Annotated in this window: 39 protein-coding genes and 1 tRNA gene (1 of these 40 only partly in view); 30 read left to right on the top strand and 10 right to left on the bottom strand. The window is 47.9% G+C overall.

What is annotated here, in order from left to right; all coding sequences use genetic code 11:
• From HPS55_RS03300 to HPS55_RS03255, 10 genes are all read left to right on the top strand, one after another.
• Window positions 1-774, top strand: partial view of a glycosyltransferase family 4 protein gene (locus HPS55_RS03300; RefSeq protein ID WP_172175974.1) — the 3' portion only. It extends 318 nt beyond the left edge of the window; 774 of the gene's 1,092 nt are visible here — the last part of the coding sequence; its start codon lies beyond the left edge, outside the window; its stop codon occupies window positions 772-774.
• Window positions 775-786: 12 nt separating this feature from the next.
• Entirely contained in the window at window positions 787-1,878 is a 1,092-nt protein-coding gene (locus HPS55_RS03295) for a glycosyltransferase family 4 protein (protein WP_172175972.1), read from the top strand.
• Between the two features lie 13 nt (window positions 1,879-1,891).
• Entirely contained in the window at window positions 1,892-2,968 is a 1,077-nt protein-coding gene (locus tag HPS55_RS03290; protein WP_172175970.1) for a glycosyltransferase, read from the top strand.
• Window positions 2,969-2,974: 6 nt separating this feature from the next.
• Window positions 2,975-4,087 (top strand): glycosyltransferase family 4 protein, encoded by a 1,113-nt coding sequence (locus tag HPS55_RS03285; RefSeq protein ID WP_172175968.1) that lies wholly within the window; start codon window positions 2,975-2,977, stop codon window positions 4,085-4,087.
• A gap of 11 nt (window positions 4,088-4,098) precedes the next feature.
• Window positions 4,099-4,923 (top strand): WecB/TagA/CpsF family glycosyltransferase, encoded by an 825-nt coding sequence (locus HPS55_RS03280; protein WP_172175966.1) that lies wholly within the window; start codon window positions 4,099-4,101, stop codon window positions 4,921-4,923.
• A 61-nt stretch (window positions 4,924-4,984) separates the two neighbouring features.
• Entirely contained in the window at window positions 4,985-7,309 is a 2,325-nt protein-coding gene (locus HPS55_RS03275) for a DEAD/DEAH box helicase (protein WP_172175964.1), read from the top strand.
• 275 nt (window positions 7,310-7,584) lie between these two features.
• Complete coding sequence (locus HPS55_RS03270) at window positions 7,585-9,363, top strand: oxaloacetate decarboxylase (RefSeq protein WP_172175962.1); 1,779 nt, start codon at window positions 7,585-7,587, stop codon at window positions 9,361-9,363.
• Between the two features lie 893 nt (window positions 9,364-10,256).
• Window positions 10,257-10,793 (top strand): HD domain-containing protein, encoded by a 537-nt coding sequence (locus HPS55_RS03265; protein WP_172175960.1) that lies wholly within the window; start codon window positions 10,257-10,259, stop codon window positions 10,791-10,793.
• 279 nt (window positions 10,794-11,072) lie between these two features.
• On the top strand, window positions 11,073-14,012 hold the full coding sequence (locus tag HPS55_RS03260; protein WP_300966130.1) for a putative LPS assembly protein LptD: 2,940 nt from the start codon (window positions 11,073-11,075) through the stop codon (window positions 14,010-14,012).
• Between the two features lie 46 nt (window positions 14,013-14,058).
• The gene (locus HPS55_RS03255; RefSeq protein ID WP_172175958.1) at window positions 14,059-16,314 is read left to right on the top strand and encodes a cation:proton antiporter; all 2,256 of its coding nucleotides are present in this window, start codon (window positions 14,059-14,061) and stop codon (window positions 16,312-16,314) included.
• 118 nt (window positions 16,315-16,432) lie between these two features.
• On the opposite strand, the gene pepT is transcribed toward HPS55_RS03255, so the two are convergent.
• A complete protein-coding gene (gene pepT / locus HPS55_RS03250) occupies window positions 16,433-17,659 on the bottom strand; it encodes a peptidase T (RefSeq protein WP_172175956.1) in 1,227 nt (408 codons plus the stop codon).
• 407 nt (window positions 17,660-18,066) lie between these two features.
• Here pepT and HPS55_RS03245 point away from each other — a divergent pair.
• Window positions 18,067-18,140 (top strand) — tRNA-Arg (locus HPS55_RS03245).
• 544 nt (window positions 18,141-18,684) lie between these two features.
• Here the strand turns inward: HPS55_RS03245 and HPS55_RS03240 are convergent.
• Window positions 18,685-19,728 (bottom strand): SH3 domain-containing protein, encoded by a 1,044-nt coding sequence (locus tag HPS55_RS03240; protein ID WP_172175954.1) that lies wholly within the window; start codon window positions 19,726-19,728, stop codon window positions 18,685-18,687.
• Window positions 19,729-20,076: 348 nt separating this feature from the next.
• Here HPS55_RS03240 and asnA point away from each other — a divergent pair, with 348 nt between their 5' ends.
• The 3 genes from asnA (at window position 20,077) to HPS55_RS03225 (ending at window position 23,483) form a co-directional block, all read left to right on the top strand.
• Entirely contained in the window at window positions 20,077-21,114 is a 1,038-nt protein-coding gene (asnA, locus tag HPS55_RS03235; RefSeq protein WP_172175952.1) for an aspartate--ammonia ligase, read from the top strand.
• 652 nt (window positions 21,115-21,766) lie between these two features.
• A complete protein-coding gene (locus tag HPS55_RS03230; RefSeq protein WP_253945809.1) occupies window positions 21,767-22,144 on the top strand; it encodes a DUF805 domain-containing protein in 378 nt (125 codons plus the stop codon).
• Window positions 22,145-22,649: 505 nt separating this feature from the next.
• A complete protein-coding gene (locus tag HPS55_RS03225; protein WP_253945808.1) occupies window positions 22,650-23,483 on the top strand; it encodes an ADP-ribosylglycohydrolase family protein in 834 nt (277 codons plus the stop codon).
• Between the two features lie 26 nt (window positions 23,484-23,509).
• On the opposite strand, the gene HPS55_RS03220 is transcribed toward HPS55_RS03225, so the two are convergent.
• Window positions 23,510-25,330, bottom strand: coding sequence for a DNA polymerase III subunit gamma/tau (locus tag HPS55_RS03220; RefSeq protein WP_172175950.1), 1,821 nt, complete (start codon window positions 25,328-25,330; stop codon window positions 23,510-23,512).
• 214 nt (window positions 25,331-25,544) lie between these two features.
• Here HPS55_RS03220 and HPS55_RS03215 point away from each other — a divergent pair, with 214 nt between their 5' ends.
• The 7 genes from HPS55_RS03215 to HPS55_RS03185 all read left to right on the top strand — a co-directional run bounded on the left by HPS55_RS03215 (window position 25,545) and on the right by HPS55_RS03185 (window position 31,390).
• Window positions 25,545-25,892: an FtsB family cell division protein gene (locus tag HPS55_RS03215; RefSeq protein WP_172175948.1), complete on the top strand. Its 348-nt coding sequence runs from the start codon at window positions 25,545-25,547 to the stop codon at window positions 25,890-25,892.
• The gene (locus HPS55_RS03210) at window positions 25,876-26,277 is read left to right on the top strand and encodes a hypothetical protein (RefSeq protein WP_172175946.1); all 402 of its coding nucleotides are present in this window, start codon (window positions 25,876-25,878) and stop codon (window positions 26,275-26,277) included. The genes HPS55_RS03215 and HPS55_RS03210 overlap by 17 nt, the downstream gene beginning before the upstream one ends.
• Before the next feature lie 91 nt (window positions 26,278-26,368).
• Window positions 26,369-27,169, top strand: coding sequence for a DUF4369 domain-containing protein (locus HPS55_RS03205; protein WP_172175944.1), 801 nt, complete (start codon window positions 26,369-26,371; stop codon window positions 27,167-27,169).
• Between the two features lie 31 nt (window positions 27,170-27,200).
• On the top strand, window positions 27,201-28,523 hold the full coding sequence (locus HPS55_RS03200; protein ID WP_172175942.1) for a dihydroorotase: 1,323 nt from the start codon (window positions 27,201-27,203) through the stop codon (window positions 28,521-28,523).
• 4 nt (window positions 28,524-28,527) lie between these two features.
• Window positions 28,528-29,370 (top strand): vitamin B12 dependent-methionine synthase activation domain-containing protein, encoded by an 843-nt coding sequence (locus HPS55_RS03195; protein ID WP_172175940.1) that lies wholly within the window; start codon window positions 28,528-28,530, stop codon window positions 29,368-29,370.
• Window positions 29,367-30,533 (top strand): metallophosphoesterase, encoded by a 1,167-nt coding sequence (locus HPS55_RS03190; protein WP_172175938.1) that lies wholly within the window; start codon window positions 29,367-29,369, stop codon window positions 30,531-30,533. The genes HPS55_RS03195 and HPS55_RS03190 overlap by 4 nt, the downstream gene beginning before the upstream one ends.
• Before the next feature lie 98 nt (window positions 30,534-30,631).
• Window positions 30,632-31,390 (top strand): lysophospholipid acyltransferase family protein, encoded by a 759-nt coding sequence (locus HPS55_RS03185; protein WP_172175936.1) that lies wholly within the window; start codon window positions 30,632-30,634, stop codon window positions 31,388-31,390.
• 74 nt (window positions 31,391-31,464) lie between these two features.
• Here HPS55_RS03185 and HPS55_RS03180 read toward each other — a convergent pair whose 3' ends face one another.
• On the bottom strand, window positions 31,465-32,208 hold the full coding sequence (locus HPS55_RS03180) for a polyprenol monophosphomannose synthase (protein WP_172175934.1): 744 nt from the start codon (window positions 32,206-32,208) through the stop codon (window positions 31,465-31,467).
• 162 nt (window positions 32,209-32,370) lie between these two features.
• Here HPS55_RS03180 and HPS55_RS03175 point away from each other — a divergent pair, with 162 nt between their 5' ends.
• Genes HPS55_RS03175 through HPS55_RS03165 form a run of 3 tightly spaced genes read left to right on the top strand, consistent with a single transcriptional unit; the run spans window position 32,371 to window position 38,585 of the window.
• Window positions 32,371-32,721, top strand: coding sequence for a hypothetical protein (locus HPS55_RS03175; protein WP_172175932.1), 351 nt, complete (start codon window positions 32,371-32,373; stop codon window positions 32,719-32,721).
• Window positions 32,722-32,769: 48 nt separating this feature from the next.
• Window positions 32,770-36,498 carry a transcription-repair coupling factor gene (gene mfd, locus HPS55_RS03170; RefSeq protein ID WP_172175930.1) on the top strand — a complete coding sequence of 1,243 codons (3,729 nt, stop codon included), beginning with the start codon at window positions 32,770-32,772 and terminating at the stop codon, window positions 36,496-36,498.
• Between the two features lie 2 nt (window positions 36,499-36,500).
• Window positions 36,501-38,585 (top strand): helix-turn-helix domain-containing protein, encoded by a 2,085-nt coding sequence (locus HPS55_RS03165; RefSeq protein ID WP_172175928.1) that lies wholly within the window; start codon window positions 36,501-36,503, stop codon window positions 38,583-38,585.
• Window positions 38,586-38,788: 203 nt separating this feature from the next.
• On the opposite strand, the gene HPS55_RS03160 is transcribed toward HPS55_RS03165, so the two are convergent.
• Together HPS55_RS03160 and ilvA are read right to left on the bottom strand one after the other, a co-directional pair.
• Window positions 38,789-39,163, bottom strand: a complete 375-nt coding sequence (locus HPS55_RS03160; protein WP_172175926.1) for a RidA family protein — start codon at window positions 39,161-39,163, stop codon at window positions 38,789-38,791.
• Window positions 39,164-39,445: 282 nt separating this feature from the next.
• Window positions 39,446-40,639, bottom strand: a complete 1,194-nt coding sequence (gene ilvA, locus HPS55_RS03155) for a threonine ammonia-lyase (RefSeq protein ID WP_172175924.1) — start codon at window positions 40,637-40,639, stop codon at window positions 39,446-39,448.
• A gap of 804 nt (window positions 40,640-41,443) precedes the next feature.
• Here ilvA and HPS55_RS03150 point away from each other — a divergent pair.
• Both HPS55_RS03150 and HPS55_RS03145 read left to right on the top strand, forming a co-directional pair.
• Entirely contained in the window at window positions 41,444-41,869 is a 426-nt protein-coding gene (locus HPS55_RS03150) for an Hsp20/alpha crystallin family protein (RefSeq protein ID WP_172175922.1), read from the top strand.
• Window positions 41,870-42,088: 219 nt separating this feature from the next.
• Window positions 42,089-42,814: an SGNH/GDSL hydrolase family protein gene (locus tag HPS55_RS03145; protein WP_172175920.1), complete on the top strand. Its 726-nt coding sequence runs from the start codon at window positions 42,089-42,091 to the stop codon at window positions 42,812-42,814.
• Window positions 42,815-42,975: 161 nt separating this feature from the next.
• Here the strand turns inward: HPS55_RS03145 and HPS55_RS03140 are convergent, their stop codons facing one another.
• Window positions 42,976-45,879 carry a helix-turn-helix and ligand-binding sensor domain-containing protein gene (locus HPS55_RS03140; protein WP_172175918.1) on the bottom strand — a complete coding sequence of 968 codons (2,904 nt, stop codon included), beginning with the start codon at window positions 45,877-45,879 and terminating at the stop codon, window positions 42,976-42,978.
• 231 nt (window positions 45,880-46,110) lie between these two features.
• Between HPS55_RS03140 and HPS55_RS03135 the strand changes: the two genes are divergently transcribed.
• From HPS55_RS03135 to HPS55_RS03120, 4 genes are all read left to right on the top strand, one after another.
• Complete coding sequence (locus tag HPS55_RS03135) at window positions 46,111-47,073, top strand: hypothetical protein (RefSeq protein WP_172175916.1); 963 nt, start codon at window positions 46,111-46,113, stop codon at window positions 47,071-47,073.
• Window positions 47,074-47,270: 197 nt separating this feature from the next.
• On the top strand, window positions 47,271-50,543 hold the full coding sequence (locus HPS55_RS03130; protein ID WP_172175914.1) for a glycoside hydrolase family 16 protein: 3,273 nt from the start codon (window positions 47,271-47,273) through the stop codon (window positions 50,541-50,543).
• A gap of 75 nt (window positions 50,544-50,618) precedes the next feature.
• Window positions 50,619-52,139, top strand: a complete 1,521-nt coding sequence (locus tag HPS55_RS03125) for a glycosyl hydrolase (RefSeq protein ID WP_172175912.1) — start codon at window positions 50,619-50,621, stop codon at window positions 52,137-52,139.
• Window positions 52,140-52,171: 32 nt separating this feature from the next.
• A complete protein-coding gene (locus HPS55_RS03120; RefSeq protein ID WP_172175910.1) occupies window positions 52,172-54,907 on the top strand; it encodes a discoidin domain-containing protein in 2,736 nt (911 codons plus the stop codon).
• Between the two features lie 136 nt (window positions 54,908-55,043).
• Here the strand turns inward: HPS55_RS03120 and trxB are convergent, their stop codons facing one another.
• The 3 genes from trxB to HPS55_RS03105 form a co-directional block, all read right to left on the bottom strand.
• Window positions 55,044-55,994 (bottom strand): thioredoxin-disulfide reductase, encoded by a 951-nt coding sequence (gene trxB, locus HPS55_RS03115; RefSeq protein WP_172175908.1) that lies wholly within the window; start codon window positions 55,992-55,994, stop codon window positions 55,044-55,046.
• 38 nt (window positions 55,995-56,032) lie between these two features.
• The gene (locus tag HPS55_RS03110) at window positions 56,033-56,584 is read right to left on the bottom strand and encodes a glutathione peroxidase (protein WP_172175885.1); all 552 of its coding nucleotides are present in this window, start codon (window positions 56,582-56,584) and stop codon (window positions 56,033-56,035) included.
• Between the two features lie 733 nt (window positions 56,585-57,317).
• Window positions 57,318-57,572 carry a type B 50S ribosomal protein L31 gene (locus HPS55_RS03105; protein ID WP_172175883.1) on the bottom strand — a complete coding sequence of 85 codons (255 nt, stop codon included), beginning with the start codon at window positions 57,570-57,572 and terminating at the stop codon, window positions 57,318-57,320.
• Between the last annotated feature and the right edge of the window lie 99 nt (window positions 57,573-57,671).

Genomic DNA, 57,671 nt, shown 5'->3' with positions numbered 1-57,671 from the left:
GTATTGAGATGTTTTGATGTCAGAAAGAAGATAATAATTTGTCATGACCCGATATACCATTCCGGTGTAGGACTGTTGGAAAGATGGATGACTACACGATATATCAAAACAGCAGATGATATTGTTGTATTGACCCGAAGTTTTATTCCGATTGTCGAAAAAAAATATGGTTATGATAAGAAACATATTCATTATATGCCTCATGGCAGGATGAGTTTGTATAAAAGAAAAAGTAGCAACAATATAGGATCTTCCAATAGTGTAAATTTTCTGTTTTTTGGTAGGATAGGCGAGTATAAGGGACTTCATGTATTGGCAAAAGCATATGACAGGCTCTGTCAATCTTATCCCAATGTAACATTGACTGTGGCTGGAAGCGGTAACTTTGATAAATATAAATCGGCTTTTGCCGATATTCCCAATGTCAGGATCGAGAACAGGTATATTGCAGATGATGAAATAGATGATTTCTTCAGTATACCGAACACGGTTGTCGTATTGCCGTATTTGGATGCAAGCCAATCGGGTGTAATACCGATAGCTTTGGAATATAATACCCCGATAATAGCAAGTGATACAGGTGGGCTTAGAGAGCAGTTGGATAATGGGGCAATCGGGCTTTTCTGTAAAGCAGGGGATGCGGATTCATTAATGGTACAGATGGAATATATAATGAATACTCCTGATCATTTCATTATAGAACGGGATAAAATGGAAAATTATCTTCAATGTTTAGAGTGGAATGTCGTAACAAAACAAATCATTCAAATATAGTATTGTAAAGTAATGGTAGTCGGATATATTCATTTGGACTATGGGGAATGGTTGTCTGGAAGTTATAATGTCCAAGAATTAGGGTTAGCGAAGGCGTTGGAGGACAAAGGGCACAAGACTGTTATTGTTTATTGGGTGTCACGTTCTGACAAACGGTGTAATACAGAGGTTAAAATAACAGATAGTATCAAAAAGGTATATTTACCTTATCTAATCAGACTGGTTCATCACATATGGCCGGATTTTTCATTGTTGATGCCTTTAGGTATTGATGTTTATCATCTTCAAAGTGATAATCTTCTTTGTGTACCTGAGGCTGTCAGATTTTGTTTGAAACATGGCTTAAAGCATTATTGTTATGTGGGTACTATACACAGTTCTTCTCCCAAAGCTGTTTCTAGATGTATAATGGACAAATTAAGCAGTAGAAACTTTGCTGCTTTCAGAAGAACAAAGGTTTTCTGTAAAACTCCTGCCGTTATGGATGAATTGAAGAGGAATGGTGTATCAAGTGCCGAATGGGTTCCTGTAGGATTGGATATGGATATAATTCCTTCGATTGCAAGTAATAAAGAGGATTTAAAAATTAGGTTGAATTTGCCGCTTGACAAGATTATAATCTTTTTAGTGTGTGCTTTAAGACCGGATAAACATCCGATGGATATTTTTTCATTGGCAGAGATGTTTGGAGAAGAATATCTTTTTGTTCATGTCGGTACACCTTGGATGCAGACCGAAGAATATATGGCAAAACTGAGTTCGGATGAGAAATACCGGAACATACAGTTCTTGGGAAAAATGGAGAATATCAAAGTGCATGAGTATTATGAGGTGGCGGATTATGTGATAAATTTCAATCCTAATGAGATATTCGGTATGTCAATACTTGAAGCTATGTACCACAATGCAACTGTTGTGGCGCGCCATGCTCCGGGACCGGATTGTATTATAGAAAACGGGAAGAGTGGTTTCTTATGTTCCTCGATAGAGGAAATGGCAGAAATAATAAGTTCGGGGAAAAAAGTGCAATATGCCAGGTCACGAGTCTTGAAGCATTTTACGTGGCATTCCACTGTAGATAAATTCTTGAATAGTATACGGTAAAATTCTTCCAATCATGCGTGTTTTTCATGTAATAACCCATTTTGATGTAGGTGGGGCTGAACGCGTTGCTGTAAATATAGCCAAGTCAAAGACACAGGGCATAGAGTATCATCTTGTTGAGGTGGTGCGTGGAGAAGGGGAATTCAGTGACGCATTTATAAAAGAATTAGGTGAATCTCATATCCATTATCATCGTTCATGTATTAAAAACAACAAGGTGGGTATTATTTGTTTCCCGTTTTTGTTTATATATTTGGCATTGAAATGGAAACCGGATGTGATACATACGCATACGGAAATTCCAGATCTCGGGATATATCTATGGCATAGAATGTTCAGGTGGTTATTTCCACATATTAAATATGTGCGGACTATTCATAATACGGAATTGTGGAATAGATGGCCCGGAATAGGTGATAGGGTGGAGAGGTTTTTTAAGCTGAAACATGCAAATATTGCTATTAGCGAATCAACACAAACCTGTTATAAGAATAATTATGAGGAATCTCCACCGATTATATTCAATGGTTTACAGAAGGTATTGCAAAAGCCATTTGAGAATATCGTCAAGAACAAGATAAACATATTGTTTGCTGGCAGACTTGAATATCAGAAGGGGATAGATCAGCTTATTGCCGTGATAACGGCTTTTGGAAACAATGCAAAATACCATTTCCATGTTGTAGGAAATGGGTCAATGAAAGAGAAGGTAAGTCAATCTTTGTCGGTTTTTGATAATGTCTCCTTGTATGACAAAATTTTCGGTCTAAATCATTATATAGGCTCGTTTGATTATTTGTTTATGCCGTCCAATCACGAGGGATTGGCCCTGATGCCTATTGAAGCAAGTCTGGCACATACGCCCTCTATAATTAACAAATGTCCGGGATTAAAAGACACATTGCCGGATTACTGGCCATTGAAAGTGGAAAACAACAATGTAGATGATTTTATCAAGTTGATATTGGCACTTGAGCACAATAATCATTATAAAAAATATGCGGATATGGCATATGCTTTTGCAAAAGAGAATTTTTCAATAGAAAAGATGCAGCATGATTATGAAAATATTTATATGCGTATAGTTTAGTTTAATATGAACCCAACAATCATTTTCATCCTCCATCTTCCTCCGCCCGTCCATGGGGCTTCTATGGTGGGCAAATACATCCATGACAGCAGTGTGATAAACGATGCGTTCGATTGTCATTATATCAATCTAACGACAGCTCGTGACCTTTCGGATATAGGTAGAATAGGATTGCGAAAACTGAGACAGTTTGTCGGATTGTTACAGCATATCCATAAGGAAGTCAAGAGATTGCGTCCAGAATTTGTATATGTCACGCCTAATGCTTGTGGCGGTGCATTCTACAAGGATTTTATTGTGGTGCAGATGCTGAAATGTATGGGATGTAAAGTTGTTGTGCATTATCATAATAAGGGAGTTGCAACTCGGCAGGACAGACGTTTTGATGATTTTCTGTACAGGCGTTTTTTCAATGGTTTGAAGGTCATATTGCTGGCGGAACCTTTGTATGATGATGTAGCCAAATATGTTAGTAGCGACGATGTATATATATGTCCCAATGGTATTCCTGATACATTGTATCTGAATGCTGTCGCTGATAAGAATAATGAAGTTCCGCGTCTGTTGTTCCTTTCCAATCTTTTGGAAAGCAAGGGTGTGCAGGTTCTCTTGGATGCTTTGAAAATATTGAGAGAAAAGGGATGTCGTTTCGTTTGTGATTTTGTCGGAGGAGAGACGGCAGAGATGGACACCCGATGTTTTTCTGATGAGATAGAGAGTCGTGGATTGAATGGTTTAGTGGTATATCATGGTCGTAAATATGGTAATGAAAAAGAAATATTCTGGCAGAAATCAGATCTGTTTGTCTTTCCTACATATTATTCCAATGAATGTTTCCCACTTGTTCTTTTGGAGGCGATGCAGCATAGTGTAGCCTGTATCAGTACATGTGAAGGCGGTATTCCGGATATCATAGAAGAGGGTAAGACCGGATTTGTTGTAGATAAACGGAATAGTGAACAACTGGCATATAAGATTGAACAACTGATAAATAATCCTCTGTTGATTGCGCAAGTTGGAGTTTCTGCGAGAAAAAGATTTGAGGAGCGGTTTACGCTAGAGATATTTGAGAATAGAATGAAAGATATATTTGAAAATTTACTGATGGTTTACAAATAAATCATACCAACATGTTACAACTAAAAAATCTTTCCATCATTGAAAGTCTCGATGCTTTGTCACACATCCCTCCCGGCAAAATTCTTATAAACACAATAAACGCACATTCCTATAACACGGCACAGAAAGACGTTCTTTTTGCCGAGGCGTTGCAGAATGGCGATTATCTTATTCCCGACGGTGCGAGCATAGTTAAAGCCTGCCGTTGGCTTAAGGCGAATTCGCGGCCGACGGAACGCGTTGCCGGTTGGGACCTGTTCGAGTATGAGATGAGGGCCCCCTCCGGCTCCCCCAAGGGGGAGGGAACCGTGTGTGAACCAAGGGGAACCACATGTGAATCTGGGATCGAGTCTGGAGGTTTGAAAAATGGAAGGCGTCGAGTTATGTTCATGGGATCTTCGGAAAAGGTTCTTTCGTTCATCCGCAAACGCATGTCCGAGGTATATCCCCAGTGGGAAGTCGTGACCTATTCGCCTCCCTACAAGCCTGAGTTCAGTGACGAGGATAACAAAGCCATCATCAGTGCCATCAATGATGCCGACCCCGATTTGCTTTGGATAGGGATGACGGCGCCGAAGCAGGAGAAGTGGGCATATGCCAATTGGGACAGGTTGAATATCCGCTGCCATGTGGGCACTATCGGTGCAGTATTCGATTTCTTTGCCGGCACGTACAAGCGTGCACCTTTGTGGTGGCAGGAGCATTCTTTGGAATGGCTGTATCGTCTGTTGAAAGAGCCGCGGCGGATGTGGCGACGGTATCTTATAGGCAATGCTCTGTTTCTTTGGAATATTATGAAGGAAGCAAGGGCTCATCCTGTATCTTCTCCAAGGTAATTATAACCTCCGTTCATGGAGAAGGCGGATTCTGTTTTTCAAGTTACCTTATCTTAATCTAATGGTTTGTCTGTACGACTATCAGACAGATATCATATCACGTCTTTTTGAATCATGGCGCACCCAACGCAGCGTGATGATGCAGATGCCTACGGGAACCGGCAAAACGCACGTGCTGGCGAGTGTGGTAAAAAGCCTCACCTACAATGAAGATAGGGGTGATGTGTCTTTATGTCATGAAACAGGAAGTGACCGGTCGGAATGTGATGGCGGTCAGATATGGATTGTGGCCCACCGTCGTGAACTTGTCGCACAGATAGAGGAAACGATGGAGCGGTATGGCATAGACGGTAATGCCGGCAAGGTCAGGGCTATGTCCATACAGTGGCTTGTGCGACATTGGGATGATGTCGGCGGAAAACCTTCGTTTGTCATCATCGACGAGGCTCACCATTCCATTGCCGTCAGCTATAAGGAACTGTGGAGCAAGTATCCTGAAGCCAAGTTTCTGGGACTGACGGCCACGCCGTGCAGGATGAACCATATCGGATTTACCGGTCTGTTTGACACACTGATATGTTCGTGGAGCATAGCTGAGTTTATTCGTAAGGGCCGTCTGTCTGCTTTCGATTATGTGTCCATCCGTCCCGACAGCCGGGCCCAGCGGCTGATTGATTCATTGGAGAAGCGCGGTGCTGACGGCGATTATCAGACAAAGGAGATGAATGCGACACTGAACAGACAGCAGAGTATCGGGCTGTTGTACGAAAGCGTCATGAAATATGCCGGCGGTATGAAAGGTATTGTCTATGCCATCAGTATAGACCATGCCCGCAGTATCGCCGTCTTTTATAATAATAAAGGTATAAGCAGCGTGGCCATCGACAGCAAGACACCGGCCGCCGTGCGCAAGCGTATGGTAGATGACTTTAAGGAAGGCAAGGTGAAGGTGCTTGTAAATGTGGATGTGTTCTCCGAAGGTTTCGACTGTCCGGACGTGGAGTTCGTACAGATGGCACGCCCTACGCTTTCGCTATCCAAGTATCTGCAGCAGGTGGGGCGCGGACTGAGAAAATCGGAGGGCAAGGTGTCGTGTGTGCTGATAGACAATGTCGGACTGTATCGTGTGTTCGGTCTTCCTACGGTTGAGTGGAATTGGGAGGATATGTTTCGTGGAGTCATTGCCGGAAAGAGCTGTCGTATGAGAAATTCGTTAACGGCCTTAGGCCTGGCCGGTTTGCAGACACAGAAGCAGGCTGTGCTGGATGAAATGGAACAGATTGTTTCTCACGATATGTTACTGGAGGCTTTGTGCAGGCGGCAGGACGAGTTTTCCCGAAAACCGGAAGTAAGGGTGTCTGAATTGAAAGCATGGCAGGACGTTGGAACCGGACTTTGGGGATTGAAACGCGGCAGAAAGAACTTGACGGAAGCCCGGTATGTCACAGTTTTCGACATCAGATATGATATGGCCGCAGTGAGGTTCTGTGATAAAAGTTGTGGTCTTGTCAATGACTCCGGTGAGATTCTTTGGCAAGAAAGACACTGCAGAACAATGAAGTTTCTGAAAAACAGGTTTCTGCTTGTCGCCACATCGGACAACAAAGAGTATTATATCGACCTGTTCAGTATGCAGACATACGACAGAATGCCGAAAATAAAACGGTATGGCAATATCGAGCTGTTGAGAACAGGAAACATATATTATAGCCGGACAAGAACAGTATATGTAAACAATCAGAACGTTGATGAGTATTTTATTGTGTGGCACAGGTTCTATTTGTCAATTTTTGATTATCAAGTCACTATTCCCGTATTCGGCAACAATGACAATCCTTCCGGCAACCGGTGGCGTTACGCATGTCTGATAGAAGGTGACAATGACAGTTTTTATTGGTTGTATCAATGTTTGGCTGATGGAAGTATAATCGTAGAAGACACGAAAGGAAAGTTCTATCATGTGGAGGAGGGGAGAGGTAAAACGTATATCGGTGACAGGGAATCCGGGCGGGATGATGATTTATGCCGGAAAGAAATAAAGCGTCTGGCAGAATCGGCAAACAGCGGAAAACCAATCATTGAAGCGGATAAAGAAAAAAACAGGCGGGTTGTCTTGAACGATACGGATAATGCCATACCCTTTAAATCCGGTTTGAAGTGGGGACTGAAAGTGGGAGAACGCATTACAGTTCCGCCTATCTACCGTAGCGTGAAGCCACCGGTGGGAAGATATTGTGCCGTGGAGAAGAATTACAGTCAATGGGGTGTCATTACCATAGACGGTACGGTGATTGTAGAGCCGAGATATTCGGATGTTTCCATCGAAAACAACGGAAAGGCATTGCTTACGTCTGTTACAGGAAAGACGTTCCATGTGGAGTTGTGACAAAGTGATATAGAGTATTATCCGAATCAAAAGAATCGCCCGAAGGTTATTGTATCCGACCTTCGGGCGATTCTTTTGATTTTGACAGCTTTCTTATATCTAAGTTGGTCAACAAAATTAATTTAGATGATTTGCAGAATTATTTTTGTTGACTAACTTATATCTTATTTTTTTATATTACCTTTGTCGCTAAATAAAACAAAGTTTAATAATATTACGTATCGGTATAACGGGTTCCGGTGCCCTTACTTTTAAATGAAAAAGGTTAAAACGATATGAAAAAGAAAATCCAGTTCAGTCTCGTTTATCGGGACATGTGGCAGTCTTCAGGTAAGTTCCAGCCACGTAAAGATCAGTTGGAGCGCATCGCTCCCGTAATAATAGACATGGGGTGTTTTGCCCGTGTTGAAACAAACGGTGGAGCCTTCGAACAAGTCAATTTGCTGGCCGGTGAGAATCCGAATGAAGCTGTGAGAGCATTCTGCCGTCCGTTCAATGAGGCCGGCATCAAGACCCACATGCTCGACCGCGGTCTCAATGCCTTGCGCATGTACCCGGTGCCCGACGATGTCCGCCGTCTGATGTATAAGGTGAAGCATGCACAGGGAACTGACATCACACGTATATTCTGCGGTCTCAACGATGTTCGTAACATCATCCCCAGTATCAAGTGGGCTCTTGAGGCCGGCATGACCCCGCAGGCCACGCTCTGCATCACCACTTCGCCCGTACACACGGTGGAGTATTACGCCGACATTGCCGACAAACTTATATCAGCCGGAGCACAGGAAATATGCTTGAAGGATATGGCCGGAATAGGTCAGCCTGCTATGCTCGGAGCCCTGACCAAGGCTATCAAGACCAAGCATCCCGACATCATCATACAGTATCACGGCCATTCCGGCCCCGGCCTGTCAATGGCCAGTATCCTCGAAGTGTGCAACAACGGTGCCGACATTATCGATACAGCCATCGAGCCGCTGTCGTGGGGCAAGGTGCATCCGGATATCATTTCCGTACAGAGCATGCTGAAGAACGAGGGCTTCGACGTGCCCGATATAAACATGAACGCATATATGCAGGCCCGCACGCTGACACAGGAGTTCATCGATGATTGGCTGGGGTACTTCATCAATCCCGCCAACAAGCATATGTCGTCACTATTGCTCGGTTGTGGACTGCCAGGCGGTATGATGGGCTCGATGATGGCCGACCTTGGCGGCATACGCAACGTAATCAACGGAATACTGAAGGGCAAGGGCGAGCCCGAGCTGACCATGGACGACATGCTGGTAAAACTGTTTCAGGAAGTGGAATATGTATGGCCGCGTGTAGGATATCCGCCACTTGTCACGCCGTTCTCTCAGTATGTCAAGAACATCGCGCTGATGAATCTGCTCACTATGACACAGGGCAAGGGCCGATTTGTAATGATGGACGACTCTATGTGGGGTATGATTCTTGGCAAGAGCGGTACCGTGCCTGGTGAGATAGACCCGCTGTTCCGTGAGCTGGCTGCCAAGCAGAAACGTGAGTTTACCGATGCCGACCCGCACACGCTCATACCCGATGCGCTTGATACGTTCCGCAAGGAGATGACCGACAACGGATGGGATTGCGGACAGGACGATGAAGAACTGTTTGAACTGGCCATGCACCCGGAGCAATATCGCAACTACAAGAGCGGACAGGCCAAGAAGAACTTCCTGGTCGACCTGCAGAAGGCGAAGGATGCCCGATTGGGTTCGCAGCTTACCCCCGAGCAGCTCGCAGCGTTCAAGCATGCCAAGGCCGATGCCCTTACAGCGCCTTTGGCGGGACAGGTGTTCTATACGTTCGCAGGCAATTGCGAATGCACTCCTTGTCTTGAGCCGTTTGTCGGTCAGGAATATAAGGAGGGCGACATCTTCTGTTATATTCAGGCAAAGTGGGGCGAGATAGTTCCCATTCCCGCTGCGTTGGGTGGTAAGCTAGTCGAGGTGAGTGCCAAGCAGGGCGCCAAGGTGCGTCGTGGCGACAATCTCGGGTGGATTGAGCGCAAGGCGGAGGCCTGAATGTTTTGAAGCATAGAGGTTGATTTCATCCCGCGTTTTCTTTCCATGGCAGAGTTTGAGACAAGTTTCACTCTGCCCATATGGCTAAACGAAAATGTTGGTATATATCATTTTGAAACCGATAAAGGTGTGATTACTTCCGGTATCAGACAAGTGTATTGCGGGTATTCATACCTTTCTAACTTATCAGGAAGTAAAGCAAGTAGGTGTGATTACTCCCGGTATCAGACAAGTGTATTGGGGATTCACACCTTATTTAATATTAGTGAATATTAGTTAGTCAACCGAATAAAACTAAATTATCGTCCGGACATAGGATGAACACGCCATGAATGAACCTGCCCTGTAATGGACGCGCCCTGAAAGGGCAAGGAGCACATAGCCCGGGGCAGAGCGAAGCGGCACCCCGGGAATCAAACATCGACAATTCCCGCGCCCTGCAAGGGCAAAAGCATAAAAACGTATGGAAGGTAAGAATTGTAAGTATTTGATAGTTAATGCTTTTGCCCTTGCAGGGCGAATGTGTGCAATCGTGCTGTTCCCGGGGTGCCGCTTCGCTCTGCCCCGGGCTATGTGCTCCTTGCCCTTTCAGGGCGCGTTCATTTCAGGGCGTGTTCATTCATGGTGCGTTCATTCATGGTGCGTTCATTCATGGTGCGTTCATTCATGGTGCGTTCATTCATGGTGCGTTCATTCATGGTGCGTTCATTTCATGGCGTGTCCATTGCATGGCGCGTTCATACAGGGCGCGTTCATACAGGGCGCATTCATACAGGGCGCATTCATACAGGGCACATTTATTCAGGGCACGTTCATCATATGTCCGGACGATAATTTAGTTTTATTCGGTTGTCTAACTTGGATAATCAGTAATACTATATATTATTTTTTTTATGGACTATCAAAAAATCATAGACAAGTATTATCCCGGTGACAGTTTGCTGCGTGATATTCTCATGCGCCACAGCCGTGATGTGGCCGACCGTGCCTTGTCAATAGCCGACCGCCATCCTGAGTTCGGTCTCGACCGCGCTTTTCTGGAAGAGGCGGCAATGTTGCACGACATAGGCGTGTTTCGCACCGACGCTCCAGGTATAGAATGTTTCGGTGACGAGCCGTATATATGTCATGGTATTATCGGTGCGGAGATTATGCGTGGCGAGGGATATGCCCGTCATGCCCGTGTGTGTGAGCGTCATACCGGTACGGGCATCACCCGCGAGGCCATCGTGGAACGTGGCCTGCCTTTGCCTCACCGCGATTTTCTGCCCGAAACGTTGGAGGAGCAGGTCGTATGCTATGCCGACAAGTTCTTTTCAAAATCGCATCTTGAGCGTGTGCGAACGGTAGAACAGGCTGCCGAAAGTCTTGAAAAGTTTGGGCAGGAGGGTGTATCCCGTTTTATGAAGTGGGCCGGTATGTTCGAGTGAATGACGCTCTGGCGCATCTGAATACGGCTGTATCTGTGTCGTCAAGTTGGTATAGTGGTTTTGAACTGTCAGTACAACGGCCTTGAACTGCCGGTACAACAGCTTTGAACTGCCGGTACAACGGCCTTGAACTGTCAGTACAACAGCCTTGGACTCATTCGTTGTTTCTTTTGCCATGGCAGGCTTTGGACAAGTTCACTTTGCTCATTTGGCTTGACGAAAACGTTAAATATTTGAAAGCCGGGTGTTTTTAACTATTTTATAAGTAATTTTGCAGCCGTGAAAAAAAAGACATTGATATTTTTGATGCTTTTCGCCTTTGTTTTTGTTTGGGCGGAAGTTCCTTTCTCGTCTTTCATGAATGGAGTGAAGGGCGTTTTCAATGTCGATTCAACAGCTTTGAAAGATAATACGTTTGACAGCGATTCGGCATCGGAAGATTCTATATCAGAATATTCAATATCAATCGATTCTGTATACGGTGACAGATTGTCCGTCGATACTCTTACGGCAGACTCTTTGTCGAAGAAATCTGTCACAGGGCCGGATACAACGAAGATGGATTCGATGCAGTTGGCCATATACCGTTACAACAAGGCCATAGACGACTCGCTGGCTTTCGACAGCATGAATCGTAAGCGGAAAAACGGCATTGACGCGCCTGTGAAATATTCGGCTGAGGACTCTCTTGTGTTTGAGGCGGCAACCGGTGTGGCCCATCTTTACGGCGATTCGCATGTGGAGTATGAGGATATGGACCTGAAGAGCGACCGCATATATATGAGCATGGACAGCAGTCTTGTACATGCGACCGGTGCACGCGACTCTTTGGGAAAGATGTACGGTCTGCCGGTATTCAAGATGGGCAACGACACCTATGAGAGCGACACGATGGCTTTCAACTTCAAGACCAAGAAAGGACTCATCAACGATGTATATACACAGCAGGAAGACGGATTCATGACGGGCGAGCTGTCGAAGCGCAATGAGAAAGGCGAGATATTCATACAGCACGGACGATACACCACATGCGACAAGCCTCATCCCGATTTCTATATAGCTCTGTCGCGCGGAAAGATGCGTCCGGGTAAGGACGTTGTATTCGGTCCGGCATATCTTGTGGTTGCCGACGTGCCTCTGCCGCTTGCCATACCATACGGATTCTTCCCGTTCTCGAAGAGCTATTCCAGCGGATTCATCATGCCTACATACGGTGACGAGACGGAGCGCGGATTTTATCTGCGCGACGGAGGATACTATTTTGCCATCAACGACAAGATGGACCTCAAACTCATAGGCGAGATTTATACCAAGGGGTCGTGGGGACTGTCGGCTGCATCCAATTACCGGAAGCGTTATAAGTTCAGCGGAAGTTTCTATGCAAGCTATCAGAACACCATCAACGGTGAGAAGAACATGCCCGACTATGCCAAGCAGACGAGTTTCAAGATTCAGTGGAGCCATCGGCAGGATGCCAAGGCCAATCCGTTTCGCACGCTGTCGGCAAGTGTCAACTTTGCCACAAGCAGCTACGAGCGCAACAACCTGACGAGCATGTACAATCCGCAGAGCTACACCCAGAGTACGCGAACATCGTCAGTGAGCATGACAAACACGTTTTCGAGTATCGGCATGACACTGAGTACGACGATGAACCTTAATCAGAACATGCGCTACTCTACCATTGCACTGACATTGCCAGACCTGAATATATCTATCAGCCGCTTTTATCCGTTCAAGCGTAAAAAGATGGTAGGCAAAGAACGTTGGTATGAGAAGATTTCGATGAGCTATACCGGCCATCTTAGCAACTCCATAAGTACAAAGGAAGACAAACTGCTGCATTCCAGTCTTACGCGCGACTGGCGTAACGGCATGCAGCACACCATACCTATCAGTGGCAACTTCACGCTTTTCGGCTATCTTAACGTCAATCCGTCGTTCAATTTCACCGACCGTATGTATACTACGAAGATAATGCGTTCGTGGGATGAAACGGCCATGGCCGAGAAGACAGATACCATAGACGGTTTCTACAACGTTTACAACTGGTCTATGAAAGTGAGTGCTTCGACCAAGCTGTATGGTATGTACGTGCCTTGGAAGAAACTCTTCGGCGACAAGATTGTTGCCATACGCCACGTCCTCACACCGCAGGTAAGTTTCAGCTATGCGCCTGATTTCAGTTCGCGGCGGTACGGATTCTACGAGTCGTATCAGAAGACCGACGCCGACGGAAATGTGTCGCTTGTGGAGTATTCGCCCTATTCCAACGGATTGTATGGAGTGCCGGGACGCGGAAAGACGGGAAGCATCTCGATGGACATATCCAACAATCTTGAGATGAAGATACGCTCGGACAAGGATTCTACAGGGTTGAAGAAGATAAGTCTCATAGACGAGCTTGGAGCAAGTATGTCGTACAACATGGCAACGGACATACGTCCCTGGAGTGATTTGAGTACGCGTCTGCGTCTGAAGCTCACAAAGAGCTATACGTTCAACATGAATGCCGTGTTTGCCACTTATGCCTATGAACTGGACGAGAACGGCAGACCTCGTCTGAGCGACCATACGACACTGTACAGTCAGGGTAAGTTCGGACGTTTTCAGGGTATGTCGCAGAATCTGTCGTATACTCTCGACAACAAGAAGCTGGCCAACTTCTTCAAATGGCTGCGTGGCGAGAAGGTGAACAAGAACGATGAAGATACGGACAACGACGATGACGAATACGACGAGTACGACCGCGAGACCAACGAAGACAAGACCATGCAGCGCGGACAGCGCGGCGCGCGCAAGGAGAATGCCGGCAAGGCCGAGACCGACGACGACGGATATATGACGTTCAGCATGCCATGGTCACTGAGTTTCGGTTATGGAATATCGATGCGTGAGAATACCGGCGGTAAGTTCAATTACGATAAGATGCGCTATCCTTATTCAATCACTCAGACACTCAATTTCAGTGGTAACGTGCGTTTGAGTGACGGATGGAACATCAGTTTCTCGTCCGGTTATGATTTTGAGAACAAGAAGATATCCATGACTACGGCTTCACTGTCGCGTGATTTGCACTGTTTCAACATGTCATGCTCGGTTGTGCTGTCACCGTATACAAGTTATAATTTTTCATTCCGATGCAATGCTGCCACGCTTACCGATGCCCTTAAATATGACAAGCGGAGCAGCTATAGCAGTGCCGTACAGTGGTATTGAACCCCGGTGGGGAAAGCATAGATCAATATTATAAATTAAATATAGAATGGCTGAATTACCTGAACTTGTGAAAGACCTTGCCTTGATATTGGTGGTGGCAGGAGCTGTTACTCTTATTTTCAAGAAACTCAAGCAACCGCTTGTCTTGGGTTATATCGTTGCCGGCTTTCTCGTGAGTCCTCACATGCCGTACACCATGTCTGTGATGGACAGTGCCGATGTGAAGACATGGGCCGATATCGGTGTGATATTCCTTTTATTCTCTCTCGGACTTGATTTCTCGTTCAAGAAGATTATAAAGATGGGGGCGGCCCCGGTCATTGCAGCCTGTACCATCATCTTTTGCATGATGCTGTTGGGAGTCTCGGCCGGAAAGATGTTCGGATGGGGACAGATGGACTGCATCTTCCTTGGCGGAATGCTTGCCATGAGCTCCACTACCATTATATATAAGGCGTTTGACGACCTCGGGTTGCGTCAGCAGCGCTTTGCCGGTCTGGTGATGAGCGTGCTCATACTTGAGGATATTCTGGCTATTGTAATGATGGTGATGTTGGCAGCCGTGGCAGGAGGAACCAGCCCCGACGGAGGTCAGATGCTGCGCAGTATGCTCAGCATAGGTTTCTTTCTGATACTATGGTTCGTTGTCGGCATATTCCTTATACCTATGATGTTGCGCAATGTGCGCAAGCTGATTAACGATGAGACGCTGCTTGTCGTATCGCTCGGATTGTGTTGCCTGATGGCGGTGATTTCCACGCAGGTCGGTTTCAGCAGTGCTTTCGGCGCATTTGTCATGGGCAGTATACTGGCAGAGACGGTTGAGGCAGACAAAATCATCAAGCTCGTTGAGCCTGTCAAGAATCTGTTCGGAGCAATCTTCTTCGTTTCGGTCGGCATGCTTGTAGAGCCTAAGATTCTTGTTGAATATGCCGTGCCGGTGGTTACGATTGTCCTGACTATATTGATAGGTCAGGCCGTGCTCGGTTCGTTCGGCTATCTGCTTAGCGGACAGCCGCTCAAGACAGCCATGAAATGCGGATTTTCGATGGCCCAGATTGGTGAGTTCGCATTTATCATAGCCTCGCTCGGCCTGTCGCTTGGCGTCATCGGCGATTTCCTTTATCCGGTGGTAGTGGCAGTATCTGTTATAACCACATTCCTGACTCCCTACATGATGCGTGCCGCCACACCATGCTATGCTCTGATGGAGCGCCATCTGCCGTCGCGTCTTATATCGGTGCTCAACCATATCACGCTAAGTCATCCGTCGACATCGGCGTCGAAGAACAAGTGGAAAAGTCTTGTAACGCAGATGGCGGTCAATGTGGTAATCTATTCCATATTGTCGCTTGCCGTCATATTCCTTATGCTGTCGTTCTTTCTGCCGTTCATCCGTCATCTGCTCGTTGGCTGGCATTGGACGGCCAATTTCATCTGCGGCGCCCTTACAGTGCTGGCCATTTCACCGTTCCTGCGTGCCATGGTGATGAAGAAAAACCATAGTGAGGAGTTCAAGGCTCTTTGGGCCGAAAGCCGTTTCAACCATCTGCCCCTTATCTTTACCATTCTCGTGCGTGTTGTCATAGCCTGTTCGTTCATTTTCTATATATGTAACTATCTGAGCCGCTTTGCCAATGCTCTGATGATAACCATAGCTGTGGCCCTTGTCTTTGCCATGGTGCTGTCGCGCAGTCTCAAGCACAGCAGCATAAGACTGGAGCGTCTGTTTGTCAAGAATCTGCGTTCGCGCGATATCGAGGCACAGGTGCGTGGCCGCAAGCGCCCGCTGTACGAAGGTCATTTGCTTGACCGTGATATTCATATGGCTGATGTCGATGTTCCTTTGGATTCGCTTTGGGCCGGACGTACTCTTGCTGAACTGGGGCTGCGCCAGAAGTTCGGTGTGCATGTGAGCAGCATCCTGCGTGTCAGTCGTCGCATCAATATCCCTGACGGCAGTTCCGTTATCTTTCCGGGTGACAGGATTCGTGTGGTGGGCAGTGACGGGCAGCTCACCAATATGAGCCATGCCATTAAAGAAGAGGTGTATGGTGAGGATCCTGAGTTTGAAAAACGGGAAATGAACCTGCGTCAGATTGTTATTACGGGTAGCAGTCCTTTTATCGGCAAGACGCTTCAGGAGAGCGGAATCCGCGGCAAATACAATTGTCTTGTTGTAGGAATAGAAGAGGGCGAGGAAAATCTTTCTCAGATAGAGCCGGAATATAAGTTCGCTAAAGGCGATATAATATGGGTAGTTGGTGAGGAGGAGTCGCTGGAAGCGATAACAAGACTGTAAGTGCTTATGTTGTTTCGAGTGAAGTTCAAAGGCCTGGTTCTCTCTTTGACTCCAACTCCATAGCAATGAAAATCCTCAAAAGTCTGATGACTTTTGAGGATTTTCATTGTTATGTTTCTCAGTCATTATATTCTGCCGTGAGTTCGCAAATTCTTATGACAACCTCCATTGCTTTCTGCATAGACTGTATGCTTACAAATTCGTACGGTCCATGGAAGTTTACGCCTCCGGCGAAGATGTTTGGGCAGGGCAGACCCTTGAAAGACAGTTGGGCGCCGTCCGTTCCTCCGCGGATAGGTTTTACTTTCGGTGCCACACCGCAATCCTGCATGGCTTTCAGTACAAGGTCAATGACGTGCATGCACGGGTCAATCTTTTCTTTCATGTTGTAGTACTGGTCGCGCACTTCGGCTGTTACCGTTCCGTCGCCGTATTTCTCGTTCATCTTCTTTACACACAGCCCGATGAACTCCTTGCGCATCTCGAACTTCTTGCGGTCGTGGTCGCGGATGATGTACGACAGTATGGCTCCCTCAGTGTTGCTCTTTAAGCCAGTGAGATGATAGAAACCCTGATAGTCTTCGGTGGTCTCGGGAGTCTCGTCGGCCGGTAGCATTCCGATGAACTCCGCAGCCAGACGACTTGCATTGACCATCTTCCCCTTGGCGTATCCCGGATGCACACTGACACCCTTTATCGTGATTTTGGCTCCTGCGGCGTTGAAGTTCTCAAACTCCAGCTCGCCCACATCACCTCCATCCATTGTGTAAGCCCACTCGCATCCGAACTTTTCCACGTCGAAATGATGGGCACCCATGCCTATCTCCTCGTCGGGATTGAATGCTACACGTATCTTTCCATGTTTCACTTCCTTGTGGTCGCGCAGCCAGCACATGGCCTGCATTATTTCGGCTATGCCGGCTTTGTCGTCGGCGCCAAGCAGCGTGTGGCCGTCAGTGACGATAAGGTCTTCTCCCACGTGGGCGAGCAGTTCGGGAAATTTCTTGGGCGACGAAACAATCCCTTCGGACAGTACGATGTCACCGCCGGTGTAATTCTCCACTATGCGTGCCTTTATGTCGGCACCGCTGCAGTCCGGGCTTGTGTCGTAGTGGCTTATAAAACCTATAGTAGGTATATCCTTGCCCTTAACGTTCGATGGCAGTGTGGCATATATGTAGCCCTTGTCGTCCAGTTCTACATCTTCCAGTCCCTCGCGCTCAAGTTCCTTTTTCAGATACTCGGCAAATATAAGTTGTTTCGGCGTACTTGGCACGCTGTTGCTGTCCTCAGCCGATTGCGTGTCGAATTTGGTGTAGTTTAAGAATCTTTCGGTAATATCCATATCTTGTTTTTATAGTTTGATTTTTTTCATTTCATCGTCATGTCCGGGACATCCTCATCCCGCATGTCTCTGCGAAAAGAACGTTTTCGTTAAGCCAAATGGGCAGAGTGAAACTTGTTTCGACCTCTGCCATGGCGAGAAAACGCGGGATGAAATCCAACGTTTTCGTTAAGCCAAATGGGCAGAGTGAAACTTGTTTCAACCTCTGCCATGGCGAGAAAACGCGGGATGAAATCCAACCTTCTGCAAAGATAAACAATTAAAACGATATAGCATACTAAATGTGCCAATCTTTTATTCGTAGATATACCTGACACTATAAGATGGTATATAATGAACCGTAAACGCAATTATTTCAAGAAAATGTAGGCTATTCCAAATAAAATGATTACTTTTGCAACCGCAATGGTTCCGTAGCTTAGCTGAATAGAGCGTCAGATTCCGGTTCTGAAGGTCGTGGGTTTGAATCCCACCGGGATCACATGAGGAGTACTTATAAGTACTCCTTTTTCATTGAAATACAAGCAGTTATAAATCAAGCATCACCCCAAACCATAAAATACGGTATCCAATTAATAAAGTTATGTCTTTCTGACCATAAATATATTTTATGCTGTGACCGAACGGTCTGATAATAATATTGTCTTGTTAATTCTGAAATTTTAACTTTTCTTTTTTCTCGAAATAGAAAAGCAAAGAGGCTGTTTCAACTTTATTTGTGCACCATTTTTACCCTGTAATCTTGCCGTAAGGCCCTCCCGACACTCCCGCAACGGCCGTTTTGCATTGCAAGGAGGCCCCTTTCGCATTGCAATAAGGGCCTTATTGCAACTCAATAAGGCCCTCTCTGCTTTCTTTACAAAGCCTTGCTGCCGTAACATGCTGACTGTCAGCGTCTCCCATTTGAAACAAAAAATGCGATTTTCGGGGTGTCATTAAAAAGTAGTGGTTCATGTGTCGCTTAACATACGTTAAAGTAAAGATATTTATAAATATACGACATTGCATGACGAATCCTTGCCATCTCAGCAGTAATGGTCGCACGTTTTACGGTCGGCATCATATATATGGCATTTACGGTAAAAACAATAACCGCTACTATAATGACCGCATTGTGCACAACTGCCGTTACGTCTACTGCTGCTGCCATGCCCTATAGCACTGAGTATCAGATATACAATCATAACTATTATCAGAAGTACGGCAAAATGAGCCAAAACCAGCATTGTCGCCAACGAGCCGAGCAGATAGACGGCAAGGCAGACAACTGCTCTCAACCATCCTCCTCGTGGAACTATTCCTTTGAAGATAAGTACAATCTGAATTAGCTGGCAAACGGCAAAAGCCCCTGCTACAAAAATAAGTTTGTCTTCAAAGAAAATGCCGGTTGCTATAGCCGCAATAGCTCCTACGATCCAAGAGTATATGCCCCATCGCTTGTCGAACGAGCCGTAACTATTGTACTCCGCATCTTCCAAAGTATTGAAGAAACACATTATCTGATTGTATACTACAAAACCGAATACAATAAAATCAATGACAGTCCAAATCCATCCTACCGTATCAGGCATGCAGAACCATATAGCGTCGGTCCCCATCATTAATATATAGGAAAGTTCAACTGTACATACAGTGAGAAACAAAACACAGTTAGTCCAATACTCTCCATCTTCCAACGGACTGTCGCCGCGTTTCTTACGCATATACAACAATATGGCAGACAAGCCGAGTATCGGATAAATCATCCATTCCACACCACCGTTGCCCAATTCCAAAGACTTGAACATGTTTCCGGTATCCGTCAAGTCCGGTTCCGAAATTTCTATCCGTTCCAGATATCTGGCACTGACATAAGCAGAATTGCCTTCATACTCTATTTTTGCCCATCCGTTCTCAATTTCATATACTTTCACCACTTCTCCACGGTCTATTGACGATAACACCGGAGCTTTGGCCGAAGCATGGCTACGTACGTTAAGAGATGATTTTGCTGTCACTCTGTACTTGGTCTGTGCCATGGATGTCATACAGCAAAGCATCACAATAATCAACAATAAGATTTTCTTCATAGCGTATGTTTTGATGGTTAGTAACTTCCTTTATGTGGTTGTTGAATATTCAATTTCGCAAATATACGATAAAAATATTATAATCAAACAAAATATCACCATTATTTTAAGAAGAACAATTGTACTGTCACAACAATACTTTGTGTCTTTCCAAACATATCAGTAACTCTTGTTTTGGATATGTCGTGGAATACAATTAGTGAAATTGGCGGACATATTGATTTGTATATAAATAAAAACATGTCGTTTTGTCAGAAATATAGTGTAATAGTTTGCATATTGATATAAAAGTACTACCTTTGTATCGCGTAAGAACAATCTAATCACAAATATAAAAAATCCACGCTTATGAGTAAACTGATAAAGCCGGTAGCCTATGATGCTCTGCTCGACATGAAGCAGACCGAGCAAGGCATTAAACTTATCAAGGAGTTTTTCCAGCAAAACCTGTCTACCGAGCTGCGTCTGCGTCGTGTTACGGCTCCGCTGTTCGTGTTGCAGGGACTTGGAATCAATGACGACCTCAACGGTGTCGAACGTGCCGTGACATTTCCTATCAAGGACTTGGGCGATGCCAGAGCCGAAGTGGTGCATTCGTTGGCCAAATGGAAGCGTCTGTCGCTTGCCGAGTACAATGTAGAGCCTGGCTATGGCATATATACCGACATGAATGCCATACGTGCCGACGAGGAACTTGACAATCTGCATTCGCTCTATGTGGACCAGTGGGATTGGGAAGCCGTCATCACCCGAGAACAGCGCACGGTGGCCTATCTTAAGAGTGTGGTCGAACGTATCTATGCGGCCATACGCCGTACGGAGTACCTTACGTGTGAAACCTATCCTCAGCTGCGTCCGTTTCTGCCTGAGATGATAACCTTTGTGCACAGTGAGGAACTGGCCCGGATGTATCCCGAAATGACGCCGAAGGAGCGTGAGGACGAGATATGCCGCAAGCATGGCGCCGTGTTTGTAATAGGTATCGGGGGCAGGCTGGACAATGGGGAGAAGCACGACGGACGTGCTCCCGACTATGACGACTGGTCGACCGTGGCCGAGGACGGGCGTGTGGGACTTAACGGTGACATACTTATCTGGTATCCTGTGCTGGGCCGTTCGTTCGAGTTGTCGTCGATGGGCATACGTGTCGACAGTGATGCGCTTGTCCGGCAGCTTGCCATTGAGGGTGAGGAGGCGCGTGCCGGATTGTATTTCCACAGGAAGTTGTTGGCCGGCGAGCTGCCCCTCAGTATTGGGGGTGGTATCGGGCAGAGCCGTTTGTGCATGGTGTTGCTTCACAAGGCCCACATCGGTGAGATACAGGCCAGTATATGGCCTGAGGATATGCGCAGGGAATGCCGTGAGCTGGGTATGCCTCTGATATGATAAGGAGAATATGATTTTTTTTGAATAAGATGGTTTGTTGTCGTGTAAATTTAGTATATTTGCCGACGCGTATAAAATGATGTTGGATTTCATCCCGCGTTTTTTCGCCATGGCAGAGTTTGAAACAAGTTTCACTCTGTCCGTTTCGCTTAACGAAAAGATTTAATAAAAATGTAAATGAAATAGAAGAAATATGACAGAATAAAGTATCTGACAGTGACATAGAAGAAAAGAAAGTGTTTGCTTTTACTTGATGTGTTCCTAAAATCGCCAAATTTCACGAACACTCATCAACAGTACAAGTGGATGCTCTCACCCGTAAGGGTGTGGGTTTCCTGTTGCATGAGTGTAGGTGTTTGGCGATACCTTGGAACAGTAACAGGTAGCGCCGCACCTTTCTTTTTGCCGTTTGTTGTAAAAAGGAAATTTATAAATGATAATGGGAATGAAGAAAAGACTACGTTTAATTTATTTGTACCATGTGATAATGTCAGATGGTTAAAGTTGTTCCGGTAATGAAGCAAAATTATATATGAGTCAATCAACAAAATTAATTTGAATAATTCCGCAAGGCATTTAAAGTCAAAAACAGATTATACGTATTGATTTTGTTGACTGACTTAAAACAATAAAACTAACAAAAAATATTATTATGGAAGAGAATAATTTGAAGAAAACAGAGAATCAGAAGATGTTTACCCGTCCGTTTTCCTTTAAAGGACGCATTAGGAGATTGGAGTATGGACTGTCATATCTTGTTTATTTGGTTTTTTATAATCTGTTTATCGGTGCTTTGGCGGCAGATTTTAGTGTACCGGTTTACATAGTGTTGTGTGTATTGGGCATTGTCTTGTTTTGGTTCGTTCTGGCTCAGGGGGTAAAGCGTTGTCACGACCGTGGTAATTCGGGATGGTATCAGCTTATTCCTTTTTATGTTCTTGTAATGCTTTTCGGAGACGGTGACGACTATGACAACGGTTACGGACCCGACCCTAAGGGCCGTGACTGTATGGCTGAAATAGGATTATAGGCAGTTTATGATTTTGGGTCGTCGAAAATGAAGTGTGATAAATGTTTTTTTTATTTCTTATAGTTGTACAGTGCGGTCTGCTCATATTGGATGTATATGGGTGGACCGCTGTTTTTCACCATATATTAAAAATGTTTTCGTCAAGCCTGATGAAGTAGAGTGAGACTTGTTCCAACTCTGTCATGGCGAGAAAACGCGGGATGAAATCCAACGTATCTTTTGTCCTTGAAATCATATTTTCTGCTTTGAAAGCATATTCTTGGTCATTACGGGCCAGAACATTCATCAGACGGATATCATAAAATTCTTGTGTGTAAATATTTTCATATGTGTTATTTCCTTAATAATTTGCTGTGCTGAGATAAAAGTCGTATCTTTACATCCGAACGTTTTCGTCAAGCCAAATGAGCATAGTGAAACTTGTTTCAGTTCTGCCATGGCGAGAAAACGCGGGATGAAATACAAAGTTTGAATAACAATAATATTCGTAAAATAATGGTACGCTATGAAAATTGTGAATGGAAAGATGTTGGGTGCAATTGTCGGAGATATTGTAGGTTCGGTTTATGAGTTTCGGAACACAAAAACTACAGATTTTGAATTGTTTCGCAAAGGAGAAAGCAGATTTACAGACGATACTGTTATGACGTTGGCAGTGGCAAAGTGGCTTCTGACAGACAAGGAACACTCTTATGCAGGGTTGGTGGGTTGCATGCAGGAACTGGGTCGTAAATATCCGGATGCAGGATATGGTTGCAATTTTGCTCTTTGGCTTCGGCAAGACTATCCCAAGCCATACGGCAGTTGGGGCAACGGAGCGGGTATGCGTGTAAGTCCGGTAGGGCTTTATGCCGGCACGCTTGATGAAGCCCTGTCACTCGCTAAGGTGACGGCCGAGGTTACTCACAACCACCCCGAAGGCATAAAGGGGGCACAGGCTATTGCGGCATGTATGTTTTTATGCCGCGGAGGCATTTCGAAAGCAGATATACGCAAGTATGTGGAGGAAACATTCGGATATGATCTTGGTCGGACGTTGGATGAAATAAGGCCCGGCTATACTTTCGATGTGTCGTGTCAGGGCAGTGTACCCCAGGCGATCATAGCATTTCTCGAAGGAGAAACATTTGTAGACGTGATACGTCTTGCGGTTTCTATAGGTGGTGACTCCGATACCATAGCATGTATGGCTGGTGCTATAGCTTCCTGCTGCTATCACATTCCTGTAGATGTAGCTGCCGTGAGCAATGATATCCTTCCTGACGAACTTCGTAAATTGAAAGATGATTTTATGAAGATGCTTGCCGGCAGAAAGACGCGCAACTGGTTTTGGAAATAGACCTACGGTATATACTGACGTCGGTTCTATGCCAATTCCAGATCAAGCAGTTCACGCAACTTTTCTATTGACGGATTCTGTTTGCTCATTTCTTCAAATTGTTCGCGGCGGCTGAGTACTTTCACCTGTTCATGATGCTCCGCAAGACGCATGTTCAGTGTGATTCCGCTATTGTGCAAGTATAGTTTCAGAGTGCTGACGATACTGCCCTTTATATCTTGCATCTGGTCGAGAATGATTTTGTTATCGGCTGTGACTTCTATTTCCGGCATTTTCGTTATCACAGGGTTCATGTTCTTCATCCGGGCAGAGATACCACTGAGACTTTGTGGCATACGGTTGCACATTGACATCCATTGAAATTCAAGGTCGCGCTGTGTGAATTCCCTGTGTTCTTCTTTATTGGCTGCGTTGGGGTCGTCGGCCCCAAGTGTGCCTGGTATTACCTGCATCTTTTTCGGCTTTGTCATCTGGCGTAGGTTGTTCCATGAGTAGCCGAGAGTGCCGCCGTTTGACTTTAGCACGGGGCGTGAGCTTGCAGTGTAGGTAGTTGTAGATACCGTCGTTGGTGTTTGTTGTAATGTATTATTTGTGTTGGGTGTTGTGGCCGGTTTGGTGTTGTCCGGTGTGTGTGCAACCGTTCGGGCTACGGCTACCTGCGGGGCCGTTTTGCGTTGCCTTTGCTGTTGCACAAGGTTCTTGAACAGGGTTTTCAATCTTTTGGGGCGACGCCCCGCACTGGCGGCATCGTCAGGCTGTGTGATTTGTGCCACTTCTATCAGTGTCAACTCCACGAGCAGACGCTTGTTGCTGCTCTGACGATAGTTTATGTCGCATTGGTTCATGATTCGCAATGCTTGATATAGAAACCGCGTTTCACATCGTGTGGCCTGTTCCTTGTACCGTTCGCGTTGCCGTTCGCTCACTTCGAGCAGCGGCAGTGTGCTTTCGTCTTTGGCCATGAGCACGTTGCGTACATGTTTTGACAGTCCGCCGACGAGCAGTCCGCCATCGAATCCTTTGTTTATTATATTGTTGAGCAGCACCATTATTTCGCTCACCTTGTTGTCACGTGCCAGATCGGTGATTTGGAAATAATTGTCCGAATCGAGAACATTGAGGTCTTCGATTACTTTTTCGTAAGTGATGTTGCCTTGGCAGAAACTTGCTGCCTGATCGAATATCGACAAAGCGTCACGCATGCCTCCGTCTGCCTTTTCGGCTATCACGGCCAGTGCCTCGTCCTCTACGTTGATGCCTTCTTTTTCTGCAACATGTTTAAGATGATCAATGGTGCCCCTCACCGTCATGCGTTCGAAGTCGTAAATTTGGCATCGTGAGAGTATGGTGGGCAGGATTTTATGTTTCTCGGTAGTGGCCAGCACGAATATGACGTGGGCCGGCGGTTCTTCGAGGGTTTTCAGAAAAGCGTTGAATGCTGCTGTTGACAGCATGTGCACCTCGTCGATGATGAACACTTTGTAACGTCCTGTTTGTGGCGGTATGCGCGTCTGTTCCATCAGTGTCTTGATGTGTTCCACAGAGTTGTTGCTTGCCGCGTCAAGTTCGAAGATGTTGAGCGAGCGCTGTTCGTTGAACGCCAGGCAGCTTTCACACGCGTTGCATGCCTCACCGTCGGCGGTAGGTGTCTGACAGTTTATTGCCTTGGCGAATATGCGGGCGCAGGTAGTCTTGCCCACGCCTCGCGGCCCGCAGAACAGATAGGCATGAGCCAGTTTGCCGCTTTTCACCGCGTTCTTAAGCGTGGTGGTGAGTGCGGTCTGTCCCACAACCGAATCGAATGTGGTTGGACGGTACTTTCGTGCCGAAACTATATATTCTTCCATAAAATTGTCTCTTGTATTTGTTTTTGGAATGATAGCGCAAAGGTACTCATATTATCCGAGATAATACACGGCAGAATATGGAAAAGTGATGACGGGATGTCAATTCCGTTTTCAGATTTATGAAATAGGTTTAAAAATCTAAAAATAACGGAGGACTACGGCTTTATATGGATTGAAATGCCTATCTTTGCAAAGATAAACAAGCCAAAATGTAATGAACCGTCTCAGAAGAACAGCAAATTATCTACGTCGTTTCAGAGGTCTCAAGTATGCGGTTGTCATTGTCACAGCCGTTGTTATTGTTGGTTTCGTTGACGAGAACAGTATGTGGAGTCATTTTCGTAACAAACAGAAAATCAATGAACTTGAGATAGAGATACAGCGTTATAAACGGCAGTATGAGCGTGATCGGGCACAGCTGCGCAAGCTCGATACCGATCCCAAGGCAATAGAAAAGATTGCCCGCGAGCGCTATTTCATGAAGACCGAAAACGAAGATATATTTGTGCTGAGCGATGACATGGAGGCTTCAGAACAACTTGATGATGAAACAACTGAATAAGATAGAGAATATAATATTCCTTGTAGGCTCGGTGCTGATGGTTGTGGGTAGCGGTGCCCAGCTTTTTGTGCAGCGGTGGGCGCCATATGTCTTTGCGATGGGGGCAATTGCTTTTGTGTTGATGCAGCTTAAGCAGCGCTATGAAGGCCGCAATGTGGTTATTCGCCGTCTGCGCCGTATGATGATAACAAGCGATGTTTTCTTTTTGTTGTCAGCCCTGCTTATGTTTGCCAATCAGGGCAACTTTTTCGGTATCGACCGTCTGACATATATCAGTTATGTACATAACAACTGGGTGGTTACACTTCTCGTTGCAGCCATTCTGCAACTATATTCCACACATAGAATAAGTACTGAACTGGATCGAGAGGCAAAAAAAATATAAAAGTCATTGCAAATGTTTTAAATAGCATGAATTTTTTTTCATACTTCGATATATCGTTGTATTTTTGTGCTAAAATGAAAAAATATTGTATATGAATAGGATTCTATATGCATTGGTTGCTGTTGCAGTCATATTTACTTCGTGTGCCAGTTCGTATGACGTTCAGGGATCGTCTTCTGTGTCGTCGCTTGACGGCAGCAAACTGTACCTTAAAGCCGTTAAGGACAATGAACTCAAAAAAATAGATTCATGTGACGTTGTGCACGGACAATTTTCTTTCAGTGGTGTCTTGGATACGGTGCGTATGGTCAATCTGTTTATGGACGATGAGAGTATTATGCCGATAGTCCTTGAGAAGGGGGAGATACGTATAAATATAGACAATGTCAGTCAGAATGTGAGCGGCACACCGCTCAATGATAAGTTGTATGAGTTTATAGACAAGCATAACCAACTGGACAACCGCATGAGCGAACTGTCACACAAACAGAGCCGCATGTTGTTGGATGGCATAGACGAAAATATAATCAATGAAAAACTGTCTTTGGAAGCGGAAAAGATTGCTCGTGAGGAAGATCGGCTTGTGACCGACTTTATCGTCGACAACTTTGACAATGTACTTGGTCCGGGCGTTTTCATGATGATAACAAGCCGTTTCAAGTATCCCATACTTACTCCACAGATAGAGGAGATAATGACCAAGGCCACAGATAAGTTCAAGAACAATCCATACGTGAAGGACTATTATCAGACGGCTAACGAAAACGAGGCACGCATGCAAGGGCTTGATCCGTCGGATATTTCAGTTCCTGCCACTACACAGGAATCTCCATCGGTTTTAGGTGACTCGGCAAGTAGTATATTGGGCGGTTCTTCAGGTTTGGGACAGTGACACGTGCGTACCATGTTAATAATGAAAGGAAATGAGAACACTTATTGAAAAAGGAACGATAGTAAACGAAAACTCTGTTTCCTGCGGTTCGATAGTAATAGAGGATGAACATATAACAGAGGTAACCGATATTGATATACAGCCCGACGCATCTTTTGACACCATAATAGATGCGTCGGGTTGTTACATTATTCCAGGGATGATAGATAGCCATGTGCACTTCCGCGAGCCGGGACTGACGGAAAAGGCCGATATAGATAGTGAGAGTTGTGCGGCGGCGGCTGGCGGAGTGACTTCGTATTTCGATATGCCCAATACCGTTCCGCAGACAACATCGGTAGAGGCTCTCGAAGAGAAGTTTGCATTAGCCTCTCTTAAGAGTCATGTGAACTATTCTTTCTTCTTCGGTGCTACTAACGACAATATTGCACTTCTGGATAGTTTGGATCCTTGTCGTATACCCGGTATCAAACTTTTCATGGGGTCATCAACGGGCAACATGCTCGTTGACCGACGTGAGGCTTTGGAACGGTTGTTCGGTAGTGTGAATATGCCCGTTATGGCCCATTGCGAGGATACGTCCATCATAAACTGTAACATGGAGCGGATGAGGGTTTCAGAACCGATGTATCCTGATGTCAGACTGCATCCACTGATACGTTCGGCTGAAGCCTGCTATGAAAGTACTGCGCTTGCCGTAGGTTTGGCCCGCAAATACGGTACCCGTCTTCATGTGGCTCATATCAGCACGGCTCGCGAACTTGAACTGTTTGAGCCCGGAGGCAATATTACGGCTGAGGCTGTGACAGGACATCTTTGGTTTTCAGATGTCGACTATGCAGTGCTTGGTTCACGTATCAAGGTAAACCCTGCTATAAAGACTGCTGCCGACCGCGATGCATTGCGTCGTGCTCTAACCGACGGACGTATATCCACCGTGGCTACTGACCATGCTCCCCATCTGCTGGTACATAAAAAGGGAGGCTGTGATAAGGCGGCGTCGGGTATGCCCATGATACAGTTCTCGTTGCCCACAATGCTTGAGCTTGTAGACGATGGTGTGATTACTCTCGGTCGTATGGTCGAGCTGATGTGTCATGCTCCGGCACGTATTTTCGGTGTACGTGACCGTGGGTTCCTGCGTCAGGGATACCGTGCCGATATTACAATCGTGCGTCCTCGCTGTCCCTGGATGGTGACAAAGGATGTCATAGAGAGTCGTTGCGGATGGAGTCCGATGGAAGGACATACATATAATTGGCGCGTGGAGCGTACCATATGCAATGGACATACGGTCTTTAACAATGGTATGGTCGACCGTAATTATATAGGCATGGCGATAGATTTCAGATAAGGTAATGGTGGCGGATAACTGTTCTTGTGATTTTGTACGGCATAAGATAATATACGGCATAGACGAGCTGGTGCCTTACATTAACTGGGCTTATTTTTATTTTGCGTGGCAGTTGCGTGACTCTGTCGGTCAGGCTCGGATAAGGAGTGAGGCCGAGAATGTACTCGTCATGATTGCCGGTCGCGGCTATCGTGTGCATGCCGTTTTCGTCGTTGCAGATGCCAATTCTGACGGTGATGACATTTTGATAGGCGGTATACGTCTGCCTATGTTGCGCCAACAGAAAGTTGCAGAGGATGGAGCACCCAATCTGTGCCTTGCCGACTATGTACGTCCGTTGTCGTCGGGTATGAGTGATAGAGCGGGTGTGTTTGCCACAACGGTTGATATAGGACTTGAAACCGACTTCGCTGGTGATGACTATATGAAGATGATGGTGCAACTGCTTGCCGACCGGCTTGCCGAGGCGGCTGCCGAGAGGATGCACGAACAGGTGAGGAAAGTGTTTTGGGGCTATGTTCCGGATGAACACCTTACTGTGGATGACTTGCATCACGAGCGTTTCACAGGCATACGTCCGGCTATAGGATATCCTTCGTTGCCCGATGCAAGCCTCAATTTCATTATTGCCGATATACTCTGTTTTGATGAATTGGGTATTCGTATTACTGAGAGCGGAGCCATGAAGCCTCATGCCAGTGTCAGCGGATTGATGATAGCCCATCCTAAGGCACGTTACTTTTCTGTGGGTCAGATAGGCGAAGACCAATTGGCTGACTATGCGTATCGCCGTGGTATGTCGGTGGAAATGATGCGCCGTTTTTTAACATCAAATTTAAGATTATGATATCGAGAATACTGTTACCCATATTACTGATGATAGTGTTGTCCGACGGATATATATGGATGCGATATCTGCGCGGTAGAGTGGCTCTGCGGAAAAGCCTTATGTGGTTTGTGCCTGGCTTCCTGATGGCTCTTTTCACTGTCTTCATTGCTTTTCAGAAAGATTTTGCACCGGCTGATAGCACATTATTCAATGTGTATCTGTTTTTTCTCGGATTTATAGTTGTGGCAAAGATGCTGTTTGTCATCAGTTCAGCCGTGGGGTGGGGGCTGCAACGTTTGCTGAATACCCGCCGAAATTATGGCAATGCCGTTGGGCTTGTGGTGGTGGCATTGGTGTGGTATGTGCTTTTGTATGGCGTGTTCGTAGGCTTCAAAAGACTTGAAGTGCGCCATGTTGTGTATACATCGCGCGATCTTCCCGCAGCATTCGACGGTTATCGTATAGTGCATTTTTCCGATGCTCATGTCGGTACCTATGGCCGTGGCTATTCACGGCAGTTGGCACGTGCAGTGGATAGCATCAATGTGGAATATCCGGATATGGTGGTGTTTACCGGCGATTTGCAGAACATGCAGCCAGGTGAGGTGCTTCCTCATGAGCAAACATTGGCACGGTTGCATGCCCGTGACGGTGTTTATTCCGTGTTGGGCAATCACGACTACGCACAATATATACATGCTGATGAGGCTGTCAAGACTGCAAATGTGCGTTACATAAGGGAGAGTCAGCGTAGAATGGGATGGACATTGCTCGACAACGCCCACCGTGTGATACGTCGCGGGGCAGACTCGATAGTCATTGCGGGCATGGAGAACGATGGAGACGGCAGGCATTTCCCGCAAAAAGGCGACATAGCCCGTACGCTGCACGGTGTGTCCGACAGCAGTTTTGTCGTTATGCTCCAGCACGACCCGACATCATGGCGTCGCAAGATTTTGCCACAGTCAGGGGCGCAACTCACGTTAAGCGGTCATACCCATGCCATGCAGTTCTGCCTGTTCGGATGGTCGCCCTCGTCGCTGATATATTCCGAGTGGGGCGGAATGTTTTATGAGGGTAACCGTGCCATTAATGTAAGTACGGGTCTCGGCGGTTTCATTCCTTTCCGTTTTGGTGTTCCGGGAGAGATAGTGGTGATAACCCTTAAGAGAGAGAATTAAGAATATGGTGAAATCCAAAGTTTCTGTTAATCAGAATTGACGAAGTGAGTTTGTTCAAATTTTGTCAGAGAGACAAAACTAAGCATTAAATGAATAATATGAAATACTTATATCGTATTTACCAGATTTGTGTGGCATTGCCTGTTGCTCTTGTTGCCACAATAATCACAGCATTGACAGTAGCCATTGGTTGTTCATTGGGTGGTGGGCACTTTTTCGGTTATTATCCAGGTCGGTGGTGGTCAAGAGTAATGACTCGCATATTCCTTCTTTCCGTTACGGTCGAAGGACGCGAAAATATGGAACCGGGACATTCCTATGTCTTTGTGGCCAATCATCAGGGAGCCTTTGATATCTTTCTCATTTACGGATATCTCGGCCGTAACTTCAAGTGGATGATGAAACGTCAGATAGAGAAGATTCCATTTGTTGGTTTTGCATGTAATATGTCGCATCAGATTTTTGTTGACAAGCGGGGACCGAGTAAGATAAAGGCGACATACGACAACGCACGTCGTACATTGAGCAGTGGCATGAGTCTTGTTGTTTTTCCAGAGGGAGCACGCACATTCACGGGACATATGGGTGTGTTTAAAAAAGGTGCTTTCATGTTGGCTGATGAGTTGCAGTTGCCTGTGGTGCCGCTTACCATCAATGGTTCGTTCAAAGTGATGCCACGTATGCGCGACTGGAGATGGGTGACATGGCATCCGCTGCGACTTACCATCCATCAGCCTATCTATCCCATCGGAAAGGGACAGCAGAACGTTCAGGCCATAATGCGGCAGAGCTACGACTCGGTGATGAGTGCCCTCACGCCTGAGTATCAAGGTTTTGTGGAGAATCCTGATCAGTAGGTCTTTAGAAGTTAAGGAGTTTTTTACTCCTTAACTCCTCTTATTCCCCCTTTGGGGGATTAAATGGGGGGCTTCTATATCTTCGGATATTTCCTTGTCCATCCGTCCCATCTAAGGCGCATCACTCCGAAGAATGCTTCGCCGAAGATGCCTCCGTTCATTTTCGACACACCCTCGCGGCGGTTGACGAAGATTACCGGCACCTCCTTGATGCGGAATCCTATCTTATAGGCCGTAAATTTCATTTCTATCTGGAAAGCATAGCCCTTGAACCTGATTTTGTCGAGTTCGATAGTCTGCAACACGCGGCGTCGGTAACATTTGAATCCCGCTGTAGTATCGTTGACTTTGAATCCCGTCACCATACGTACATATTTTGATGCGAAATAGCTCATCAGTACGCGCCCTATGGGCCAGTTTACAACGTTGACTCCCGATACGTAGCGGGAGCCGATGGCTAAGTCATAACCTTCGTCATGACAAGCCGCGTAAAGTCGTGGCAGGTCTTTGGGGTCGTGGCTGAAGTCGGCGTCCATCTCAAATATATACTCGTACCCATGTTCCAGTGCCCAACGGAACCCCGTGATGTATGCCGTACCCAGTCCTAATTTACCTTTACGCTCGATGATGAACAGGCGGTCGGACATATCGGTAGCTATCAGCCGGTGTACAATGGCAGCAGTGCCGTCGGGGGAGCCGTCGTCAATCACGAGGATATGGAAGCACTTGTCCAACATGAATACCGCACGGATAATCTTCTCTATGTTCTCTTTCTCGTTGTATGTCGGGATTATTACAATACTGTCGCTTTCGTGCATATCTGTTTCTGATTAATTTATGACACCACAAAGATACATCAAACACTTCTAATAGCCAAAACAAAACCATTGAAATTCCGATTTATTTGCTTTAAGTAACTATTGCGTGTTGAATGATATTGTTTTTTTAACTTATATAGGTCGTCGGCTGAATAGCTGTTTATGATTTATGCAATCGAAGATTCTTATTTGTGGAATAAAAAGGTTATTTTTGCAGGATGGAATATTAAAGAATACTTTTTTCAGTTTCCAATAGAAAATATTATGATGAGAAATATGAACGTAAGAAAACCGGCGGACGACAAAAAATACTTGCAAATATACAAGGAGAAAGGACCTTTGACTGCTGTTAAAGAGTATAGGGAAGACACGGGATGCAGTTTGCGTGAGGCTAAGGAATATATAGACAGTCTCAGGATTAAATACGGTTTGAAGCAGCCTTTGTCAGGTGGCGGATGTATGCTGGTGTTCATGCTATTGATGACTGTCGCTTTTTCATTCATGTTATTTTGATTTTGGAAACATAATGTTTCCTTCTACAGATTTCAGCATTTTTCAGCGATGACCATACAGGATTTGCAGGCAATGTATGCCACGCTGCCACAGGTGGGAGCATTGGCAAAGATTTTGGAAGACAGTTCGGTAAAGACGGTTTTTCTTGATGGGCTTTTGGCTTCATCGGCCCCGATGGTGTTCGGCAGTCTTGACGTGAAGTCCAACAATACGGTTCTCTTCATACTCCAGGATGCCGATGAGGCCGGATATTTCTACCACGACCTCACGCAGGTGATGGGGCAGGAGAGTGTTTTGTTTTTCCCGTCGTCATATCGTCGTGCCGTAAAATACGGACAGCGCGACCCTGCGAGCGAAATATTACGCACGGAAGTGCTGGCGGCACTTAATTCAGTTCAGAGTTCAGAGTGCGGAGTACAGAGGTATGATTACTCTCAAGACGTGGCTTCTGTTGTTCCTGATGGTAATCATACCTCATCACTCATCACTAATCGTTCTTCACTTTATATCGTTTCCTTTCCCGAAGCCGTGGCCGAACTTGTTGTGTCGCGCAAGCGTTTGGACAGCCGTACGTTGTCGTTGGCCAAGGACACAACGGTGGATGTGATGGAAGTGATGCGAACGTTGCGCGAATTCGGTTTTCATGAGGTGGAGTATGTTTACGAGCCTGGTCAGTTTGCTCTGCGCGGCAGCATACTCGATGTATATTCGTACAGTTGCGAATACCCCTACCGCGTCGACTTCTTCGGTGACGATATCGACTCGATACGCACCTTCGAGGTGGAGACGCAGCTCTCGCGCGATCGCCGCGACGAGGTGCGGATAGTGCCGGAACTGGCCGGTATCACCGAAGACCGTATTCCGCTGTTGTCATTTCTGCCTGAAGGTACGCTCATTGTGATGAAAGACAGTACCTACGTGCGCGACGCCGTGGAGCGTACCTATCAGGAGGGATTCTCGCAGCAGGCCATCGTTGAGCGTACCGAGGGCGCCACAGAGATGGAGCAGCGTGCCATAATACAGCAGATGCGCAAGGAGGTGCAGCTGGTTAGCGGTGCGCGCTTTGCCGATGATGTGGCGGCGTTCCGTATTATTGAGATTGGTCATCGACCGTTGCGGCAGCCCGACGCTACCATACGTTTTAACATAACGGCGCAACCGCTGTCTCATAAGAATTTCGATTTGCTCACATCTACTTTCGAAGACTATCTGCTGCGCGGCTACCGGCTGTATATACTTGCCGACAGCAAGAAGCAGAACGAGCGGTTGAAGGAGATACTTTCTTCAGAAGTTCAGAGTTCAGAGTGTGGAGTGAAGAGGTATGATAACTCAGTGCAGAGTTCAGAGTGTGGAGTGAAGAGGTATGATAACTCAGTGCAGAGTGCAGAGTGCAGAGTACAGAGGTATGATAACCCTCAAGAACAGGCGCCAAGTCTTGATGGTAATCATACCTCGTCACTCATCACTCATCACTCTGAACTCAGCACTCAGCCCTCGTCACTCAGCACTCATTACTCTTCACCGAAATCAATTGATTTCACCCCTGTAGAGCGCACCCTGCACGAAGGTTTTGCCGATAATGATCTTCGCGTTTGCTTTTTCACGGACCATCAGATATTCGACCGTTTCCATAAGTACAATCTGAAATCCGACCGTGCGCGTAGCGGGAAAATGGCGCTCACGCTGAAGGAGATACGTCAGTTTGAACCGGGCGACTACGTGGTGCATGTGGACCATGGAATAGGCCGCTTTGGCGGACTTGTACGCATGCCGCAGACTGACGGCGGATATCAGGAGATGATAAAGATAACGTATCAGAAAGGTGATGCCATATATGTGTCGATACACTCATTGTATAAGGTGTCAAAGTATAAGGCGCATGACAACGGTGAGGCACCGCGTCTGAGCCATCTCGGTACGGGGCAGTGGGAGCGGCTGAAAGAGCGTACCAAGAAGAAACTGAAGGATATCGCCCGCGACCTTATCAAGCTATATGCTAAACGTAGACAAGAACGTGGCTTCGCTTTTAGTTCCGATAGTTTCATGCAGCATGAATTGGAGGCGGGATTTCTATATGAGGACACCCCCGACCAACTTAAGGCTACCAATGATGTTAAGGCCGACATGGAACGTGCACGACCGATGGACCGCCTTGTCTGTGGCGACGTCGGATTCGGCAAGACAGAGGTGGCCGTGCGTGCGGCCTTTAAGGCGGCCTGCGATTCGAAACAGGTGGCCGTGCTCGTGCCTACTACCGTATTGGCCTATCAGCACTATCAGACGTTTGGCAACCGGTTGAAAAACTTTCCCGTAAGGGTTGACTATCTTACACGGGCACGATCAGCCAAGCAGACGAAGGAGTTGCTCAAAGACCTTGAAGACGGCAAGATTGATATATTGATAGGCACTCACAAGCTGATAGGCAAGTCGGTGAAGTTCCGTGATCTCGGTCTGCTCATTATTGATGAGGAGCAGAAATTCGGAGTGGCCGTCAAGGAGAAGCTGCGTCAGCTGAAGACCAATGTGGACACGCTCACAATGTCGGCCACGCCTATACCGCGAACGTTGCAGTTCTCGCTTGTGGGTGCCCGTGACCTTAGTACCATACAGACACCACCGCCCAACCGCTATCCAATACAGACGGAGATACATACATTTGGGCCGGAGATAATAGCCGATGCGGTCAATTTCGAAATGAGCCGTAACGGACAGGTCTATTTTGTGAACAACCGTATCAACGAATTGCAGCGCATTGCCGACATGATACGCAAGTACGTCCCTGACGTGCGTATTGCCATAGGTCACGGGCAGATGAAACCCGAGGAACTGGAGCATATTGTCTTAGACTTTGCCAATCATGACTATGATGTGCTTGTATCTACCACTATAGTGGAGAGCGGTATAGACATTCCCAATGCAAATACGATAATAATAAACGGTGCCAACAATTTCGGACTGAGCGACTTGCACCAAATGCGCGGGCGTGTGGGGCGCGGCAACCGTAAGGCGTTTTGCTATCTTCTTGCTCCTCCGTTGTCGGCACTGCCTCAGGAGTCGCGCCGCCGTCTGGAAGCTCTCGAGAATTTCTCGGAGCTGGGCAGCGGCATCAACATAGCCATGCAGGACCTTGACATACGTGGTGCGGGCAATCTTCTCGGTGCCGAGCAGAGCGGATTCATTGCCGATTTAGGTTATGAGACGTATCAGAAGATTCTTAATCAGGCTGTGGCCGAATTGAAAAACGAGGAGTTTGCCGACCTCTATGCCGACGAGGTGGCTGCGGGTGAGGCCGACGGCAGCGACTTTGTGGACGACTGCGCCTTAGAGAGCGATATCGAGATGTATTTCCCGCCAAGCTATGTGCCCAACGACAGCGAGCGTATGTTGCTTTATCGCGAGCTTGACAATCTTGAGGACGACAACGAGGTGGAGCAGTACCGTAACCGTCTGCGCGACCGTTTTGGCGAAATTCCAGCTGTAGGTGAAGAACTTATGCGTGTCGTTCCGCTACGCCGGATGGGCAAGTGTCTGGGATGTGAGAAGATTATGCTCAAGCAGGGCCGCATGACGATGTTCTTCGTGAGCAACGCCAAGAGTCCGTACTACCGTAGTGAGGCTTTCGGAAGTATTCTTGACTACATTGCGGCCAATCCGCGGCGTTGCAATTTGCGCGAACAGAATGGTAAGCGTTCTATCGTGATAACATGTGTGAATACAGTCGGAGAGGGGGTGGATGTCCTGAGGAGTATTATCGGATCGGGCGGAAAAGAAAGATGACTATGATGTACAGCAGACGTTTGTTTACCGTGTATATGCGATTTGTGTTGTTGCTGTGGCTGTTTGCATCGTGTCGGGTGGCGGTTGCGGCCTTGCCCGGTTCTCTGTTGTCACAGGTAGGGCATGAGACTGATGTGGTCGATAAAACCTGCTATGTGCTCGGTGCCGAGCAGGGGCTTCGAGGAAATAAGGTGTTGCAGATAATGCAGCTCGGTGACGGGCGTATGGTGGTGATGACTGAGAGTCATGTTAATATCTACGACGGCACCGGATTTCGCAGTGTTCCGGTGGATGCCTCGGTTAAGGATACGCTCTGCGGCTACCGCGGTCACACCCATCTGTATGTCGACGCACGGCAGCGGATGTGGATAAAGGACAAGCGGTGTGTGGCTTGTCTCGACCTGAAGACGCTGACATTTGTCAGCGATTGCGTGTCGCTGGTGGCTGGAGCTGGAGACAAGAACATGACCGAAAGTGTGGACGGCGCTGCTGCTGATAATGTAGATGATATATTCGTAGATTCCGACGGTGCCATATGGACTGTCACTGCCGGCAACATTCACTGCGCCGATGTGGGGGTGACGCTTGCTCTGCCGGCCGGATGCGGCACGGTTCAGGACCTTGACGTAAGCGGCGGCAGGGTGTTTGTGTTTACCGGTCGAGGTCTTGTTTTGGCATATAGTGTCGACAACGGTACTTTGCTATATACATCGGCGGCATACGGTGACGACATGGCCGACAGGTATACGGGCACATCGCTTATAGTTCGCACGGCCGACGGACTGTTCCATCAGATTCGTACCGGTTCGCGGTGCTCCATATTCCAGACTTTCAATCCGGCGAGGCGGTCTTGGAAAATCCATTTCGAGTGTGACTACACTTTACATACGCTAATCCTCTCAGGCTCAACGGCCTATATCACCACCCCGGCCGGATATATGACATACGACACCGAGACTATGACCAGGACCGTTCGCAGCAGTCTGCGTCTGCCCGACGGCACGCGCATTTCCACCGGCATAAACACTGTGTGTATGGACCGTGAGGGCGGTGTGTGGCTTGGCACCTACGGCAGCGGGATTATGTATATGTCGCCGCTGTCGGGAGTATTTGATACGGGTGAGACCGATGTGCGGCTCCGTCCCCTGCTCACCTCGGTGATGCTGCACGGACAATACGTGCGTGCGGGCAGTCGCTATGCCGACATTGATGTGCCTTACATCGACAGTCTGCACCTCGGCTACGACGACAATGACATAGTGCTGACATTCTCGGCTATGAAGTATGTTCGTCCGCGCAGTGTTTATTACCGTTACAGGGTGGTGGGGCTCTATGATGAGTGGCGCACCGAGGATGCCTATGCCGACAGTTCGCATATTGACAGTCGCGGACTGCTCAATCTGTCGTTCACCGGTTTGCAGCCCGGCTGTTATCTTATCGAGGTTATGGCCTCACCTCGTGCCGGTGTGTGGAACGGCGAGGTGTGCCGGCTGGCCGTTACGGTGGATGTGCCGTGGTGGCGTTCGACTGCGGCCATTGCCTTATACGTGCTTTTGTTCATTCTGGTTTCGGCAATGGTGGTGTGGCTGTATGTGCGTGGGGTGAAACAGCGTATGGCCCGTAAGGCCAAAGAGGACATGCTGCTGATGCGCATACGTGATCTGATGGATATGTGCAGCAGGCAGGAAAGTCCTGTGAGCGTGATTCTTGCCGACAAGGAGGAAAGCGACGGCAAGCCCGAGATGAGTGCTGCCGAGATGGATTTCCTCAATAGGGCCACATCGCTCGTCGAGCAGCACCTTGTAGACACCGGATATACGGTGGAGCAGCTCAGCCGCGACCTATGCATGGAGCGCACCGGATTGTACAAGAAGCTGATGGCCATACTCGACAAGTCGCCGCAGATGTTTATCCGCAGTATACGTCTGCGCAAGGCCGCCGAGCTGCTGGCGCGTGGCGGAATGGCCGTAGGCGAAGTGTCGGAAGTCACCGGATTCAGTTCGCCGAGCTATTTCACCAAATGTTTTCAGAAAGAGTACGGATGCCGCCCCACAGAGTATCAGCCGGACAAAAACACCTGTATATAGGGCTTTGTAACGTGTGTCTCATTGAGCATACAGTGTAAAAAAGACACGGATGTATGAACAGTTACTATTTACATACATCCGTGTCTTTCTTTATTTTATCACAATTGGAATATCCTTGATTATGACATGCTCTGATGTGTCTACGGAGCCACATTATACTATCGGTGGCAATTGATGTTGAGGGTTATGTGCAACAGTCTTTCTTACTTCGCTGCGATACACTCCACTTCCACAAGCACGCCTTTCGGCAATGTCTTTACGGCTACTGCAGAGCGGGCAGGATAGGGCTCGCTGAAGAATGTGGCGTAAACTTCGTTCATGGCTGCAAAGTCATTCATGTCGGCCATGAACACCGTTGTCTTGACCACGTTGGCCAGAGTGAGGCCGGCGCCTTCCATTATGGCCTTGGCATTGGTGAGTGCCTGGCGTGTCTGCTCCTTGATGCCGCCTTCCACAACATTGCCGGTTGCGGGGTCGAGTGGAATCTGGCCTGATGCGAATACCATACCGTTCACTTCAATGGCCTGACTGTACGGGCCGATGGCTGCTGGAGCTTTGTCTGTGTGTAATGCTTTCATAATTGTATTTGTTTTTTAATGATGTTTTTTTGGGGGCTTTTGGGGAGTTAGAGGAGTTAACGGGAGTTATCGCTCCCTGCGGTCGCTCAGGAGTTAAAGACATTATCAATATTAGTTGGTTTTAAACACTGCTGTTTGTCTTTGTTTGCAACTGTTTGTCTTTATAGATTGATGTCTCTGTTATTGTCACATTGGTCAGTCTGCAACAGGAGGTAATGTCTTTAACTCCTGAGCGACCGTAGGGAGCGATAACTCCCTTTAACTCCTTTAACTCCTAAAATTCTATACTACCTTAAATCCGCTCTCTTTCAGTGCGCGGTTTATCTCGGCCACATGTTTCTCGTCGCGTGTCTCGCACACAATTTTCAGTATGCAGGCGTTTATTTTCTGGCTGTCGCCCTGGCGATTGTGGTGCACGCTCGTTATGTTTCCGCCGCAGCGTGCTATCACCGAAGCCACCTCGACCAGATTGCCCGGCTGGTCGTCCAGTTCGATGTTGATGGCACAGTAGCGTCCGCTCTTCGTCAATCCGCGGTTGATAACTCGGTTCAGTATGGTCACGTCAATGTTTCCGCCGCTCACTATGCACAGCGTCTTCTTGCCTTTCACCGGAATCTTGTTGTACATCACGGCAGCCACACCGGCCGCACCGGCACCCTCGGCCACCACCTTCTCCTTTTCGAGCAGATGGAGGATGGCACCGCATATCTCATCCTCGGTCACGGTAGCGAAACCGTCCACATATTTGTTGCAAATTTCGTAGGTGAGGTTGCCCGGTTCCTTTACTGCAATGCCGTCGGCCACGGTCGATACCGAGGCGAGGGGCTCCTTGTGTTTCACTTCCATGCTGTGCACCATGCTGGCCGCACCGGCAGCCTGTATGCCATATACTTTGATTGACGGGTTGAGCGACTTCACTGCAAAGGCGATACCGCTCACCAGTCCGCCGCCGCCCACCGGCACCACTATTGCCTCTACGTCGGGTAACTGTTCAAGCACTTCCAATCCGATGGTGCCCTGTCCCGCAATCACGTTCTCATCGTCAAACGGATGTATGAATGTATAACCCATCTCGTCCTTCAACTGCAACGCCCTCTTATAGGCATCGTCGTACACTCCCGGCACCAGACACACGTCGGCTCCGTAGCTCTTTGTTGCCTCCACCTTGCTCATCGGTGCGCCTTCGGGCAGACAGATGAGCGACTTGATGCCGTGGGCTGTGGCTCCGAGGGCCACACCCTGTGCATGGTTGCCTGCCGAGCAGGCTATCACGCCATTGGTTTTCTCCTTGTCCGTGAGTTGTGATATCTTGTAGCAGGCTCCACGAATCTTGAACGATCCCGTCTCCTGAAGGTTCTCCAGTTTTAGATAAACCTCGCACTCCGGATTGATTTTCGGGGCTTTTACAAGCTCCGTCTTACGTATCGTCTTGTTCAGAACGTAACGTGCCTTGTAGAAATTATCTAAGCTAAGCATGGCTGTATTTGTTTTTAGTACCGACAAAGATAATGCAAATCGAACGCAGAATCATCAAACTTGTTTTAATGTTCTGCTGAGATGCCGCTTATCTTCTACAAAGATACGCAAAAATCTATAAATTAAACGTCAATCGGAGCATCTTTTTTAGTAAGGAATCTTTTTGAGGAGATTCATTTTGGAGTTAAGGAGTTAAAGGGAGTTATAACTCCGCTGCGTTCCGTTGGGAGTAAAGCCGATACCTTTCTAAAAAAGGAGCCGATCCGATGTTTCGGTATAAAAAACGGTAGGGACAGATTCTTGTATTTGTCCGTTTATAACATAATGGTGTATATGGCGGACAAATACAAGAATCTGTCCCTACCGTTTAATGTTTCTGCGACTCATTGGAGCCGTGGATGGAAAATTATGCTATTAAGATTACTCAGTGAAGTTAATAACTTCAAACCTTTATGTTATTAACTTCACTGAGTAATCTTAATAGTTTCATTTTATCACGGTGCCGCTGTGGGTGGGCGGGCAGGTAGCTGTTGCATATTGGTTAAGCTTTAACGGCAGGCTGAATGGGTATATATTAATAGTTGCATAAGTAGGGATAAACATAAAAAGCTGTCAATTAAAGACAAAGTGGCAGATAAAGAAAGGTTTAAAAGTTGAATTTGCGACAAAATGACAGTAAAATAACATTGGTATGCTTGTTGCAATTATATAGTCGAGAGCCAGAATGAAAGGGCTGTCGAAACAAGAGAACATATAAACAGAATTAAATAAAGTAACAACTAAAAATAACAGGAGGATAAAACAATGACACAGTTAAGAAGAAATTCAGCATGGTTGCCGGAGATGTTCAACGACCTTTTTGTAACGGACTTTATGCCTAAGGCAAACGCTACGGCACCGGCCATCAACGTTAAAGAGTCCGACAAGGGATATATCGTGGAGTTGGCCGCTCCGGGAATGACAAAGGAGGACTTTTGCGTCCATATCAACGACGAGGGAAACCTCATTGTCAAGATGGAAAACAAGCACGAGGTAAAGGAGGAAAACAAGACGATGCGCTATCTGCGCCGCGAGTTCTCGTACTCTAAGTTTGAGCAGACACTTATTCTGCCCGACGATGTGGACAAGGATAAGATTTCGGCTCGGGTGGAGAACGGTGTACTGACGGTGGAACTTCCCAAGATAGAAATCAGTAAGGAGAAAGTGTCGCGTCAGATTACAGTGGGCTAATGTGTCTCGTGAAAGTTTCTCAAATTGATAATTGAGAAAGGATAGTTGATAATTATGATTGGCGGCGTAAAGGCATTGTTATGGCGTAAGCTATGGGGCATGTCTTTACGCCGCTAATCATAATTATCCATTCTAAATTGTCAATTCTCAATTATATATGTTGTTTTCTATTCTTTTATTGTTACCTTTGTTCTGTCAATACTGATAACAAACGTAACAATGAGAAAACTATTTTTACTACTTGGTTTAAGCCTTGCGCTGATGGTGCAGGCTCAAACGCAAAAGACAATCAATGTAATCGGTGATTCGTACGTGGCCAATCATAAGGCCCCGAAGGAGGAAGCGTGGCACTACAAGATGGCCAAGGCTATGGGAATGAAGTACAACAATTACGGAAAGAACGGCGCTTGCGTGGCCTTCGACAGAACTCGCGACGGCAGGCATAACTTCGGACCGGCCATCTATACCAAGGCACCGATGATGGACCCCGCGGCCGACTATGTGCTGATAATTGCGGGCCATAACGATGCCGGCAAGGTGAACAACAATGCCGATTCGCTGCGTATGTTCCGCGATTCGCTCACGGTGTTCATCAACAACGTGCGCGTGCAGTGCCCTAAGGCAAGGATAGGATATGTTACGCCGTGGTATGTTGACCGTCCGGGCTTTGCTGAGGTGTGCTGTGTAATCCGTGAGGTGTGCGAAGAGAACGGCATCCCCGTGCTAATGAACTATTCGCCCGAATGCCCGATAAAGGTGCGCGACGGGGAGTTTCGCAAGAAGTATTTTCAGGGTCCCAACGATATGGCCCATCTCAACAAATACGGTCACGACCTGTTTCTGCCCATTGGCATGGAATGGTTCAATACCTATATGAAAGCTACGGACGGCGTGACGATCTTTGGACAAGAAGATATTCAAACTGCTCCTCACACTCTGCATTGAAAAGGACGGAAAGAAGAAGCATGTAAACTTCAATCCGTTGGAGAAGGTAAAATTTTGGTTTAGAGTTCAGAGTATAGAGTGAAGAGGTATGATTACTCCAAGTGATGGTTCTTGAAAGTAATCAAACCTCTTCACTCTATACTCTGAACTCTAAATTCCCTTTAGCTTTCTCCTATGTTCTGTATAAATTCGGTCAGGTTTTCGCCGCCGGTCATGTTCAGCTTCTTTCGCAGCCGGTAGCGTGCTGTCTCGATGCTTCTCACCGGCATATTGAGTAGCGATGCCATCTCCTTGCTGCTCAGTCCCATGCGCAGGTAGGCGCAGAGTTTGCGGTCGTTGATTTTCAGGTCGGGAAATCGTGCCGTTAGAACTTTCATGAAGTCATCGTAAACCATGTTGAAGTTGTTTTCAAACTTCTCCCAGTTGTCGTCATCGTTCATGTTGTCCTGTATGCTCTTCCTTATCTCCTGAATCTGTTTGGTCAGCTTGGGCTTGGCGTCGCCACGTCTTACGCTTTCCGACAGCTCGTGCATGTTTTCGTCTATTTGTTGCAGCATGTCGTTCTTGCGCATCAGATTCATTGTCGAGTCGGTAAGCTGGCTCTGTTTGTGCTTCAGTTCGATGTTGAGCTGCTCGTTGCGCATCTCCGCCATCTGGTGCTTGCGCTTTTCGCGTTCCATTTGCAGTTTTATATCCTTTTCGCGCATCTGCTGCTCCTGCTGTGCCTTCACTCGTGTCAGTTCGCGTTCGGCCCGCCGTTTCATCAGCCGTACTATATATGCTATGGCTGTGGCGGCTATCACTATATATATAATGTATGCCGGCCACGTTTCGTACCACGCCGCACTTACCGTTATCACAGTGCTCACCTCATGCGTACGTCCGCTTATGCGGTTGTGTGCCTTTACGCGGAATGTATATGTGCCGTGTGGCAACTTGGTGTATTCCTTGTATGGTGCGCTCACCGGGCTGCTCCATTCTTTGTCGTAGCCTTCGAGCATACAGCGGTATTCCACGTTGTGTGGGCCGGTGTATTCGGGCAGGGCAAACTCTATCCTTATCGAGTTGAGACTGTGCGGTAGCACTGTCTCGGCGGGCTTGTCGGTCAGTCCGGCCGAATAGAGGGTGCTGTCGGTGCCGGTGGTCGATGTGATGCGGCGTATCATCAGCAGGTTGTCGGGCCGCGGGCGGCGCGTGTTGTTGCCCACGATATAGAAACCGTCGTCGTGGTTGAGGATGACGTGCTTGCTGTCAAGATATCCGATGTCGCCCAGACCGAGGTGCAGACCGTCGGCAATGCTCCGCAGCGATGTGCTGTCTACGGTATATCCGCCCTTCCCGTCGGATGATGCCGTGGCTATGAAGTGGCTCTTCATTGCCAGTAGGGTGTTGTTGGGCATGCTGTGTATCTCGAGCGGCGAGCCGTAGCTGTTGAATATGGTGCTGGCTGTTTTGTCGTATATAAGTTTGCCGCTCCGGCTGTCATATTTGTACAGTCCGTCAACCGATGATATAACGATGTCGTTTCCCATGCGGCATGTTATGTTGTTTTCGTCCATCACCAGGCCGTTGTTCTTGCCGTAGCGTGTTGTTATTGTAGCATCGGTGAGGGTTGCGTTAAGTTGTGCGTGGTATATGCCTTTCTGCCAGTGGCCTATCCATATAGTCCCGTCCTTGTCTTCTTTCAGTGAGCCGTTCTGTATGTCGGCCAGTCCGTCAAGGCGGCTGTGCATAGCTATAGACTTGTTGTCGTCGTGCAGAGTGTAGAATCCCTTGTAGTCGGAGGCGATAATGTAGCCCGGATGGTGTTTCAGTTCGCAGAAATCCCATGTGCCATCGGTGCCGTCGATGAGTCGGCTTCTGTCACCGTTCACCACATAGGCCCCTTTGTCCGCACCGCATAGAAGTCGGCCGCCTATCACGCGCAGGCTCCACACCTGTCCGGCTATACCCTTTACGGGCTGCGGACGCTGTGGGCGAGGCTCGCTTTTGAGTGGCATGGGCATTGAGAAGAGGCCTTGATTGGTGCCGAGATACAGCCGCCCGGCATATACGGCCGAGGCGTAGCCCGTGCCAACGCTGTTGCGCCGGCCGAGCAGGTCGCGATGAGGCGAGTCAGCCACTATGTATGATATGCCGTTGTCAAGTCCGAGCCAGATGTTGTTCTGCCTGTCGAAGGTTATTGAGAGCACGGTGCTGTTCTGCATTCCGGTGTAGATATTGGCGTAGATCACGTTGCCGGTCTTCCGGTTTTTCAGTATCAGACCGTTGCTCACTGTTCCGAAAGCCATGTATTCGCTGTTTATGGCCGCGCAGAATATCTGGCTTTCGCGCAGTATAGGGGTAATATCCATGGGGTAGGGACATGTAGTCTGCCCGTTGTAGGCAAATACACCTTCGTCTGATGTGGCCAGCAGAATAATACTGTCGGCCGGTAGTATGGCTCTTACAGTAAGTCCGTGCAGTGCATCGGTACCCCGCAGTTTCCTTGGCCGTCCGCCGGCAATTTCGAACAGTCCGTCACGTCGGGCGAATATAAGTCGTCCGGCTATTACGGCCGAGCTTTCTATACGCTGCTTTTCCTTTATGTTGGTTATCTTCTTGTCGCTGCTGTATATGAATATGTTGTTCTTGCTTTGGAATACTATGTTGTCGGCCTGGCGGTGTACGGCCCATATCTCGTCGAAATTGCGTTCCGCTTCGGGCAGTGCCGCTGACAGCGAATGATATTGCAGCCTGTTGGTGGCGGCATTGTGACTGTAGTAGCCGAACTCGTTGGTGGCTCCGGCATATATAACGTCGCGTTGTTTGTCGTACATCACGGCTCTCACGGTTGTGTAGTTGTCTACAAGGTATGTGGCCCAACGCTCTCCGTCGAATCCGAGCAGGCCGATATTGTTGGCGAAGAACATCTGTCCGTCGCCAGTCTGTGCCATTCCCCAGTTCTGCTTGCCGCTGTTGTAGTCGGCCGGCGTAAAATTCCTAACCAGTGGCAACTGTGCCTGTGTGGTGTGAGTATAGGTTAGCAGCAGTGTGATTATTATTATCAGATATTTTGTTTTCATCACTGCAAATGTAGTAATAAAAATGTTAATCAGAATTTAAGTGAGTGGTTTTTTATGATATATTAAGCTGTCATACAGGCTATTACTGATTAGTTGACGTAGTTAAAGTGAGGTGATAAAAAATGAAAAGTGAGTTTTTTGCGTAGCCTTTTTCTTGTTTTGACAGTCAGTATATCCTAAATTTGCAGCCGGAACAATCAATCAATCGACTGAAAACTTAAAATTAGCCATATGAAAAAATCATTACTCACCACAGCCATGATGCTGTTCTCTACTGCGATATTCGCACAATACATCAACGAGGCTCCGGTCGGAGGATTCAATGTAAACAAGGGCAAAGACTATGTAGTGCTTTATGCGCCCGACCATGTGATAACCGATATGGGCTCCCGGCTTATTTCAAACAACAATCTTGATGCCACACAGACCGACAACGTGCTTGAGTATTGGGTGACCGACTGGGACAAGAAAGACCTTACATTGTATAATGTGCCCGAACCAGACGGCAAGAACTCGTTCGGTACGTCGGGATATATCAACGCCACTCCGTTCTGGGAGTGGGGCACGGGCGTGTTCATCCCCAAGGCAAAAATGTACGATCTGTCGAAGATTACCGACAAGCACCATCTACACATCGGTATGCGCGACTTCGGTTCGGCATCGTCGCAGTATAAATTTACCATCGGTTCGCAGAAGACTATAAAGACCAACGGCTTTCAGATAGAGGTGAATCTCGACTATGCCAAGGCCGACGGTGACTTTGTGGGTGTGGGAAAGATAGCCGGTGGTAACGATGGCAAGTGGTACTACCTTGACATTCCGGTGAGCGACCTTGTAGACGAGAACGGTGATTTCGGTTTCGTATATGATTTCTCTGCTCCCATTACCGACGGCGTGTTCACATTCTCTTTCAACAAGCCGGTATGCTCTACGGCCAAAAAGAGCGGTCCTGCTCCCGGCGAGACGGTATATACATACGAGATAACAAAGTTGGGTTCGGCCCTGTCATTGGATCATGTGTTCTTCTACATTCCCGATGAGACATCGGCCATCAATGATGTGAATATCGATAGCGGCAACGACGAGATAAAAGTTGTATACGACCTGTCGGGACGCCGTGTGGATATGAACCGTCCTGGAATATATATGATAAAGACGGCTGCCGGAGTGAAGAAGGTCGTTGTAAACAAATAGTTAAGGCTTTAGGTATTATTAGTTAGTAGTAAGTTTGTTTGGTGGGATTTCATGAAGTCGGAGACAAAGCCTCTCCGATTTCGCACCACCTTATAATCTATTTTATGACATTACCTTATCATGTCTTAGTAAACACATCAAATCGAATTGCTTTTTTTAATTTCGAATTATTAATCTGACTAAATGAATATCGCATTATGAACATTTCAAGCAAATACTTTTTGCCGGTGCTGTTTACGATGGCTCTGCCGCTGACAGCAGGTGCACAGGCTGTGGACGTAGTGCCTGACGGCTACACTCTTATATGGGGTGACGAGTTCGACACAGACCGGCTCAACGAGAATATATGGAACATTGAGGTAAACGGCAATGGTGGCGGTAATCAGGAGTTGCAGTACTATCGCCGTGAAAATGTGACTATGGGTGTCGACCCTAAGAGTGGCGAGCAGTGTCTCGTGATTACGTCCCGCCGCGAGAACTATATGGGACGCAGTTTCACGTCGGGACGTGTCACGTCGCAGAACAAGGCAGCCTTCAAGCATGGCATCATCCAGGCCCGTATCAAGTTTCCGCGTACGGCCGACGGACTGTGGCCGGCCTACTGGATGATGGGCAACGACATGAACAAGTACGGATGGCCGCGATGTGGCGAGATGGATATAGTGGAGCTGGGACATGCCAACGGTATAAAGGACGGCACACAAGACCGCTATTTCGGAGGCACGCTACACTATGGCCTTGATGCCAGTTCGGAAAACCATCAGCAGTTGTCTTTCGAGTATCTTGCTCCCGAGGACAACCCTATAACCAATGACGAGTATCATATCATCACCGTAGAGTGGGATGAGAGTAACCTTTCGATGTACTACGACCTTGAAGCCTTTACTGCGGCAAAGAAGCGCAAGGCCCGCTATTTCACCACTTCGGTGGAATACTCGGATGCCGAGCTGGCCCCCGGACACTATTTCCAGAAGCCTTTCTTCTTTCTTTTCAATCTGGCTGTGGGCGGCTGGTATCCTGGAATACTCGACCCCTCAGGCATCACCGCACTGCCCAATGCCGGTGACGAAGCACGCATGTATGTTGACTGGGTGCGCGTGTATCAGGCCGACAGCGACGAGGAGGCACAGTTTCTCTATGTAGACGAGAACGGTGACCGTCAGACAAACATACCCGAAGAGCCGGAGCCCGACCCCGAGCCCGACAACAAGACCGAGCTGAGTGGCTTTGCCACCAAAGCCATCGATGCCGACGGACAGCTCGCTTTCGATTTCAGCGACATTTCGGATGCCGTGCTCATAAGCACGAGCGACGGTGTGCGCGGAAATCTGTATAGCGCCGGTGCCACGGTGGTTGACTACAACGTGAACGGCACCAACCGCAACCTTTATATATGGGAGGACGAATGGAATCCCGGCAACCAGACCTATGTGGCTGTATCGCGTACGGGCGAGAACAACTCGTTCGGCTGGGCTGAAGGCTACAACAAGTTTACCGTCACCAATGTGGGATGGTCGGGACTGGGCTTCAACATCAGCGGTGAGGACATTAGTATGATTGACGATACGTACTGGCTGCACTTCGGTATGCGTGCCACCGACCGTGTGATGCACACCTCGCACACCATGACCGTGGGCAATGCCCGCTTTATGGTGGGTAATAGCGACGGCAAGCTGGCTACCATAGGCGACTTCAAACGCGACGGTGAGTGGTACTTCTTCGATATTCCGGTCAAGGCCCTGCGCCAGTTTGCCGCGTCGCTGTTCGGCAACGGCACAGCCGACTATACCGGCGATATCATCACTTTCAGCAGTGGTGGCATGACTGATGCCGAGTTGTGTTTTGACAATATCTTCTTTTATAAGAGCAAGACAAAGGAGATACCTTCGTACACCGATACCGGTGCCAACCTTGGCCGCTATGGCTACAAGAGTCTGGATTCCGCCGGCCAACCGGTGTTCTCGTTTGCCGGCGTAACGGATATTGTTCCGCTTGTGCTGTCGGGTGATACATGGGAGTCGCTCACAGCCGGAGGCACCTACGCCGAGGGCGAATCGCTCATCAAGCGCGAGCACGACAACAGCGAGCAGGGCGGACGCAACAATTTCTTTGTGTGGGGCGATCCGCAGACGATGACGGTGAGTCAGGTGCCAGACGTGCCCAACTCGTTCGGACGTATACCCTATGGCGGATTCTCAGCCTTCTCCTCGGCTCAAAATCCGGGATGGAACGGTGCCGGATGGGCTTCGATAGCCGGTCAGGGTAACAATCCCGCGCCCAAAGACCTCTGTATGATTGACGACAGTTACTATCTGCACCTGTCATTGCGTTCGGATGCCGCTGTGGGGCATGTTCCTATTATGGTTCGTTTGGGCAGCAAGGATGAGGATGCCGCACTTGTATTCGGCAAGTATTCCGACAAACCTATATTTGCCGACTTCAACCGCGATGGCGAGTGGTATTCGTTTGATATCCCTGTGACCGAATTGAAAAAGTATGGTGCCTTGTGGAACGAGGCCCCGCAGATGGGAGGACTGGAGGCTTATACAGACTATGCGCTGTGTTTCTATACTATGCCGACATTCTATACAGGCAGTTCTTTCTCGATAGACAACGTGTTCTTCTACAAGACCTACCAGACGCCCGAAACCTCCGAGCTTGGCGAGTATACCACAAAGAGTCTTGATGCTGACGGAAAGTCATACTTCGACTTTGCCGGCAAGGACTTCATAATATTCAGTACAAACGGTTCGGTAACCGAGAAGATGAAGCAGGACGACACCGAGAGCATACTGCTTGACTGCCGCGACGGAGTGGGAGGCAACAAGTTCAACAACTGGGCCGACGGAAATACCTATATGCCGGGCACACAGAGTGGCAGTATATCCGATTCGTTCGGTGGTGATGAGGGCTGGATTGACTTGGTTACCAATGGCGGTTGGACAGGCGCCGGCTTTATCAACAACGACGGTGTCGACCTCACCCTTCTCGACGAGGGCAATTGGCATCTGCATTTTGCCATGCGTGGCACCGACGCCTGCAACCATCAGATAGGTTTTGCCGAGAGCAAGTTTACTATCGGCACCACCATTTTCGGCAACGGTGCTCCTGTGTTGGGCAATTATCGTCGCGACGGCGAGTGGTACTCGTTTGACATTCCGTTCAGCGTAATCCGTTCACTCAATACAAACCTCTTCCCCGACAACAACGGCGGACAGGCTTCTTACCGTGGCAATCTGATATGGTTTATGAGCGGTGGAGGCTATGGCGACGAGATACAGCTTGACAACATCTTCATGTGGCGCGACAAGAACAGCGTTTCTGCGATAGAGAATGTTAAGACGGCAGGCCACAATGTCCTGTCTGCAGGTATATTTGACATTGCAGGCCGTAAGGTAAGCGGAATGTCGCGTCCCGGCTTGTACATCGTCCGCACGGCTGATGGCGTGAAGAAGGTTGTGGTGAAGTAATCCGTCGGCATACGGTTAAGGATGTGCCATATACATATTAATATCAACCATATATCAACAACAATCAAGACAATTATGAAAATCGTTATATCAGCTATATTATCATTATTCGTCACCGTACCTCTTTTGGCGCAAAACAAGAGTGCCAAGAGAGGTATCGGATGGGACGAGAAGACCCAGAAGATGTCAGGGTTGCCCATCAGCAAGATGGCGCCCGGCGTGTCGTGGGTGTACAATTGGGGCATCAAGCCCGGTAACGATTTGTCGGGCACAGGCCCGCAGGGCATGATGGACTTTGTGCCGATGTGCTGGAACGGCAACTTCGATGAGGCCGGCCTGCGCCGCTGGCTTACCGACAATCCCGGCGTGCGTTATCTGTTGGGATTCAACGAGCCAAACTTCTCGGCACAGGCAAACATGACGCCCGCGCAAGCCGCCGCAGCATGGCCGCGTGTGGAGAAGATAGCCGCCGACTATGGGCTGAAGCTCGTGGCTCCGGCGCTCAATTTCACCGGTGAGCGTGTGGGCGGTCGTACATGGAGCCCATACGAGTGGCTTGACGAGTTTCTGCGCATCTACCCCGGAGCACGTTTCGACTGCCTTGCGCTTCACTGCTACATGAACTGGTTTGGCTCTACCACATGGTTTGCTACAGAGTATTTCTATGCCGACCTTTACAATCCGGCAAAGAAGGACGTTTACGGCCGTTACCCCAATATCGTGAAATATCTTGATGCCTACAAGGAGGCCAACGGACACTTTCCGCGGATGATGCTCACCGAGTTCTGTTCGTGGGAGAACGACGGTACCATCACCGGTGTCGACTTCCAGATAGACCAGATGACGCAGAAGGTGCAGAAGCTGGAGCAGAGCGACCTTGTGGAAGGCTACGCGTGGTTTATGGCCAACGGCCGTGCCGCCAGTTATCCCTATTTCAGCATCTTCGAGACCAACCGCAGCGACAGCGAACTGTCCATTCTCGGTACGGTATATACCTATATGTCGTCGTTCGACACGAGTAAATATTATGCTCCCGGAGAGCAGATTGCCGCAAAGGACTATATAGATGCCAGCACTGACGGGCAGCAGGTGTGTCTGCGCCCCAATACCGAGAGCGACAGCGAGCAGCCGCTTCAGGTGGAGATGAGGTCGGGAACGTGGACAAAATACCAGATAAACGTGCCCGAAGCCGGCGAGTATAAGTTTACATTGCGCGTCAAGTCGTCGGTCGATGCTCCCGTGTGGTTTTATCTCGACGGCAAGAAGAGCGTAACATCCACGTTGCCAGCCACCACCGGTATTTGGGCCTACCGTGAGTTCTCGGCCACATTGTCTGCCGGAAACCACAGCATCATGCTCTATAATGCCGGCAACATGCCGTTCTTCATCAACGGATTTTCGTTCACATCCACATCTTCCGGCATATCATCTCCTGAGGTCGATGGGGCAGACACTGCCGACGGCCTGGTCGATGTGTTCGATGCCGGTGGAATGTTCGTAGGCACCACCCGTAACCTGTCGGCCCTCAATTTGCCTTCGGGCATATACGTGATAGTGACGCACTCGGGCGAAAAGAAAAAGACCGTAATCAAATAGCATCAATCAACTTAAAAAGAACAATTTAACTTATGAAACGAACATTACTTTTAAGCACGGTATTGTTGTCATCGGCAGTATCGTTAGCACAGACCAACCTCGCATTGGGAGGTACGGCGACTGCCACATCGGCATCTGAAAATGCCGGACTGGCCATCGACGGTGACGAGAACACACGTTGGGAAGCTCCCGTAGGCGACTTTGCCGATAGCGAAGACGTGACATGGTCGCTCGACTTTGGCTCGGTGCAGACATTCAACACAATCCAGATAAAGTGGGAGGGTGCCTATTCCAAGTCGTTCGTGATATCGGTGTCGGAAGACGGTAACGAGTATACCGACGTAGTGGTGAAAACCGACGAGATGGTGGCCGACCTGCTGCAGAACTACACCTTCGGAGAGGTGAACGCCCGCTATATCCGTTTCCGCAACGTGGAACGTGCCACACCGTGGGGCGTCAGCTTCTGGGAGTTCCGTGTGTTCAAGATGGATGCCGCCGTGCTTTCGGCCATCACGCTGTCGGCTCCAGAGACAGTCGTTGGTGTTGGCGTGCCCGTGACTCTCAACGTGGCCGGCAAGGACCAGATAGGACAGCCGATGGATGCGGGCGAGGTGATCTACGAGGTCACTCCCGCCGATGCCGGCACTTTCCACGGCAACGTATATACGTCGGCAAAGGCCGGTGAGGCCACCATCGTGGCAAAGGCCGGTGATCTGACCTCCAACGAGATAAAGATAACATCCTATGCCGGTGAGAAGATAGACATATTTGCCAACATGGCCACTATGGTCACACCGATAGGCGAGGGCACCACTACCGGTTCGATGGTAGGAGCATTCGATGACAACATGGCCAGTTTGTGGGATATGCACCCCGCCACTGGTGCCGGCGATGAGGAACGCACTTACGAGACCGGTTTTGTGGTTGACCTTCAGGCGCTTTACGACATTACGGCAATATCGGCAACATTCGAGGGCGCGTGCCCCGAGGATTATACCATAGCCTTTGCAGGCAACGACGGTGTTTACGGCGATGAGCATGCTGTGACCGGACATGCCGGTATGGCCACGTTTACCGACTTCTTCATGAGCGAGGCCAAGCAGGTGCGCTATGTGCGCTTTGTCAGCACAAAGGCTGCCACGGCTTATGGCGTGAAGCTATTCGACTTCTCCATATTCGCCGAAAACAAGCAGGATTTCCCCGATGCCGCCGCTCCCACCGAATTTACTGCAACCATCGGTGCAGCCACATTCTCTTCGATAGCGCTCAACTTCAAGGCTACCGACGATGTGAGCACCAACATAGCTTATGTCATATCTTATAGCGACGGCGAGACAACCGCCGAGGCCGTGACATCGGGCGAGAGCGGCAAAGAGGTGGCCTATACTCTCCGCGGGCTAAAATATGGTACAGCCTACAGCATATCAGTAGTGGCCAAGGACGGCAAGGGCAACGCTACCGACCCGATAGTTCTTGAAGCACGCACCAACGATATGCCGGGTTCGGCTCCCGCCGGCGGGGCAACTGCAGAGAATGTAAAGGCCGTGTACAGCGACAAGTTCGGCAATGCCGCAGGATTCGTATTCCCGGATTGGGGCGAGCAGACCGTGACCGTCGAGATTACCTTGGCTGAGGGTGACAAGGCCATGCTTCTCAGCAACATGAACTACCGCGGACTGGAGTTTGACGTGATGGATGTAACGGACATGGAGACGCTCCACGTCGACGTATTCCCCGAAACGGCCAACACCGTCACTATCGTACCCATCTGGCGTGACACAGAGAACAACGTCAACTTTGCCGAGATACCGTATATCGCCGAACTCAAGGCCGGTGAGTGGAACGCACTCGACATTCCGGTGAGCGCCTTCCACAGTGACGACCGCAATGGCAGCAACAACGTGTATCAGATAAAGCTGGACAACGGTCAGGGCAATACCTTCATCTTCGACAATATATACTTTGAAAAGACCGTAATGGCCGACACTGAGGCTCCCGTATGGATGATGGCCGAGGTAGGCGACGTGGCCGACACCAAGGCTACGATAAAGGTGCAGGCTTCTGACAACAATGAGAACTGTATGCTCACATATACAGTCACCGGCAATGCCGACGGCACGGTAGTGGCCACCAAGATGGTGAAGGCCGGTGACGAGGCTGTGATAGAGCTTACTGCACTGACACCCGAGACGGCCTATACATTTGTGGTGACAGTGGAAGATGCTGCCGGCAACAAGGCCGACGAGACCCGCACCGTGCAGCTGACAACCACCGAGAAGATTGTTCAGCCCACAAGCGGCGAAGGCACCATCACTGTGCAGAACGACGTGATAACCGAGCCGCAGACACTCAAGTACACATGGCGTTTCATTCAGGAGAACACCAAGGTTACCCTCGTTGTGGAATATCTCGAGGAGTCGGGCGTGCCGGGCATCGTGCCGGGCGTAATTGACGCATGGACGAACGGCGGGAACCATGTATCGGAGAATTGCGATACGTTTGTATCAACCTTCGTTTGGGAGAATGTGCATCTGGGCGATGTGCTTGAGGGCAGCGTATGGTGGGCTTTGGCCGGCGGACGTGCCGAAACGCCGAAGTTCTGCTACACCGTTGAAGACCTTAACGTTTCCGGTATCGATAACGTGCCGGCCGTCGGAACCGATACTACCGGTGCCGTGTACGACCTGTCGGGCCGCCGTATAATCAAGCCCGCCAAGGGTATCTACATCATCAACGGCAAGAAGGTGGTGGCAGGCAATAATAAGTAAATCACCATGCAACGGCAAAGAGCCATATCGCACTCCATGATATTGTGAGTGCCGATATGGCTCTTTGTCGTTTTATAGTTTCCTTTATACGAAAACGTATCCTTATCTTTTCTTTATCTTTAAAAGAAGACGGCTGTTACAGTCCGTGCTCGGTGAGGTAGCGCTCAGCTTCGATGGCTGCCTGACAACCTGCACCGGCCGATGTGATGGCCTGACGGTATACGGGATCCGAAACGTCGCCGGCCGAGAACACTCCCGGCACCTTGGTCTTCGGTGTACCGTTGATGCGCTTGATATATCCCACTTCGTCGGTATCAACCCACTCCTTAAAAACATCGCTGTTGGGCTTGTGACCTATGGCGAGGAAGAATCCGTCGATGGAAATGTCTACCATTTCCTCGTCAGGTTTGCCCTTGCGCTTTACGAGATGTGCGCCTTCGACACCATTATCACCGTAAAGTCCCACGGTGTTATGCTCGAAGAGTATCTCGATGTTTTCGGTAGCCATGACACGTTCCTGCATCACCTTCGATGCGCGCAGATACGGCTTGCGTACTATCATGTACACCTTCTTGGCCAATCCGGACAGATAGATGGCCTCTTCGCAAGCGGTGTCGCCGCCGCCTACCACAGCCACCACTTTCTTGCGGTAGAAGAATCCGTCGCAGGTGGCACAGGCAGAAACGCCCTGACCGTTGTATTTCTTCTCATCGTCGAGACCAAGATACATTGCCGATGCTCCGGTGGCAATTATTACGGTGTCGGCCTCCAGTTCGCTGCCATCTTCCACCGTAAGCACATAAGGGGCTTTTGACAGGTCGGCCTTGACAATTTCTCCGTCGCGTATGTCCGCACCGAAGTGCTCAGCCTGTTCGCGCAGGTCCATCATCATCTGATTGCCATCCACTCCCTGCGGGTAGCCGGGAAAGTTTTCTACTATAGTAGTCTGCGTGAGCTGGCCGCCGGGCTGTAGTCCGCTGTAGACAACGGGGTTTAGATTTGCTCTTGATGCATATATTGCCGCCGTATATCCTGCAGGTCCGCTGCCTACGATGAGGCAACGTATGTGTTCTCTATTTTCATTCATGATTTGTTCGTATTCACTCTTTATCCTTAATTCTTAAATTACTTAAGAAGTTCTTCTATTTGCTTTTCGATGTTCTCTATTTTTTCAGTAGGCTCGAAGCGTGCTACAACCATTCCGAATCTGTTGGTCAGGAATTTTGTGAAGTTCCACTTGATATCGGGCTTCTGCTTGTAATCAGGATCTTCCTTTGAAAGCATGTCTTCAAGAATAGGGGCAATGGGGTGGCTCATATCCCATCCGGCAAAGCCTTTTTGCTCTTTCAGGAACTTGTAGAGCGGATCGGCGTCATCACCGTTTACCTTTAGCTTTTTGAACCTCGGAAATTCGGTACCATAGTTCAACTTGCAGAAACTGTGTATCGATTCGTCGGTTCCGGGGGCTTGCTGTCCGAACTGGTTGCATGGGAAGTCGAGAATCTCGAATCCGCGGCTGTGATATTTCTGGTATAGTTTTTCCAGTTCCTCATACTGTGGTGTAAATCCGCATTTTGTAGCAGTATTTACGATGAGCAACACTTCATTGGAATATTCCTTTAGCGATACTTCTTTGCCCTTTCTGTCTTTGACAGAGAAATCATAAACCGTTTTCATTGTTTTTTTGTTGATTATATTGTGATAGACAATTTTAATTGTATGGCACAAAAGTACTCATTTTCCATGTTTCTCACAAATATTTGTCAATTTTATTATGTTTTTTTTGTTAGTAGTGCGATCCTGTTAAATACATGTTTGCAAATATAAAAGAACCAGATTGGTAAAAGCAAAAAAACGGTTTGAAATCTTAATAAATATCATCCCGTATTTATGTAGAAACCGGTTCTTGATATATGTCAACAACAAGCATTCATTTGTATTTTTAGGTATTGGGATGGTGCTTGTTGTTTCTGAATCATTGTAACTTTGCAGTGTCAAATCAAAGTGAAAATTGATCATGTAGTTTGAGAGAAAACATTAAAAAAGAAGAGAGCACAGAAGAAACGGAATATATATATGGTATTGTTTTTTTATTTGAGGTAAGAAGATTGTATAAGGAAACATTGGCCGCCGCGGGCGGATTAATTAAAGTTTTTGATTTTATTAGTAGGTAATTTTTGATTGAAGATGCGGGCTTTCGTAAGTCCGCGTTTTTTATATATAAGCTGGTATACAAAATTGACGTAATGAAAGTAACGGAAGTGTATTTTGTAACGCTTTTCTTAAATCAAACTTACGCACCGGCTTGACGAAAACGTAAATGGTGTAGGAGTGACAAAATAAAAAGCGCATCCGGGCATATGCAACTACACGGAGGCGCTTTTTGTTTCATTCAAGGTTCTGCTGTATATTATTTCTTCGCAGCCTTACCGTAGCGGCTCATAAACTTGTCTACGCGACCAGCCGTATCCACGAGCTTGCTCTTGCCTGTGTAGAACGGGTGAGATGTGCTCGAGATTTCTATTTTAACCACGGGGTAAGTTTCGCCTTCAAATTCTACTGTATCGTTAGTCTTGCATGTAGAACGTGAAAGGAACATATCGCCGTTGGACATATCCTTGAATACGACGGGGCGATAGTTTTCTGGATGAATACCTGTTTTCATTTTAATTTATTAATATTGAATGTTATAAATGTGCTATAATGCGCTGCAAAATTAATATATTTTCTCCAAACGGGCAAATGTTGGCGTGACTTTTTTTCT

This window comes from Xylanibacter rodentium (assembly GCF_013166575.1).
Taxonomy (GTDB): Bacteria; Bacteroidota; Bacteroidia; order Bacteroidales; family Bacteroidaceae; genus Prevotella; species Prevotella rodentium.
Note: the sequence above shows the minus strand (reverse complement) of the source record. Positions and strands in the feature narration are given on the sequence as shown.

Coding starts and splice junctions, on each gene's coding strand:
- trxB (WP_172175908.1), bottom strand. CDS start 55,994: ATGAATGAAAATAGAGAACACATACGTTGCCTCATCGTAGGCAGCGGA.
- HPS55_RS03295 (WP_172175972.1), top strand. CDS start 787: ATGGTAGTCGGATATATTCATTTGGACTATGGGGAATGGTTGTCTGGA.
- HPS55_RS03125 (WP_172175912.1), top strand. CDS start 50,619: ATGAAAATCGTTATATCAGCTATATTATCATTATTCGTCACCGTACCT.
- HPS55_RS03280 (WP_172175966.1), top strand. CDS start 4,099: ATGTTACAACTAAAAAATCTTTCCATCATTGAAAGTCTCGATGCTTTG.
- HPS55_RS03120 (WP_172175910.1), top strand. CDS start 52,172: ATGAAACGAACATTACTTTTAAGCACGGTATTGTTGTCATCGGCAGTA.
- HPS55_RS03180 (WP_172175934.1), bottom strand. CDS start 32,208: ATGCACGAAAGCGACAGTATTGTAATAATCCCGACATACAACGAGAAA.
- HPS55_RS03205 (WP_172175944.1), top strand. CDS start 26,369: ATGAATAGGATTCTATATGCATTGGTTGCTGTTGCAGTCATATTTACT.
- HPS55_RS03230 (WP_253945809.1), top strand. CDS start 21,767: ATGGAAGAGAATAATTTGAAGAAAACAGAGAATCAGAAGATGTTTACC.
- pepT (WP_172175956.1), bottom strand. CDS start 17,659: ATGGATATTACCGAAAGATTCTTAAACTACACCAAATTCGACACGCAA.
- HPS55_RS03225 (WP_253945808.1), top strand. CDS start 22,650: ATGAAAATTGTGAATGGAAAGATGTTGGGTGCAATTGTCGGAGATATT.
- HPS55_RS03270 (WP_172175962.1), top strand. CDS start 7,585: ATGAAAAAGAAAATCCAGTTCAGTCTCGTTTATCGGGACATGTGGCAG.
- ilvA (WP_172175924.1), bottom strand. CDS start 40,639: ATGCTTAGCTTAGATAATTTCTACAAGGCACGTTACGTTCTGAACAAG.
- HPS55_RS03290 (WP_172175970.1), top strand. CDS start 1,892: ATGCGTGTTTTTCATGTAATAACCCATTTTGATGTAGGTGGGGCTGAA.
- HPS55_RS03135 (WP_172175916.1), top strand. CDS start 46,111: ATGAAAAAATCATTACTCACCACAGCCATGATGCTGTTCTCTACTGCG.
- HPS55_RS03240 (WP_172175954.1), bottom strand. CDS start 19,728: ATGAAGAAAATCTTATTGTTGATTATTGTGATGCTTTGCTGTATGACA.
- HPS55_RS03210 (WP_172175946.1), top strand. CDS start 25,876: ATGAAACAACTGAATAAGATAGAGAATATAATATTCCTTGTAGGCTCG.
- HPS55_RS03160 (WP_172175926.1), bottom strand. CDS start 39,163: ATGAAAGCATTACACACAGACAAAGCTCCAGCAGCCATCGGCCCGTAC.
- mfd (WP_172175930.1), top strand. CDS start 32,770: ATGACCATACAGGATTTGCAGGCAATGTATGCCACGCTGCCACAGGTG.
- HPS55_RS03255 (WP_172175958.1), top strand. CDS start 14,059: ATGGCTGAATTACCTGAACTTGTGAAAGACCTTGCCTTGATATTGGTG.
- HPS55_RS03175 (WP_172175932.1), top strand. CDS start 32,371: ATGATTTATGCAATCGAAGATTCTTATTTGTGGAATAAAAAGGTTATT.
- HPS55_RS03110 (WP_172175885.1), bottom strand. CDS start 56,584: ATGAAAACGGTTTATGATTTCTCTGTCAAAGACAGAAAGGGCAAAGAA.
- HPS55_RS03200 (WP_172175942.1), top strand. CDS start 27,201: ATGAGAACACTTATTGAAAAAGGAACGATAGTAAACGAAAACTCTGTT.
- HPS55_RS03195 (WP_172175940.1), top strand. CDS start 28,528: ATGGTGGCGGATAACTGTTCTTGTGATTTTGTACGGCATAAGATAATA.
- asnA (WP_172175952.1), top strand. CDS start 20,077: ATGAGTAAACTGATAAAGCCGGTAGCCTATGATGCTCTGCTCGACATG.
- HPS55_RS03145 (WP_172175920.1), top strand. CDS start 42,089: ATGAGAAAACTATTTTTACTACTTGGTTTAAGCCTTGCGCTGATGGTG.
- HPS55_RS03150 (WP_172175922.1), top strand. CDS start 41,444: ATGACACAGTTAAGAAGAAATTCAGCATGGTTGCCGGAGATGTTCAAC.
- HPS55_RS03220 (WP_172175950.1), bottom strand. CDS start 25,330: ATGGAAGAATATATAGTTTCGGCACGAAAGTACCGTCCAACCACATTC.
- HPS55_RS03190 (WP_172175938.1), top strand. CDS start 29,367: ATGATATCGAGAATACTGTTACCCATATTACTGATGATAGTGTTGTCC.
- HPS55_RS03165 (WP_172175928.1), top strand. CDS start 36,501: ATGATGTACAGCAGACGTTTGTTTACCGTGTATATGCGATTTGTGTTG.
- HPS55_RS03215 (WP_172175948.1), top strand. CDS start 25,545: ATGAACCGTCTCAGAAGAACAGCAAATTATCTACGTCGTTTCAGAGGT.
- HPS55_RS03265 (WP_172175960.1), top strand. CDS start 10,257: ATGGACTATCAAAAAATCATAGACAAGTATTATCCCGGTGACAGTTTG.
- HPS55_RS03285 (WP_172175968.1), top strand. CDS start 2,975: ATGAACCCAACAATCATTTTCATCCTCCATCTTCCTCCGCCCGTCCAT.
- HPS55_RS03140 (WP_172175918.1), bottom strand. CDS start 45,879: ATGAAAACAAAATATCTGATAATAATAATCACACTGCTGCTAACCTAT.
- HPS55_RS03105 (WP_172175883.1), bottom strand. CDS start 57,572: ATGAAAACAGGTATTCATCCAGAAAACTATCGCCCCGTCGTATTCAAG.
- HPS55_RS03130 (WP_172175914.1), top strand. CDS start 47,271: ATGAACATTTCAAGCAAATACTTTTTGCCGGTGCTGTTTACGATGGCT.
- HPS55_RS03185 (WP_172175936.1), top strand. CDS start 30,632: ATGAAATACTTATATCGTATTTACCAGATTTGTGTGGCATTGCCTGTT.
- HPS55_RS03275 (WP_172175964.1), top strand. CDS start 4,985: ATGGTTTGTCTGTACGACTATCAGACAGATATCATATCACGTCTTTTT.